At 72.3% G+C, this 55,783-nt stretch carries 50 protein-coding genes, 1 tRNA gene, 1 pseudogene and 1 riboswitch (1 of these 53 cut by a window edge); of the genes and pseudogenes, 29 read left to right on the top strand and 23 right to left on the bottom strand.

Annotated features, from left to right (window positions below; all coding sequences use genetic code 11):
* Both mutY and ACFHYO_RS01920 read left to right on the top strand, forming a co-directional pair.
* On the top strand, positions 1-398 hold the 3' end of the coding sequence (mutY, locus tag ACFHYO_RS01925) for an A/G-specific adenine glycosylase (RefSeq protein WP_394317978.1). It extends 640 nt beyond the left edge of the window; 398 of the gene's 1,038 nt are visible here — the last part of the coding sequence; its start codon lies off the left edge, out of view; it ends in the stop codon at positions 396-398.
* 97 nt (positions 399-495) lie between these two features.
* The gene (locus ACFHYO_RS01920; RefSeq protein ID WP_394317976.1) at positions 496-1,383 is read left to right on the top strand and encodes a glycosyltransferase family 25 protein; all 888 of its coding nucleotides are present in this window, start codon (positions 496-498) and stop codon (positions 1,381-1,383) included.
* Between the two features lie 21 nt (positions 1,384-1,404).
* Here the strand turns inward: ACFHYO_RS01920 and argF are convergent, their stop codons facing one another.
* Positions 1,405-2,331: an ornithine carbamoyltransferase gene (argF, locus tag ACFHYO_RS01915; RefSeq protein WP_168783150.1), complete on the bottom strand. Its 927-nt coding sequence runs from the start codon at positions 2,329-2,331 to the stop codon at positions 1,405-1,407.
* 310 nt (positions 2,332-2,641) lie between these two features.
* On the opposite strand from argF, the gene ACFHYO_RS01910 reads away from it, so the two are divergent.
* Positions 2,642-3,337 carry a carbonic anhydrase gene (locus ACFHYO_RS01910; protein ID WP_394317974.1) on the top strand — a complete coding sequence of 232 codons (696 nt, stop codon included), beginning with the start codon at positions 2,642-2,644 and terminating at the stop codon, positions 3,335-3,337.
* Positions 3,338-3,385: 48 nt separating this feature from the next.
* Here ACFHYO_RS01910 and rocF read toward each other — a convergent pair whose 3' ends face one another.
* Positions 3,386-4,318 (bottom strand): arginase, encoded by a 933-nt coding sequence (gene rocF, locus ACFHYO_RS01905; protein WP_036711713.1) that lies wholly within the window; start codon positions 4,316-4,318, stop codon positions 3,386-3,388.
* Positions 4,319-4,490: 172 nt separating this feature from the next.
* Here rocF and ACFHYO_RS01900 point away from each other — a divergent pair, with 172 nt between their 5' ends.
* Positions 4,491-4,745, top strand: a complete 255-nt coding sequence (locus ACFHYO_RS01900; protein ID WP_036704819.1) for a hypothetical protein — start codon at positions 4,491-4,493, stop codon at positions 4,743-4,745.
* A gap of 50 nt (positions 4,746-4,795) precedes the next feature.
* Here the strand turns inward: ACFHYO_RS01900 and ACFHYO_RS01895 are convergent, their stop codons facing one another.
* Positions 4,796-5,470: an ABC transporter ATP-binding protein gene (locus ACFHYO_RS01895; RefSeq protein WP_394317971.1), complete on the bottom strand. Its 675-nt coding sequence runs from the start codon at positions 5,468-5,470 to the stop codon at positions 4,796-4,798.
* Between the two features lie 12 nt (positions 5,471-5,482).
* Positions 5,483-6,562 carry a KpsE/RkpR family capsule polysaccharide export protein gene (locus ACFHYO_RS01890; protein WP_156127522.1) on the bottom strand — a complete coding sequence of 360 codons (1,080 nt, stop codon included), beginning with the start codon at positions 6,560-6,562 and terminating at the stop codon, positions 5,483-5,485.
* A gap of 1,065 nt (positions 6,563-7,627) precedes the next feature.
* On the opposite strand from ACFHYO_RS01890, the gene ACFHYO_RS01885 reads away from it, so the two are divergent.
* The gene (locus tag ACFHYO_RS01885) at positions 7,628-8,389 is read left to right on the top strand and encodes an ABC transporter permease (protein WP_036710660.1); all 762 of its coding nucleotides are present in this window, start codon (positions 7,628-7,630) and stop codon (positions 8,387-8,389) included.
* Positions 8,390-8,396: 7 nt separating this feature from the next.
* Here the strand turns inward: ACFHYO_RS01885 and yihA are convergent, their stop codons facing one another.
* The 5 genes from yihA to ACFHYO_RS01860 all read right to left on the bottom strand — a co-directional run bounded on the left by yihA (position 8,397) and on the right by ACFHYO_RS01860 (position 13,559).
* On the bottom strand, positions 8,397-9,053 hold the full coding sequence (yihA, locus tag ACFHYO_RS01880; RefSeq protein ID WP_036705450.1) for a ribosome biogenesis GTP-binding protein YihA/YsxC: 657 nt from the start codon (positions 9,051-9,053) through the stop codon (positions 8,397-8,399).
* On the bottom strand, positions 9,050-9,832 hold the full coding sequence (locus ACFHYO_RS01875) for an MOSC domain-containing protein (RefSeq protein ID WP_394317968.1): 783 nt from the start codon (positions 9,830-9,832) through the stop codon (positions 9,050-9,052). The genes yihA and ACFHYO_RS01875 overlap by 4 nt, the downstream gene beginning before the upstream one ends.
* On the bottom strand, positions 9,829-11,703 hold the full coding sequence (gene yidC, locus ACFHYO_RS01870; RefSeq protein ID WP_394317966.1) for a membrane protein insertase YidC: 1,875 nt from the start codon (positions 11,701-11,703) through the stop codon (positions 9,829-9,831). Before yidC ends, ACFHYO_RS01875 begins: the two co-directional genes overlap by 4 nt.
* Before the next feature lie 459 nt (positions 11,704-12,162).
* Positions 12,163-13,164 carry a 1-phosphofructokinase family hexose kinase gene (locus ACFHYO_RS01865; RefSeq protein ID WP_394317964.1) on the bottom strand — a complete coding sequence of 334 codons (1,002 nt, stop codon included), beginning with the start codon at positions 13,162-13,164 and terminating at the stop codon, positions 12,163-12,165.
* Complete coding sequence (locus ACFHYO_RS01860; protein WP_036735199.1) at positions 13,152-13,559, bottom strand: metallopeptidase family protein; 408 nt, start codon at positions 13,557-13,559, stop codon at positions 13,152-13,154. Before ACFHYO_RS01860 ends, ACFHYO_RS01865 begins: the two co-directional genes overlap by 13 nt.
* 81 nt (positions 13,560-13,640) lie before the next feature.
* Here ACFHYO_RS01860 and gltX point away from each other — a divergent pair, with 81 nt between their 5' ends.
* Together gltX and rpe are read left to right on the top strand one after the other, a co-directional pair.
* Entirely contained in the window at positions 13,641-14,963 is a 1,323-nt protein-coding gene (gene gltX / locus ACFHYO_RS01855; RefSeq protein ID WP_394317962.1) for a glutamate--tRNA ligase, read from the top strand.
* Positions 14,964-15,082: 119 nt separating this feature from the next.
* Positions 15,083-15,775, top strand: coding sequence for a ribulose-phosphate 3-epimerase (gene rpe / locus ACFHYO_RS01850; protein ID WP_394317960.1), 693 nt, complete (start codon positions 15,083-15,085; stop codon positions 15,773-15,775).
* Between the two features lie 529 nt (positions 15,776-16,304).
* On the opposite strand, the gene ACFHYO_RS01845 is transcribed toward rpe, so the two are convergent.
* Positions 16,305-17,138 (bottom strand): EAL domain-containing protein, encoded by an 834-nt coding sequence (locus ACFHYO_RS01845; protein WP_394317958.1) that lies wholly within the window; start codon positions 17,136-17,138, stop codon positions 16,305-16,307.
* Positions 17,139-17,232: 94 nt separating this feature from the next.
* On the opposite strand from ACFHYO_RS01845, the gene ACFHYO_RS01840 reads away from it, so the two are divergent.
* A complete protein-coding gene (locus ACFHYO_RS01840) occupies positions 17,233-17,826 on the top strand; it encodes a DNA-3-methyladenine glycosylase I (protein ID WP_394317956.1) in 594 nt (197 codons plus the stop codon).
* Positions 17,827-17,938: 112 nt separating this feature from the next.
* On the opposite strand, the gene ACFHYO_RS01835 is transcribed toward ACFHYO_RS01840, so the two are convergent.
* Positions 17,939-18,484, bottom strand: coding sequence for a TlpA disulfide reductase family protein (locus tag ACFHYO_RS01835; RefSeq protein ID WP_394317954.1), 546 nt, complete (start codon positions 18,482-18,484; stop codon positions 17,939-17,941).
* 30 nt (positions 18,485-18,514) lie between these two features.
* On the opposite strand from ACFHYO_RS01835, the gene argH reads away from it, so the two are divergent.
* From argH to ACFHYO_RS01810, 5 genes are all read left to right on the top strand, one after another.
* Positions 18,515-19,942: an argininosuccinate lyase gene (gene argH, locus ACFHYO_RS01830; RefSeq protein WP_168783160.1), complete on the top strand. Its 1,428-nt coding sequence runs from the start codon at positions 18,515-18,517 to the stop codon at positions 19,940-19,942.
* Positions 19,939-20,100, top strand: coding sequence for an argininosuccinate lyase (locus tag ACFHYO_RS01825; RefSeq protein WP_139305905.1), 162 nt, complete (start codon positions 19,939-19,941; stop codon positions 20,098-20,100). The genes argH and ACFHYO_RS01825 overlap by 4 nt, the downstream gene beginning before the upstream one ends.
* Positions 20,101-20,216: 116 nt before the next feature.
* Complete coding sequence (locus tag ACFHYO_RS01820) at positions 20,217-20,441, top strand: hypothetical protein (RefSeq protein ID WP_394317951.1); 225 nt, start codon at positions 20,217-20,219, stop codon at positions 20,439-20,441.
* Positions 20,442-20,826: 385 nt separating this feature from the next.
* On the top strand, positions 20,827-22,092 hold the full coding sequence (gene lysA / locus ACFHYO_RS01815; RefSeq protein WP_394317949.1) for a diaminopimelate decarboxylase: 1,266 nt from the start codon (positions 20,827-20,829) through the stop codon (positions 22,090-22,092).
* The gene (locus ACFHYO_RS01810; protein ID WP_394317947.1) at positions 22,089-24,770 is read left to right on the top strand and encodes a DUF4175 domain-containing protein; all 2,682 of its coding nucleotides are present in this window, start codon (positions 22,089-22,091) and stop codon (positions 24,768-24,770) included. The genes lysA and ACFHYO_RS01810 overlap by 4 nt, the downstream gene beginning before the upstream one ends.
* Positions 24,771-24,986: 216 nt before the next feature.
* On the opposite strand, the gene ACFHYO_RS01805 is transcribed toward ACFHYO_RS01810, so the two are convergent.
* Positions 24,987-25,910, bottom strand: a complete 924-nt coding sequence (locus ACFHYO_RS01805) for a zinc-ribbon domain-containing protein (protein WP_394317945.1) — start codon at positions 25,908-25,910, stop codon at positions 24,987-24,989.
* Between the two features lie 179 nt (positions 25,911-26,089).
* On the opposite strand from ACFHYO_RS01805, the gene ACFHYO_RS01800 reads away from it, so the two are divergent.
* From ACFHYO_RS01800 to ACFHYO_RS01790, 3 genes are all read left to right on the top strand, one after another.
* A complete protein-coding gene (locus ACFHYO_RS01800; RefSeq protein WP_394317943.1) occupies positions 26,090-26,764 on the top strand; it encodes a cell division ATP-binding protein FtsE in 675 nt (224 codons plus the stop codon).
* 119 nt (positions 26,765-26,883) lie between these two features.
* A complete protein-coding gene (locus ACFHYO_RS01795) occupies positions 26,884-27,780 on the top strand; it encodes a cell division protein FtsX (RefSeq protein WP_394318098.1) in 897 nt (298 codons plus the stop codon).
* Positions 27,780-28,619, top strand: coding sequence for a lysophospholipid acyltransferase family protein (locus tag ACFHYO_RS01790; RefSeq protein ID WP_394317941.1), 840 nt, complete (start codon positions 27,780-27,782; stop codon positions 28,617-28,619). Before ACFHYO_RS01795 ends, ACFHYO_RS01790 begins: the two co-directional genes overlap by 1 nt.
* Here the strand turns inward: ACFHYO_RS01790 and ACFHYO_RS01785 are convergent.
* Complete coding sequence (locus ACFHYO_RS01785) at positions 28,616-29,479, bottom strand: SMP-30/gluconolactonase/LRE family protein (protein WP_394317939.1); 864 nt, start codon at positions 29,477-29,479, stop codon at positions 28,616-28,618. The genes ACFHYO_RS01790 and ACFHYO_RS01785 overlap by 4 nt on opposite strands.
* Positions 29,480-29,623: 144 nt before the next feature.
* Between ACFHYO_RS01785 and ACFHYO_RS01780 the strand changes: the two genes are divergently transcribed.
* The 4 genes and pseudogenes from ACFHYO_RS01780 (at position 29,624) to ACFHYO_RS01765 (ending at position 33,706) form a co-directional block, all read left to right on the top strand.
* Entirely contained in the window at positions 29,624-30,493 is an 870-nt protein-coding gene (locus tag ACFHYO_RS01780; protein ID WP_394317937.1) for a helix-turn-helix domain-containing protein, read from the top strand.
* Between the two features lie 29 nt (positions 30,494-30,522).
* A pseudogene (locus ACFHYO_RS01775) lies at positions 30,523-31,452 on the top strand (ABC transporter ATP-binding protein); the annotation flags it as partial.
* Between the two features lie 155 nt (positions 31,453-31,607).
* The gene (locus ACFHYO_RS01770; protein ID WP_394317935.1) at positions 31,608-32,369 is read left to right on the top strand and encodes an ABC transporter permease; all 762 of its coding nucleotides are present in this window, start codon (positions 31,608-31,610) and stop codon (positions 32,367-32,369) included.
* Between the two features lie 200 nt (positions 32,370-32,569).
* Positions 32,570-33,706 (top strand): Hint domain-containing protein, encoded by a 1,137-nt coding sequence (locus tag ACFHYO_RS01765; protein WP_394317933.1) that lies wholly within the window; start codon positions 32,570-32,572, stop codon positions 33,704-33,706.
* Here ACFHYO_RS01765 and ACFHYO_RS01760 read toward each other — a convergent pair.
* A complete protein-coding gene (locus tag ACFHYO_RS01760) occupies positions 33,703-34,320 on the bottom strand; it encodes a hypothetical protein (protein WP_394317931.1) in 618 nt (205 codons plus the stop codon). The genes ACFHYO_RS01765 and ACFHYO_RS01760 overlap by 4 nt on opposite strands.
* Before the next feature lie 436 nt (positions 34,321-34,756).
* Positions 34,757-35,245: a VOC family protein gene (locus ACFHYO_RS01755; RefSeq protein WP_394317929.1), complete on the bottom strand. Its 489-nt coding sequence runs from the start codon at positions 35,243-35,245 to the stop codon at positions 34,757-34,759.
* 117 nt (positions 35,246-35,362) lie between these two features.
* Here ACFHYO_RS01755 and rimO point away from each other — a divergent pair, with 117 nt between their 5' ends.
* The 7 genes from rimO (at position 35,363) to ACFHYO_RS01720 (ending at position 43,734) form a co-directional block, all read left to right on the top strand.
* Positions 35,363-36,778, top strand: coding sequence for a 30S ribosomal protein S12 methylthiotransferase RimO (gene rimO / locus ACFHYO_RS01750; RefSeq protein WP_394317927.1), 1,416 nt, complete (start codon positions 35,363-35,365; stop codon positions 36,776-36,778).
* On the top strand, positions 36,775-37,590 hold the full coding sequence (locus tag ACFHYO_RS01745; protein WP_394317925.1) for a hypothetical protein: 816 nt from the start codon (positions 36,775-36,777) through the stop codon (positions 37,588-37,590). The genes rimO and ACFHYO_RS01745 overlap by 4 nt, the downstream gene beginning before the upstream one ends.
* Complete coding sequence (locus ACFHYO_RS01740; protein ID WP_394317923.1) at positions 37,587-38,453, top strand: sulfotransferase family protein; 867 nt, start codon at positions 37,587-37,589, stop codon at positions 38,451-38,453. Before ACFHYO_RS01745 ends, ACFHYO_RS01740 begins: the two co-directional genes overlap by 4 nt.
* Positions 38,454-38,458: 5 nt before the next feature.
* Positions 38,459-39,394: a capsular polysaccharide export protein, LipB/KpsS family gene (locus ACFHYO_RS01735; protein WP_394317921.1), complete on the top strand. Its 936-nt coding sequence runs from the start codon at positions 38,459-38,461 to the stop codon at positions 39,392-39,394.
* Between the two features lie 65 nt (positions 39,395-39,459).
* Complete coding sequence (locus tag ACFHYO_RS01730; RefSeq protein WP_394317919.1) at positions 39,460-40,686, top strand: E22 family MetX-like putative esterase; 1,227 nt, start codon at positions 39,460-39,462, stop codon at positions 40,684-40,686.
* A 131-nt stretch (positions 40,687-40,817) separates the two neighbouring features.
* Entirely contained in the window at positions 40,818-42,473 is a 1,656-nt protein-coding gene (gene ettA / locus ACFHYO_RS01725) for an energy-dependent translational throttle protein EttA (protein ID WP_168783175.1), read from the top strand.
* A gap of 4 nt (positions 42,474-42,477) precedes the next feature.
* Entirely contained in the window at positions 42,478-43,734 is a 1,257-nt protein-coding gene (locus ACFHYO_RS01720) for a DUF2254 domain-containing protein (protein WP_394317917.1), read from the top strand.
* A 51-nt stretch (positions 43,735-43,785) separates the two neighbouring features.
* On the opposite strand, the gene ACFHYO_RS01715 is transcribed toward ACFHYO_RS01720, so the two are convergent.
* Complete coding sequence (locus tag ACFHYO_RS01715; protein ID WP_394317915.1) at positions 43,786-44,733, bottom strand: rhodanese-like domain-containing protein; 948 nt, start codon at positions 44,731-44,733, stop codon at positions 43,786-43,788.
* A gap of 296 nt (positions 44,734-45,029) precedes the next feature.
* On the opposite strand from ACFHYO_RS01715, the gene ACFHYO_RS01710 reads away from it, so the two are divergent.
* Complete coding sequence (locus tag ACFHYO_RS01710) at positions 45,030-45,677, top strand: DsbA family protein (RefSeq protein ID WP_394317913.1); 648 nt, start codon at positions 45,030-45,032, stop codon at positions 45,675-45,677.
* Here ACFHYO_RS01710 and ACFHYO_RS01705 read toward each other — a convergent pair.
* From ACFHYO_RS01705 to ACFHYO_RS01685, 5 genes are all read right to left on the bottom strand, one after another.
* Positions 45,674-46,408 (bottom strand): ABC transporter ATP-binding protein, encoded by a 735-nt coding sequence (locus ACFHYO_RS01705; protein ID WP_394317911.1) that lies wholly within the window; start codon positions 46,406-46,408, stop codon positions 45,674-45,676. The genes ACFHYO_RS01710 and ACFHYO_RS01705 overlap by 4 nt on opposite strands.
* Positions 46,405-47,391, bottom strand: a complete 987-nt coding sequence (locus ACFHYO_RS01700; RefSeq protein WP_394317909.1) for a FecCD family ABC transporter permease — start codon at positions 47,389-47,391, stop codon at positions 46,405-46,407. Before ACFHYO_RS01700 ends, ACFHYO_RS01705 begins: the two co-directional genes overlap by 4 nt.
* Entirely contained in the window at positions 47,388-48,251 is an 864-nt protein-coding gene (locus ACFHYO_RS01695) for an ABC transporter substrate-binding protein (RefSeq protein WP_394318096.1), read from the bottom strand. Before ACFHYO_RS01695 ends, ACFHYO_RS01700 begins: the two co-directional genes overlap by 4 nt.
* A 95-nt stretch (positions 48,252-48,346) precedes the next feature.
* A complete protein-coding gene (locus tag ACFHYO_RS01690; protein WP_394317907.1) occupies positions 48,347-50,278 on the bottom strand; it encodes a TonB-dependent receptor plug domain-containing protein in 1,932 nt (643 codons plus the stop codon).
* Positions 50,279-50,406: 128 nt separating this feature from the next.
* Positions 50,407-50,606, bottom strand: a riboswitch (cobalamin riboswitch).
* Positions 50,607-50,786: 180 nt separating this feature from the next.
* Complete coding sequence (locus ACFHYO_RS01685; RefSeq protein ID WP_394317905.1) at positions 50,787-52,667, bottom strand: acyl-CoA synthetase; 1,881 nt, start codon at positions 52,665-52,667, stop codon at positions 50,787-50,789.
* Between the two features lie 259 nt (positions 52,668-52,926).
* On the opposite strand from ACFHYO_RS01685, the gene ACFHYO_RS01680 reads away from it, so the two are divergent.
* On the top strand, positions 52,927-53,478 hold the full coding sequence (locus tag ACFHYO_RS01680) for a CAP domain-containing protein (protein ID WP_394317903.1): 552 nt from the start codon (positions 52,927-52,929) through the stop codon (positions 53,476-53,478).
* A gap of 154 nt (positions 53,479-53,632) precedes the next feature.
* Here ACFHYO_RS01680 and ACFHYO_RS01675 read toward each other — a convergent pair.
* A tRNA-Thr gene (locus ACFHYO_RS01675) sits at positions 53,633-53,708 on the bottom strand.
* A 43-nt stretch (positions 53,709-53,751) separates the two neighbouring features.
* On the bottom strand, positions 53,752-55,632 hold the full coding sequence (locus ACFHYO_RS01670) for a heme biosynthesis protein HemY (RefSeq protein WP_394317901.1): 1,881 nt from the start codon (positions 55,630-55,632) through the stop codon (positions 53,752-53,754).
* Between the last annotated feature and the right edge of the window lie 151 nt (positions 55,633-55,783).

Raw genomic sequence — 55,783 nt, 5'->3', positions numbered from 1 at the left:
TGATCCACGCCTGCGCCGCCCGCGCCGCTGGGATCGCGGCCGAACTGCCCCGCCGCGCCCCCAAGGCCGCCCGCCCGCAGCGCCAGGGCGTGGCGTGGGTGGCGCTCTCGCCCGAGGCCGTGCTGCTCGAGCGGCGGTCCCAGCGCGGGCTGCTGGGCGGGACGCTGGCCTTCCCCTCGAGCGGCTGGGACGGCTCGGATTTCCCGCCGCCCCTCGCCGCGGACTGGGACGAGCGGGGCGAGGTGCGCCACGTCTTCACCCATTTCGAGCTGCGGCTGCGGGTGCTGACCGCGCCGCTCGCGGGCAACCCGGCGCGGGGCGAGATCGTGCCGCGGGCCGGGCTCGACCCCGGCGCTCTGCCCGGGCTAATGCGCAAGGTGTGGGCGCTGGCGGGCTAGCGCAGCGCCGAGCGCCGGCCTCGGCCTGGGCGGCTCGCTTTTTGCCGCGAATCGTGGCACGAAACAGCATCACAGTTGGCACCGGAAAGTCCCCGCATTGGCCACTTACCTCGTGATCAATCTCGATCGGCAGACGCGGCGCTGGGCCTTCATGTCGGCACAGCTGGCGAACCTCGGACTTGCCGCGCAGCGGCTGCCCGCCGTCAACGGTTACGACCCGGCCGCGCTGGCCGACGCGGCATCTGCCCCCTATGGCGAGATGCCCAACGGCGAGATCGGCTGCTTTGAGAGCCATCGCCGGGCGTGGCGACACATCATCGACAATGACCTGCCCGGCGCCTTCATCCTCGAGGACGACGTGCTGGTGTCGTCGGATTTCGCCGATCTCGCCTTTGATCCCGAACTGCTGGCCAGGGTCGATGTCATCAAGCTGGACGCCTGCGACTGGAGTGCCGCGTATGGCCCGGTGCGCGCCGAGCCTGCCCCGGGGCGGGTGCTGCGGCCACTCTGGGGCACCGAGACCTCGGCCGCCTGCTACTTCATGACCCGGCGCGGGGCCGAAAAGATGCTGCGCCACGCGCGCAGCTATTTCATTCCGGTCGATACGCTGATGTTCAATATCGACAGCAAGCCGTACCACGACCTCGTGACTCTCAAGCTCGAGCCATCGGCCGCCGTCCAGATGCGCTACGTGATGGAGGGGGCGCGACTCGCCCCCGAGATTGCCGATGCGATGCAGCAGCGACGCAGGCTCGGGCAGGACCAGCGCCCGACCCGCGCGCTGGCACGGCGCCTGCGGTTGATGGTGCGCCGCCTGCGCGACCGCGATATCCGCGCCGTGCGGCGGGCGCGGGCCGAGGCGTTCCGCAAACGCAACGGACCGGCAGAGGAACGGGTCATCGCCTTTCACACCGCCGACCGGCGCCACTTCGAATCCGCAGCGAAGCTTCTCGACGACGCCCCTGCACCTGTCACGTGCGGCTGAGCCGCGCCGTCAGGGCGCCGCTCAGGCCCCGAGGCACCAGCGCATCACCGCCTTCTGCGCGTGCAGCCGGTTCTCGGCCTCGTCCCAGATCACGCTCGCCGGGCCGTCCATCACCTCGGACGTCACCTCGTCCTCGCGGTGGGCCGGCAGGCAGTGCATGAAGAGCGCGTCCGGCTTGGCCCGCGCCATCAGCCCCGCGTTGACCTGATAGCCGCGCAGCTGGTTGTGGCGCCGCTCCTTGGCGGACTGGGGGTCGTGCATCGACACCCAGGTGTCGGTCACCACGAGGTCCGCGCCCTCGACCGCGCGGGCCGGGTCGCGCTCGATCTCGGCCCGCACCCCCTGGGCCCGGGCGAAGTCGAGCCACTCCGCCTCGGGGTCGAGCGGCGGCGGCCCGGTGAAGGTGAAGTCGAAGCCGAACTGCCCCGCCGCCTGGATCATCGAGGCGCAGACGTTGTTGCCGTCGCCCGACCACACCACCTTGCGCCCGGCGATGGGGCCGCGATGCTCCTCAAACGTCATCACGTCGGCCATGATCTGGCAGGGGTGGGTGCGGTTCGTGAGCCCGTTGATCACCGGCACGTCGGCATATTCGGCCATCTCGTGCAGCGTCGCCTCTTCGAACGTGCGGATCATGATCATGTCCACGTAGCGCGACAGCACCCTTGCGGTGTCGGCGATCGTCTCGCCGTGGCCAAGCTGCATCTCCTGCCCCGAGAGGACCATCGTCTGCCCGCCCATCTGCCGTACGCCGAGGTCGAAGCTGACGCGGGTGCGGGTCGAGGGCTTCTCGAAGATCAGCGCCACCATGCGGTTCTTGAGCGGCTGCTCGGCGTCGGGCGTGCCCTTGGGGGCGCCGTTGCGGGCGTCCTTCATGGCGCGGGCGCTGTCGATGATGGCCCGCAGGTCGGACTTGGGGGTGGTGTGGATGTCGAGGAAACTGGTCATGTCATGGTCCTGAAACGGCGAGAACGAGGGGCGGCGAAGCGGCGGCCTCTCGTCGGTGGGCGCGCTCGGCCCGCTCGGACCCCGCGCCCGGCCGGGCGGGCAGGACACAGGTCCGGCCAGCGGCGGGGCAAGCGTGGGTCAAGGGTGGCAACGGCGGCGACATGATCGCGGCACTTCATCGTCCCGCGCGGGCAGGGTCAACCCCCCGGCCGGGCCAACGAGCGTGGAAAGCCTGCCCGAAGCGGGGGAACCGCCCCCGGCCCCGCCCGTTCGATCCCCAACAACTTCACGACCGGATGACGGAGGCACGGTGGCGCACGAGATTTTCGACAAGGCGGTGGATGCGGGGCAGCGGCTGCGCGACGAATGCGATGCGGCGGGCAGCGTGCTCGACGACCCGCGCGCGGCGGTCTCGCCCGAGGCGGCGCTGGCGCGGCTGACCGAGGGCAATGCGCGCTACGTCGCCGGCGCCGCGCGCGGGGCCGACCACGCCGCCGGCCGGGTCGAGCGCGCCAGGGGACAGGCGCCTTTCGCCGCGCTGGTCAGCTGCGCCGACAGCCGGGTGGCGCCGGAGTTGGCCTTCGACGAGCCGCCCGGGGCGCTGTTCGTCTGCCGGCTGGCGGGAAACCTCGTGAACGCCGACGTGCTGGCCAGCCTCGAATATGCGGTGACGTTCCTCGGCACCTCGCTGATCGTGGTGCTGGGCCATTCGGGCTGCGGCGCGGTCGATACCGCGATCAGGGTGGCCGAGACCGCCGAGGTGCTGCCCGGCAATCTGGACCAGATGGCGGTCTCGATCCTGCCGGCCGTGACCCGCGCGCAGCGCGCAGGTCATGGCGACGCCGGGGCGCTGCTCGACGCGGTGATCGCCGAGAACGCGCGGCTGTCGGCACAACGGATCACCTCGCGCTCGGCGACGCTGGCCGAGGCGGTCGAGGCCGGGCGGCTCGCGGTCCGGGCGGCGGTCTATGAGATCGCGTCGGGCGAGGTCCGGTTCATCGACTAGACCGGCGCGCGGCGTCTGTCTGGCCCGAAGACCCGGTGGCGCCTGACCTCAGCCGCCGCGGGTCGGCCGGTCGAACACCTTGCGGCCCATCAGGCTGCCGACCAGATCGACCATCATCCGCGCGGTCCGCCCGCGCTCGTCCAGGAACGGGTTCAGCTCGACCAGGTCCAGCGAGGTCATCAGCCCGCTCTCGTGGATCAGCTCGCAGACCAGATGCGCCTCGCGGAAGGTGGCGCCGCCCGGCACCGTGGTCCCGACCGCCGGCGCCACCGAGGGATCGAGGAAATCGACGTCAAGGCTGACGTGCAGCATCCCGTTGGCCGCCGCCACCCGGTCGAGAAAGGCGCGCATCGGCACCGCGAAGCCGTATTCGTCCAGCACCCGCATGTCGTTCACCACGATGTCGGTCTGCGCGAGCGCCGTGTGCTCGGCCGGATCGACCGAGCGGATGCCGAACAGGCAGATGTTGGCCTCGGGCACCGGCGCCGGGAAGGGCGGGAAGGCGTCGAACCCCGGCCGCCCGGCGAGGTAGCCCAGCGGCGTCCCGTGCAGGTTGCCGCTCTCGGTCGTCTCGACGCTGTGGATGTCGGAATGGGCGTCGAGCCACAGCACGAAGAGCGGCCGCCCGGCGGCCGCGGCATGGGCGGCGACCCCCGCCACGGTCCCCAGCGACAGCGAATGGTCGCCGCCGAGGAAGATCGGCAGCCCCCCCGCCATCGCCGCCTCGGCCCATTGCGCCAGAACGCGGGTCCAGGCGAGCGTCTCGGGCAGGTGATGGACGGCGGGGTTGGCGGTCGTCTCGCGGCCCACGTCGCTCAGCGTGACATCGCCCTGATCCTCGACCGTGTGCCCCAGCGCCTCGAGCGTCGCCGCGAGCCCCGCGACGCGATAGGCGGCCGGTCCCATGAGACAGCCGGGGCGGGTCTGGCCGCTGTCCACCGGGGCGCCGATGAGGATGCAGTGGGTGTTGGGGCGGCTCATGGGGCCTCGCTGGCGGATGGGTTGACCGGGGCGAGGCTAGCGCGCCCGCGCCGGGCTGGCCAGTCGGGCGCGCGCGGGGGCTGCTTGCGGCGGCAGCGGCGAATCCCTTATGTTGTCGGCCCCCGTCACCCGAACGCGGAGCGGGATGTCAGTCTGTGAAGGATCAGTTCTCATGGCCGTCAAGGCGAAGTGCATCGTGACGAACAGCGAGGAAGGTCGCGGCGCCTATGCGATCCGCGTCGACAACGACGAATCGCTCTACATCCCCCAACGCATTGCCGAGGCACTGGAAATCGAGGAGTTCGACGAGCTTGAGGCGATCCTCGTGCGCAACGACCGCGACGAGCCGCCGTGGCGCGCCATCCGCGTCCGCCCCGCGGCCGAGGCCGACCGCCCGGCGCCCGAAGCAGGTCCGCCCGAGGCGTGAGGACCGTCGCGCATTGGGAATCGGCCGTCTGCTGACGGCCGGTTCCGCGCCTAGTCCCCGACCGTGTCGGGCACACCCATGATATATTCGTGATAGCTGATCGCGTCATCGATCCTGTCGAAAACGCTGATCTGCCCGCGGTCGAGCACCGCCCCCATCGTGCAGAGCCGCCGGACCATCGGCATCGAGTGGCTGACCACGACGGCCGAGGCGTTCTGCACCCGGTCCATGAATACCCGCTGCGATTTCTCGCGGAAGTCCGAGTCGCCGACGCTCGTGACCTCGTCCACCAGATAGGTATCGAAGTCGATGCCCATGCTGCATCCCATCGCCAGCCGCGAGCGCATCCCCGAGGAATAGCTGCCGAACGGCAGGTGGTAGTTCGGCCCCAGCGCCGCGAACTCTTCGACATAATCGACCAGCTCGTCGGTATCGACGCCGTAGATGCGGGCGACGAAGCGCACGTTCTGTGCGCCGGTCAACTCGCCGTGAAAGCTGCCGGAAAAACCGACCGGCCACGAGATCGTCCCATCCGAGATGATCCGCCCCGCGCTCGGCAGCGCCGTGCCCGCGATCATTCGCAGAAGAGTCGATTTCCCCGCCCCGTTCCGCCCCAGCAATGCCACCGACGCGCCCGTCGGAAACACCGCGTTCAGCCGGTCGGCAACCAGGTTCCGGCGCCCGTCGGTGTGGTAGATCTTGGTCAGGTTCTCGAGCCGGATCATCGCGTCCCCGCCTCAGCGGCGGTCCCGGATACTGTAATAGACCAGGGTCATGATCGACCACAGCACCAGCGCCAGCGCGGCCCCCATGGCCATCAGCCACGGGCGGTTCGGTTCGACCGAGCGTTCGGCCGCGGTGGGCGAGATGTGGGCCGCGAGGTAGCGCATCTGCCGCTGGGCCGAGGCGAGCGCCGCCTCATGCGCGACCCGCGCGGTCTGGTGGGCGCCCTCGGCGAACTCGAGGTCCACCTTGAGCCGCTCGTAATCCGCCATGAGCTGGGCATAGTTCTGCCCGTCACCGGAATCGTCGCCGCCGAACTTGGCGCGCTCCGCCTCGATCTGCCCCTCGAGCGAGGCGATGCGCCGCTCGGCCTGGATCAGCCGCTGGTCGCCGGCGCGCGCATTGGTCTTGAGGGTATCATAGGCGACGCGCGCCTCGGCCAACTGCCCCTGCAGCGCGGTCATCACCGACATCTGCGCGCCGAGGTCGATGGTCGGATCGACGATCCGCGTACGGACGCGGAAGGCGGTCATTGCCTGACGCGCCTCGGTCAGCACGCCGCGCGCTTTTTCCAGCGCGACTTCGGACTGCTTGGTTGCGTCGATCCGCGCCTGGTCCGACAGCGCGTTCACCACCTTTTCGCTCTCTACGAAGATCTCGTCCGCGAGCGCCTTGGCATCCTGCGGCGCGAAGGCCGCGGTGCGGACGGTGATGATCCCCGACTTGTCATCGTAATAGATCTTGACCTGCCGACGCCAGTATTCGGTCAGGTCCTCGATCGTGCCCGACGGGTCGAAGGCGAAGATGAAATCGCTGGGCCACGGGCGCGAGAACATCTCGCGGATGTTCAGCTCGGTCTCGGCCCGGCTGACCATGTCGGGTGAGCGGATGAACTCGTAAAGGATATCGGTGTCCGACGCGGTGCTCGATGCAGTCGAGCCGAAGATGCCGCCGAACATGTCCATGGGCGAGCCGCCCTCTTCACGGCGCACCGAAAAGCCGACGGTCGAGATATACTGGTCCACCGCGCGGGTCCAAAGATACCAGCCCCACAAGGCGCTCGGCAGCAGGACCAGCAGGACGAAGCTCACCATCAGCATCCAGTGCCGGCGATGAGGCGTTGCCGCAGCGGCCGGCGGGCGAAGCGCGGCGAGCGGCGGGGCCGGGGGCTTGGCCGGAGGCGGCGCGGCCGGGCGGGCGACAGCCGGCGGCGACGCTGGCTGGGCGGCGGGAGCAAGCCCCTGCGCCCGGGCGGCGGCCGCGGCGGTGGTCGCATCGGCCGGCGTCAGCTTTCCGGGAGTGGGCGAAGGCGCGGGTTTCGGAGCCGGTGCAGCAGCCGGGGCGGGCTGGGGGGCAGGTTGCGCGCCGGCCGGTTTCGGGTCCGCGGGCTTCGGCGCGGCGGGTTGCGCAGTGGCGGGCTTGGGGTCCGCCGGCTTGGGTGCAGCCGATGGTGGGGCGGCCGGCGTGGGCTCCTCAGGCTTCGCGGCGGCGGGTTGAGGGGTGGGCTGCGGCGCGGCAGTTTTCGCCTCAGCCGGCTTGGGAGCAGCCGACGGTGCCGCGGTCGGCTTGGCGTCCGCAGGTTTTGCAGCTGAAGGCTGCGGGGCAGCGGGCATCACTTCTGCGGGATTGGGCGGACCCGGTTGAGCGGCCGCCGGCTGCGGCGCGGCCGGCTTCGCCTCGGCGGGGGGCGCGGCCGGCGTCGGCTTCGCGTCCGCTGTCGGGGGTGCGCCGGTCGGTCGCGGTGCGGCGGCCGAGAACACCGGCTCGGCGCGCCCGGCAGGGGGCGCCTGGGTCGGCTGCTGCTGAGTCGCGGCCTGGGCCGGCTTCGACGGTGTGGTCTGGACCGCGGCCGGCGTCGCGCCATCGGCATTGCCCGGGTTGGCCGAGGCTGCCGCTTGCGGCGGCACCGGGGCGCGGGCTTGTGAAGAGTCGTTGGCCATGCGGGCTTTCGCTGGTTCCAATTTCGGCGCAGTTGTTACATAGCCCTGCGTCACAAGACCAGCCTCGCCGGTAGGATGACAAACCAGCCCCCCCTTCCCGCCACACGTTCCGCAGCGTCGCCGCTTCCGGCGGTCGTCGAGTCCGGCGCGGCCCGCCCATCGGCGGCGCCTGGCCGGCCTGTCGGACGCGCGCGTCCCGCAACGAACGGCCTGTTTCGCATGGGCCGAACGGTCATTGCCCTGATTCTGCGGGAGATTTCGACGACCTACGGCCGCTCGCCGGGCGGGTATGTCTGGGCGCTCGCAGATCCGATCCTCGGGATCGCGCTGTTGACGACGGTGTTTCAGGGGGTGATGGGGCACACCCGCCCGCTGATCGGCACCAACTTTCCGCTGTTTTACGCCAGCGGCTATCTGGTCTTTCAGATGTATCACGACATCGCGAACAAGGTGGCGACCAGCCTGCGCTTCTCACGCCCGCTGCTGGCCTATCCGGCCGTTACCTTCGTCGATGCGCTGCTCGCGCGCCTGATCCTTAACGTCGCGACTCATCTCGTCGTGATCGTCGTGGTGATCGGGGGCATCGCGCTGATCTTCGATCTGCCACTGGTGATCGACGTGGCCACGGTGCTGCACGCGCTGGGTCTGACGGCGCTGTTCGCGGCCGGACTGGGGACGATGAACTGCTTCCTGATGATGCGCTTCCCGGTGTGGGAGCGCGCCTGGTCGATCCTCAGCCGCCCGGTATTCCTGATGTCCGGGATCTTTTTCACCTACGAGCTCATGCCCAAGATCGTGCGCGACGTGCTGTGGTGGAACCCGGTGCTGCACCTGATCGGGCTGATGCGGCGGGGCATCTATGTCGTCTATCCCGCCGATTACGTGAGCGAGGCGTACGTCGTGTCCCTGTCTCTGATCCTGCTGGCCAGCGGGCTGCTGCTGATCTGGCGGCGCTACCGCGACCTGCTCGAGATGGTCTGAGGCGCGGTCAGTCGCGCCCCAGCCCGTCGATGATGGCGCGCAGCGTGGCGATGCCGCGGCCCTTCTCGGACGAGGTCACCACCAGCTCGGGATAGGCGGCCGGGTGCTTCTGCAGCTCGGCCTCGATCTGGGCGAGGGTCTGGGTCAGCGTGCCGCTGCCGATCTTGTCGGCCTTGGTAACGACGACCTGGAACGGCACCGCCGAGCGGTCGAGTAGGGTCATGATCTCGTGATCGACGGGCTTCACCCCGTGGCGCGCGTCGATCAGCGCGAAGGCCCGGCGCAGGTTCGGGCGCCCGGCGAGATACGCCTTGAGCAGCGCCTGCCACTTGGCCACCACCGGCAGCGGCGCCTGGGCGTAGCCGTAGCCCGGCAGGTCGACGAGGTAGCTGTGCTCGCCAAGCGCGAAGAAGTTGATCTCTTGCGTCCGGCCCGGGGTATTGGAGGCTCGCGCGATCCCCTTGCGCCCGGTCAGCGCGTTGATGAGGCTCGACTTTCCGACGTTCGAGCGGCCCGCGAAGCAGACCTCGGGGCGGTCGGCCGGGGGCAGGCCATCCATCGCCACGACGCCCTTGACGAACTCGACCGGGCCCGCAAACAGCAGCCGGCCGGCCTCGGCGGCGGCCTCGGACGGCTCGGGGGCAGGGGGGAACGCGACCTTCACAGGACCTCCACCGGATCGCCGGGGCGGATGGTGCCGCCCTGTCGCACCTCGGCATAGATGCCGAAGTCGCTGTGATCGAACAGCCGTTCCAGATCGGCCGGCATGTCGCCGTCCAGATGGCCCGTGTCGGTGTCGGCGCTGGTGGCGGCGCAGCGGCCGATGCGCTCGGTCAGCTTCAGCTCGACCTCGCCGATGCGGATGCGGTTGAGCCGCAGGTCACGCTCGGCATAGGGCGCCCAGCCGTCGATCCACAGGTTGCAGCGCCAGCGGTCGCGCCCGAGCGGGCGGCCGAGCTGCCCCTCGAGCGCGGCGAGCGAGCTGAGCGACAGGATCGACACCCACGGCTGCTTGACGTCGGTCAGCGCCTGCGTGCTGCGCTCCTCGGTTGCGTCCGGTTCGACCTCGACCAGACGGGCGGGCGGGGCCTTGCCGCTGTCGGCCCAGAGCGGCGCGACCCAGACGGCCAGCGCCTCGGGCTCGGCCATCGGATCGAAGCGCAGGTCGGGCAGGTCCGGGTGGGTCAGGTACAGCGCCGCGCCGTCCCAGCCGCCCTTCACCGCCTGCAACGGCGCCGCCGCCGCGCCGCGGACGAAGGCCGACTTGGGCAACCACTTCCGCAGCCTGCCGCCGTCGAGATGGTGCAGCGCCGCCTGATGCAGCACCGCGAAGCGGCGGTCGCCGGGCAGGGCCGCGCGCGGGGTCAGGGCGGCCTCGGCCAGCGTCTCGCCCCCGATCGACTTGACCGGGAAGCGGTGGATGCTGGCCAGCCGCGCGGTCATTTCCGCTTGAGCCGCAGGCTGTCGCGCACGTTGCCGAACAGCTGCGGCGGGTGCCCGTGCATCGACATGATGGTGTACTGCTGGACGATGGTGATCAGGTTGTTGGTGATCCAGTAGAGCACCAGACCCGAGGCGAAGCCGCCGAGCATGAACATGAACACCCACGGCATCCAGGCGAAGATCATCTTCTGCGCCGGGTCGGTGGGGGCGGGGTTCAGCTTCTGCTGCAGCCACATGGTGATGCCGAGCACGATCGCCAGCAGCGGCAGGCTGATCGAGTGCAGCATCGTGCCCTGCGCCGGCGGCATGAACGGCAACAGGCCGAACAGGTTCAGCAGCGACGAGGGGTCGGGCGCCGACAGGTCGCGGATCCAGCCCACCCACGGCGCGTGGCGCAGCTCCAGCGTGACGAAGATCACCTTGTAGAGCGAGAAGAAGATCGGGATCTGCAGCAGCATCGGCAGGCAGCCGGCGGCCGGGTTGACCTTCTGGCTCTTGTAGAGGGCCATCACCTCTTGCTGGTACTTGGCGCGGTCGTCGCCGGTACGGGCCTTGATCGCCTCCATTTCCGGCTGCAGTTCGCGCATCCGGGCCATCGAGACATAGGATTTCCGCGCCAGCGGGAACACCAGCAGCTTCAGCACGAAGGTCAGGGCAATGATCGACCAGCCCATGTTGCCGATCATCCCGTTCAGCCAGTGCAGGACGCGGAAGATCGGCTTGGTCAGGAAATAGAACCAGCCCCAGTCGATCGAATCGACGAAGCGGTCGATGTTCTTGGTCTGCTGGTAGTGGTTGATGGTTTCCCATTCCTTGGCGCCGGCGAACAGGTAGCTGGCCGAGGACAGGACGGTGCCGGGCGCCACGGTCTGTACCGGCAGGCGGGTCTCGGTCTGGAAGATGTCGGCGCCGGGGGCGTATTTTACCACCGAGGTGAAGGCCTGGCCGGGGGCCGGGATCAGCGTGGTCATCCAGTACTTGTCGGTGAAGCCGATCCAGCCGTTGTTCGTGACCTGCGCGACCTGGGCCGGGCCCTCGCCCGCGACCGGGTCGAACTTGACCATGTCCTTGTACTTCACCTCGACCAGCTTGCCGTCGATCATCCCGACCGCGCCCTCGTGCAGGACGAAGAAGTTCTGGGTGTCGGGCTTGCCGTGCCGGGCGAGGATCCCGTAGGGGGCGGCGGCGAAGGGGGTGGCGGCGGTGTTCTCGACCGTCTGGGTGACGGTGAACAGGAACTTGTCGTCCAGCTCGAACACGCGGCGGAAGATCTGGCCCGCGCCATTGTCCCAGACCAGCGTCACCGGCTGGCCGGGGGCGAGCGTGGTGCCGCTTTCGACGGCCCAGGTGGTGGCCGGGCTCGGCACCAGCGCCGGATCGACGCCGGGGCCGGGCATCCAGCCGTAGACGGCGTAATAGGGCTTCTGCACCACCACCGTGGGGTCCGCGCCGGGGGCGGCGGGCGTGCCCTCGGTCACCACGCGGGGCTGGGCGGTGGGCGAGAGCAGCCGCACGAAGGGCGAGGCGGGGTCCAGCGTCTCGCGGTAGCCGGTCAGCAGCAGGTCATCGATGCGCCCGCCGGCGAGCGAGATCGAGCCCTTGAGCGCGGGCGATTCGATGGCAACGCGGGGGGCGGTCAGCACCGGGTCATCGGCCGAGCCGATCAGCGTCGGGCTGGTGGCGGTCGTCGCGGCCGGCGCGCCGGGCGGCACCGCGGCATGGGTCGCATCGGGGGTTCCGGGGGCGGCGGCGGTCGTGGTCGCGGCGGGCGGGGCCTCGGGCACCGGCGGGGCGAAGAAGGCATACCATCCGAGCATCACCAGGGCCGACAGCACCATGGCGAGGATCAGGTTGCGGTTGTTGTCGTCCATCCGACGGGACCCCGGTTCGTTCTGGCAAATACGCGGTGCTTTGACCGGACCCCCCTGCAAAGGTCAAGCGGATTGCGTGGAGGGGGGGCGCCGGACCGGGGCGCTGCCCCGGACCCCGGGATATTTGGGTCCAGCCCGAGGCGGGTGCGGTATGCGCTGCCCCCGCGTGGCCGGGCGCAGGCGGCGGACCGCGCCGCGGGGGCAGGACAGGTGCGGTGTGGGGGAGGGGGGGCGTGCCGGGCCACGGGCAGCGCGGGCCGGGTGCAGGGGTGGGTGATGCGTCAGGGGCCGGTGGTGGTTTGTCGGGGGCAAAGGTACGGCGGACGCGCCGGCCCTGCGGTGCGCCCGGATCGGGGTGACCCCCGAGGTCGTCAGGCCCAAGGCGGGGCGGGGCAGCGGCCGGATGGCTGGGCTCCCGCTCAATCGAGGGGGTCCGACGCGGCCAGCGGGCAACTCGGCTTAGATCGGCGTGACCACCCGCGTGTCATAGAGCCTCGCCACATCCTCCGGCCGGCAAAGCTCGGTGGCGGGCGTCATGCAGGCGGCCGAGGCGCAGGCGGCCGCCAGCCCCAGCGCCTCGGGCGCCGCCATCCCGCGCGCCACCGCCAGCGTGTAGCCCGCCACGAAGCTGTCCCCGGCGCCCACCTTGCTCACGATCTCGACCCGGTGCGCCTCGGCGTGCCAGCGCCCCTCAGGCCCGGCGAGGATGTTGCCGTCCGCGCCCCGTGCCACGATCACCGTCCGCGCCGCCCCCGAGGCGGCGAGCGCCGCGGCGAAATCGGCGGTCTCGGCGCGGGTGGCGAGCGGGCGGCCCGCCAGCCCCTCGGCCTCGGGCCCGTCCATCCTGAGCACCGCGACCGGCCCGCCGGTCCCCGCCGCCACCGCCGCCAGCGCCGCGCCCGAGGTGTCCACGAACAGCCGCACGGCGCCCGCCTCGGTCCCGTCGCCCTGCCGCGCCAGCCGCGCGCCCAGCCGGGCCGCGAATTCGGCCGGCACGCCGGGCGGGTTCGACCCCGACAGCACCACGATCCCCCCGGGCGAGGCCGCCGCCGCGATGCTGTCGAGCGCCAGCCCGACCTCGGGCGCGCCCCAGTCCGGGCCAGGCAGGACGAAGCGGAACTGCGCCCCGCTGCCGCGATCGGTCACCGACAGCGACTGCCGCGTCTCGCCCGGCGCGTCGAGGCGAAGCATCGCCAGCCCCTCGGCCCGCATGAGGTCGCAGAGCCGCGCCCCCGTGCCGCCCCCCAGCGCCACCAGCGCCGTCGAGCGCCCGCCCATCCGGGCGATGGCGCGGCTGACGTTGATCCCCCCGCCGCCCGGATCGACCTGCGGCGCATCGCATCGCAGCTTCAGCTCGGGCACCACCGCCTCGGCCGAGGTCGCCACGTCCAGCGCCGGGTTCAGCGTCACCGTCAGGATCGGCGCCTGCCCCCCGGCGCCCGCGGGGATCATTCCCACCATCGGTCGATCCGGGCGATGTCGTCGTCCGACCAGCCGAAGTGATGCGCGAACTCGTGCACCACCACGTGGCCCACCAGCGCCCCCAGCGTCACGTCGCCCCGGTCGGCCCATTCATCGAGGATCGCCCGGCGGTAGAGATACACCGTATCCGGGAAATGCTGCGGCTCGGAGGGCGATTTCTCGGTCAGCGGCACCCCGTCGTAAAGGCCGGTCAGCTCGAGCGGGTCGTCGATCTCGAGCTCGTCGAGCACCTCTTCGCCCGCGAACTCCTCGACCCGCAGGATCACGTCCTGGGCGTGGCCGGCAAACTCGACCGGCAACCCGGCCAGCACCTCGCGGGCCAGCGATTCGATCTCGGCCGTGGTCGGCGCGGCGCGGTCGGTCCAGTCGGTCATCTCACTCTCCAAACCCTTGCCGGGGCCGATATGGACATAAATCGCGCGCTGTGAAAGAGCGGGCGGATCAAGGAGACGCCGATGACCACCACCCGTTTCGCGCCCTCGCCGACCGGCCATATCCACGTCGGCAACCTGCGGACCGCGCTGATGAACTGGCTGATCGCGCGCAAGGCGGGCGGCACCTTCATCCTGCGGCTGGACGACACCGACCGCGAGCGGTCGAAGCAGGAATACGCCGACGGCATCCAGCGCGACCTGGAATGGCTGGGGCTGACCTGGGACCGGATCGAGCGGCAGTCCGACCGGCTGGACCGCTATGCCGAGGCGGCCGAGGGGCTGCGCGCGGCCGGCCGCCTCTACGAGGTGTTCGAGACCCCGACCGAGCTGGACCTCAAGCGCAAGAAGCTGCTGAACATGGGCCGTCCGCCGGTCTATGATCGCGTCGGGCTGGGCCTGACCGAGGCGCAGAAGGAGGCGCTGAGGGCCGAGGGGCGCGAGGGCTACTGGCGCTTCCGCCTCGACCAGCAGCGGATCGAATGGCCCGACGGGATCATCGGCGACGTGTCGATCGACGCGGCCTCGGTCAGCGACCCGGTGCTGATCCGCGCCGACGGGCAGGTGCTCTATACCTTCGCGTCGTCCGTCGATGACGTGGACATGGGCGTGACCGACATCGTGCGCGGCGCCGACCATGTGACGAACACAGCGACCCAGATCCAGATCATCGAGGCGCTGGGCGGCACCCCGCCGCGATTCGCCCACCACAGCCTCTTGACCGGCCCGCAGGGCGAGGAGCTGTCCAAGCGCCTCGGCACGCTGAGCCTGCGCGACCTGCGCGAGCGGGGCGTGGCGCCGGAAGCGCTGCTGAGCCTCATGGCCCGCCTCGGGTCGAACCAGCCGGTCGAGCTGCGGCTGTCGCTGGACGAGCTGGCCGAGGGCTTCGACCTCGGGCAGTTCGGGGCGAGCCCGACCAAGTTCGACGCCGAGGACCTGTGGCCCCTGACCCGCGAGCGCAACCAGAACCTGCCGCTCTCCGCGGTGGCCGACCGTCTGGCGGCGCTGGGCGTGCCGGACGAATTGGCCCCGGCGGTGTGGGAGGTCGCGCGTCACAACATCACCCGCCTTGACGAGGTCGAGGGCTGGTGGACGCTGATGCGCGACGGTGCCGATCCGGTGATCGACCCCGAGGACGCCGAGTTTGTGGCCGAGGCGCTGGCCCTGCTGCCGCCGCGCCCGTGGACGGCGGCGACCTGGGGCGAGTGGACTGGCGCGGTCAAGGCCGCGACCGGTCGCAAGGGCAAGGGCCTGTTCATGCCGCTGCGCAAGGCGCTGACGGGCATGGACCACGGCCCCGAGATGGCCGCGCTGATGCCGCTGTTGCAGGTCGTTCGCGCGGGGTGAGGCGCGGGCGCAGGCCGGGGCTTGGTGAGGTCGCAGCGGCGCGGTTGACGCGATCCGCCCAATCGCCTTAGCGGGGGCGGAAGACGCGCCCGCGCATGGGCCCAGCCGGGAGAAGGCCGATGGAGTTCGACCGCCGCATCAGGATCGCCCCGTCGATCCTCAGCGCCGATTTTGCCGATTTCGGCCGCGAGATCGCGGCCATCGAGGCGCAGGGGGCCGACTGGGTCCACGTCGATGTGATGGACGGGCATTTCGTCCCCAACCTGACCTTCGGGCCGCCCGCGGTGCGGGCGTTCCGCAAGCACGTCACGACGTTCATGGACGTGCACCTGATGATTGCCCCGGTCGATCCCTACATCGAGGCCTATGCCGAGGCCGGCGCCGAGATGATCGTGGCCCATGTCGAGGCCGGGCCGCATATCCACCGCACCCTGCAGGCGATCCGCGCCACCGGGGCCAAGGCGGGGGTCGCGCTCAACCCCGGCACCTCGCCCGAGGCGGTGGGCTATGTTCTCGACCTGTGCGACATGGTGCTGGTGATGAGCGTCAACCCGGGCTTCGGGGGGCAGAAGTTCATCCCCTCGTCGGTCGAGAAGATCGCGCGCCTGCGCGAGATGATCGGCGAACGGCCGATCCACATCCAGGTGGACGGCGGGATCGACCCGGTGACAGCGTCGCTGGTGGCAGCGGCGGGGGCGGATGTGCTGGTCGCGGGATCGGCGGTGTTCAAGGGCGGCTCGGTCGCAACGCCCGAGGTCTACGGCCGCGCCATCCGCGCCATTCGCGAGGCCGCCGAAGGCGCGCTGCGCTAGTCGCACCGAGACGGTGGCGCCGGGCGCGCCGAAACGGGGTGCCGCGCGCGCCGAGACGGTGGTGCCGGGCGCGCCAAGGCGGTTGTGCCACGCGCGCCGAGGAAGCGGCCCGTTGGTCGCGCCGCAGCCGCGGTGCGCTGGTTGTGCTGAGAGGTGGTGCCAGGCGCGCCAAGGGAGCGGTGCGCTCGTCGCATCGAGACGGTGGTGCCAAAGTGCCGAGGAAAAGGCCGTTAGACGCGCCGAACGGCCGTGCGCTAGTCGTGCCGAACCGCGGTGCGAGGCGCATCGAGGCAACTGCCCGCCGGTCTCGCCGAGGCGGCGGTGCGGGCTTTGCGCCGCAACGGTGGCGCTAGACCTCCAGAGGCAGCGTCCAGCTAGTCGCGCCGGGGCGGCGGGGCGCGGGTCGTGCTGAACGGTGGTACCGGGTGCGCCGAGGGAGCGGTGCGCCAGTTGCGCCGCGACGGTGGGGAGGCGCGCGCCGCGACGCCAACCGCCCAGTGGTAGCGCTGAGCGCACCTGCACCCCGCTCCTATCCCCGCACAGTCGCGGCTTGCGGAGTGCGCCACGGCGGCGAGATGGTCGGCGCGCCGAAATAGAACCCCTGCAGGCAGTCGATCCCGAGGTCGATGAGGAAGGCCGCGTCGTCGGCGGTCTCGACCTGTTCGGCGACGGTGAACATGTCGAAATGCCGGGCGATGGACATCAGCGCCTCGGTCAGCACCTGGTTGTCGCGCTGGGCCGAGATCTGGCGGATGAACTGGCCGTCGATCTTGATCAGATCAAAGGCGAACTCGCGCAGGTAGCGGAACGAGGTGTAGCCGGCGCCGAAATCGTCCAGCGCGAAGCTGATGCCGCGGGACTGCAAGTCCTGCATGAACGGCCGCACCTCGTCGGCGAGCCCCATGGCCGAGCTTTCGGTGATCTCGAGGATCAGCCGCTCGGCGACGCTGTGATCCTGCGCCAGACCCTGCTCGAGCGTGCGCATCCAGTCCGGGTAACCCACGGAACGCGCTGACATGTTGACCGAAAGCCGCAGCGCCGGCTGTTCGGCGAGTGATCGCAGGCCGATCGAGAGCGACAGGCAGTCGATGCGGCGGCCCAGCTCGCTCAGCTCGGCCAGCGGCATGAAATCGCGCAGCGGGACGAAGCGCCCGGTCTCGTCGATGATGCGGATCAGCCCCTCGTAGAAGGCTGGGCGGGTCGGCCGGTCCGAGGGCACGATGGGCTGGAAGGCCAGCACCGCATCGCCGCGTTCGACCGCGCCGCGGACCGTGGACATCGTCAGGCGCGACTGCCGGTCGGCGGCGAAATCCAGCGGAGAGGACGTGCCATCCAGCACGATCTGATCAGGGTCGGGGGTCATGTCAGCCTCTTGGAATCGCCTTGGTCGTCAATAGACACAGGATGCGCTAACAGACCGTGAACTTCGCCCGCCTTTTCGCCGGAGGGTTAACGCGGTGACACCCGAACGCTGCCCCTGGTGCGGGACCGATCCGCTCTATCAGGCCTATCACGACGACGAGTGGGGGGTGCCCGAGACCGACCCGCGGGCGCTGTGGGAGAAGCTGGTGCTGGACGGTTTCCAGGCCGGGCTGAGCTGGATCACCATCTTGAAAAAGCGCGACAATTTCCGCGCGACCTTCGACGGCTTCGACCCCGCGCGGGTGGCCCGCTGGGGCGAGGCCGAGGTGGCGCGGGCGCTGGCCGATCCGGGCATCGTGCGGCACCGCGGCAAGATCGAGGCGACCGTCGCGGGGGCGCGAAAATACCTCGAATTGGAGGAAAGATCCGGCGGATTCACGGGGTTTCTGTGGGGATTCGTGGACGGGCGGCCGATCCGGAATGCCTGGCGCAGCCCGGCCGAGGTGCCGACCGAGACGGCGGAATCGCGGGCGATGGCCAAGGCGCTGAAGGCCGAGGGATTCCGGTTCTGCGGGCCGGTCATCTCGTATGCGTTCATGCAGGCGACGGGGATGGTCAACGACCACCTCGTGACCTGCCACCGGCATCAACCCGTGGCCGCGCTCGGGAAAATCGCCATGCACAGGTGATGCAGCGTTCCTGCACCGTTCATGCGATGTTCATGCACAGTTCATGCGAACGCCATGCAGCCGGCGCAGTGCTCGGCCCCGCATCCCCCAAACCCCGGACCTCAGCCCGCGGCTACCCGGCCAGCATTGCGTCGATCAGCGCCAGCGCGGCGGGCGAGGACCAGTCGGCGTCGCCGGTCATCCGCGCCACCTCGCGCCCCTCGGCGTCGATCAGCACCGTGACCGGCATCGCCAGCACCCCCATGCTGCGCGCCAGCGCCATCTGCGGGTCGGTCAGCGTCGGCAGCGCGCTCACCCCGGCCTCGGCGAAGAAGCGGGTGATCGCGGCCTCGGTGTTGCGGCCCGAGGCGACGGTCAGCACGGCGAAGCGGTCGCCGCCGCGGGCCTTCTGCAGCGCGTCGAGGGCCGGCATCTCCTCGCGGCAGGGGGCGCACCAGGTCGCCCAGAAGTTGAGCAGCACCACCTTGCCCTTCCAGTCGGCCAGCCGGTGCGTCCCGCCGGCGAGATCGGTGAAGGCAGTCTCGGGCGCCGGCGCCGGGGTCGATTCGACCAGCTTCGGCAGGCCCGCGTCGCGGGCGGCCTGCCAGTCCACGGCCCCTCCGGCGGCGGCGTTTGCAGCCAAAAGCAGCGACGTATAAAGGGCGAGTGACCGCAGCATGAGCTTTCCCCCGACAGACAGGACCGCGTGATGACCGACCCCCAGACCCCCGACCGTGACGCGGAACGCTCCGCCAACACCATGTGGGGCGGGCGCTTCGCCGCCGGGCCGGACGCGATCATGGAGGCGATCAACGCCTCGATCGGATACGACCGGCGGATGAGCGCCCAGGACATCCGGGGCAGCCGGGCCCACGCGGCGATGCTGGCCGCGCAGGGCATCATCAGCCCTAGCGATGCCGAGGCGATCCGGGAAGGGCTGCTCACCGTCTTGTCAGAGATCGAGGGCGGGGACTTCGTCTTTTCCACCGCGCTCGAGGACATTCACATGAACGTCGAGGCGCGGCTGAAGGCGCTGATCGGCGAGCCGGCGGGGCGGCTGCACACGGCGCGCAGCCGCAACGACCAGGTGGCGACGGATTTCCGGCTGTGGGTCCGCGACCAGTGCGACGCGGCGGTGGGCGGCCTGCAGGCGCTGATCCGCGCGCTGGTGGCGCAGGCCGAGGCGGGGGCGGACTGGGTGATGCCCGGCTTCACCCATCTGCAGACCGCGCAGCCGGTGACCTGGGGCCATCACATGATGGCCTATGTCGAGATGCTGGGCCGCGACATCGGCCGCTTCACCGACGCCCGGGCGCGGATGAACGAGTGCCCGCTGGGCGCGGCGGCGCTGGCGGGGACGGGGTTCCCCATCGACCGCCACGCGACCGCGCAGGCGCTGGGGTTCGACCGGCCGAGCGCCAACAGCCTCGACGCGGTGAGCGACCGCGACTTCGCGCTCGAGTTCCTGAGTGCGGCGGCGATCTGCGCCACCCATCTGAGCCGGCTGGCCGAAGAGCTGGTGATCTGGTCCTCGGCCCAGTTCCGCTTCGTCGCCATGTCCGACCGCTGGTCCACCGGGTCGAGCATCATGCCGCAGAAGCGCAACCCCGATGCGGCCGAGCTGATCCGGGCCAAGATCGGCCGCATCCTCGGCGCGGCGGTGGCGCTGTTCACGGTGATGAAGGGCCTGCCGCTCGCCTATTCCAAGGACATGCAGGAGGACAAGGAACAGGTCTTCGACGCCGCCGACACGCTGATGCTGGCGCTGGCCGCGACGACCGGGATGATGTCCGACCTGACGGTGAACCGCGACCGGCTGGAGGCGGCGGCCTCGAGCGGGTTTTCCACCGCGACCGACCTTGCCGACTGGCTGGTGCGCGAGGCGGGGCTGCCCTTCCGCGACGCCCATCACGCGACGGGGGCGCTGGTCGCCGCGGCCGAGAAGCGCGGCGTGGACCTGCCCGAGCTGACGCTGGTCGAGATGCAGGCGGTCAATTCTGCGATAACGCAGCAGGTGTATGAGGTTTTGGGCGTTCACAACTCGGTCGCCTCGCGGCAATCATATGGCGGAACCGCGCCGGATCAGGTGCGGGCGCAGATCGCCCGGTGGAAGGGCGTGATGGAGGGGTGGGAATGATTCGCGCATGGTTCGGGCTGGCGGCGCTGGCCGCGCTGGCGGGGTGCGGGGTGGACGGGGCGCCGGTGGCGCCGGCGGCGACCACCGCGACGCAGGTGACGGTGCAGCCGGGGGTCCGCGTGACCGGCGACGCCTATGTGGGGATGCGTTACAACTGATCCCGGCACCGCGGCGAACCGCGGGCGGGGCAGGCCGGGCCATGACCCGGCCGGACGAGAGCCCGGCGAGGCAGGGCGAACAGGCAGGGCGAACTGGCAGGACAAGGGGACAGGAATTGAGCAGGTTGAACGCATGGGGCGGCCGGGGCACCGGCATCGGCATGGGACTGGTCGCGGTGCTGGCGCTGGCCGCCTGCGGCGGCGAGACCCGGCGCACGACGGTGGACGGGCCCGAGACGGCGGTGATGATCCAGAAGGGCACCTACGTCTACAACCCGAACCGCCCGCATCCGCCGGTGTCGCTGTCGCGCTCGGACCTCGAGGGGATTGCGATCCGCTGAGTGGTTGGGGCCAGGCGCCGGCGTCGGGGCGGTGGGGTCTTGAGCCTTGGCGTTGTGGGTTGGTGCGTGCGGAGTACGCACCCTACGGCGGGGGCGGGATTGGTGCGTGCGGAGCACGCACCGTGCGCCGAGGGGGACGTGGGGTTGGTGCGTGCGGAGCACGCACCCTACGCCGGGAGGCGTCGCGTAGGGTGCGTGTTCACACGCACCATTGCGGGACGGTCGTACGACCGGACGCACCACCCCGGCGCCGGCCCGTCGGCCACCCGCCCCAACGCGCGCGGCCTTCAACGCCCCCGCGGGGCGCGCTATACCGGATGCTCGCGGTGCTGGCGTCCCTCGGGGCGCGCGGGCCCGCGGTCGGGCACGGGCGATCAGGGGCGGCATGGATCACTTCACCTACCGGGACGGGGCGCTGAACGCCGAAGAGGTGCCGCTGGCGCGGATCGCGGCCGAGGTCGGCACCCCGGTCTATGTCTATTCCGCCGCCACGCTGACCCGGCACTTCAACCTCTTCCGCGAGGCGCTGGCCTGGACGCCGCATCTCGTCTGCTATGCCGTCAAGGCGAACTCGAACCTTGCGGTGCTGCGGCTGCTGGGCGGCCTCGGCGCGGGCATGGACGTGGTCTCGGGCGGCGAATACGCGCGCGCGGTGGCGGCAGGCGTGCCGGGCGAGCGGATCGTGTTCTCGGGCGTCGGCAAGACCCGCGACGAGATGGCCCGCGCCATCGCCGGCGGCATCCGCCAGTTCAATGTCGAGAGCGAGCCCGAGCTTGCGGTGCTGTCCGAGGTCGCCGCCGCCATGGGCGCCGAGGTGCCGATCGCCGTGCGGGTGAACCCCGACGTGGACGCCAGGACCCACGCCAAGATCGCCACCGGCAAGTCCGAGAACAAGTTCGGCATCCCCATCGCCCGGGCGCGCGAGGTCTATGCCCAGGCCGCCCGCCTGCCGGGGCTGCGGGTGGTCGGCATCGACATGCACATCGGCAGCCAGCTCACCGACCTCGCGCCCTACCGGCAGGCCTATGGCAAGATGGCCGACCTCTGCCGCGTGCTGCGGGCGGACGGGCACGCGATCTCGCGTCTCGACATGGGGGGCGGCCTGGGCATCCCCTACCGGCGCGACAACGAGGCGCCGCCGCTGCCGCTGGAATACGGGCAGGTGATCCGCGAGACGGTGGGCGATCTGGACTGCGAGATCGAGATCGAGCCGGGGCGCAACATCGTCGGCAACGCGGGCGTGCTGCTGGCCTCGGTGATCTTTCTCAAGCGCGGCGAGGGGCGGGATTTCCTGATCCTCGACGCGGCGATGAACGACCTGATCCGGCCGGCGATGTATGACGCTCACCACGACATCGTGCCGGTGGTCGAGCGGGCGCCGGGCAGCGCGGTGGCGCCGGTCGACGTGGTCGGGCCGGTCTGCGAGAGCGGCGACACCTTCGCCCGCGGGGTCGAGCTGCCGGGGCTGGAGGCGGGCGAGCTGGTCGCGTTCCGCTCGGCCGGGGCCTACGGGGCGGTGATGGCGTCCGAGTACAACTCGCGCCCGCTGGTGCCCGAGGTGCTGGTCTCGGGCGACCGCTACGCGGTGATCCGGGCGCGACCGACGATCGAGGAGATGCTGGACCGCGACCGCATCCCGGACTGGCTGTGAGCGCCCCCCCGCCCGAGGCCGGGCGGGACGCGCCGCCGGCGGGCGGCGGGACGGGCGTTGAGCCGGCGCTGCCGCGGGCGGCGCGGCGGGCGGTGGCGCTGACCCGCGCGGGCCTGTGGTGGGAGGCGCTGGCGGCGAGCTTCTGGCCGCCCGCGGCGCTGGCGGCCGGGCCGGTGGCGGCACTGGCGCTGGGGGTCGTGGCGGGACTCGACGCGGCGGGGGTGCCGGGCTGGACGCTCGCGGCGCTGGGCGGGTTCTGGGCGCTGCTCTTCGCGGCGACGGCGCTGGCCGGGTGGCTGCGGTTCCGCGCCCCCCGGCGCGCCGAGGCGCTGGCGCGGGTGGACCGGCGGCTGGCCGGGCGGCCGCTGAGCGCGCTGGGCGACCGGATGGCGCTGGGCGGCCCCGAGGCCGCGGCGCTGTGGGAGGCGCATCTCGACCGCGCCTGGGCCGCCGCCGCCGCCGCTCGGCCGGTTGTCCCCGACGCCGGGCTGGTGCGGCGCGATCCCTACGGGCTGCGGCTGATGGCGCTGACCGCGCTGGTCATGGCGGTGGTCTTCGGCGGCCTCGCCCCGGCGGGGCAGGGACTCTCGGCGATGGCCTCGGGCTGGCGGCCGCTGCGGGACGCGCCCGATCCCGGCGCCCCCGCCGGGCCGGCGTGGGAGGGCTGGGCCGAGCCGCCGGCCTATACGCGGCGGCCGACGATCTATCTCAACGCGCTCGAGGCGGAGGGGCTGGTGGTGCCCGAGGGCACGGTGCTGAGCTTCCGCCTTTATGGCGACGGGCTCGCGGTGGCGCAGGACGTGGGCGAGCCGCTGGCCGAGCCGGCGGGCGCGGCGGGCGCGCCCGAGGCGGTGCGGCTTGAGCGCATCACCGCGCGGCGGGACGGGACGGTGAGCGTCGGCGACCGGCGCTTTGCCCTGACGGTGACGCCGGATGCGGCGCCCGAGGTGAGCCTCGCGGCGCTCGCCACACGGCGCGCGGACGGGCGGCTCGCGCAGGGATTCAGCGCCCGCGACGACAACGGCGTGGCGGCGGGCACGGCGCGGATCGCGCTCGACCTTCAGGCGGTGGACCGGCGCTTCGGCCTCGCCCCCGACCCCGAGCCGCGCGAGGCGCTGAGCCTGCCGCTGCCGCTGCCTGCCGCAGGGGCGCGGCGGCAGGTGCAGGGGACGCTCGGCGGCGATCTGGCGCGGCACCCGTGGGCCAACCTGCCGGTGCGGATCACGCTCGAGGTGCAGGACGGGATCGGCCAGACCGGGGCGACCTCGCCGGTGGCGATGGTGCTGCCGGGGCGGCGGTTCTTCGACCCGCTGGCCGCAGGGCTGGCCGAGGTGCGCCGCGACCTCATGTGGTCGCGCGACAACGCCGCCCGCAGCGCCCGGCTGATCCGGGCGATGGTCTGGCGCCCCGACCGCGCGGTGCCCGACGACGCCGCCCGCGCCATCGTCGCCGCGGTGCAGGCGCTCGAGGCCGGGCCGCTGACGCCCGAGGCCCGCGACGCGGTGGCCGAGGGGCTGTGGACGGCCGCCGTGGCGATCGAGGACGGGGGGTTGTCCGACGCGCTGGCGCGGATGCGGCAGGCGCAGGAGCGGCTGTCCCAGGCCATCCGCCAGGGCGCCAGCCCCGACGAGATCGCCCGGCTGATGGACGAGCTGAAGGCCGCGACCGACGCCTATACCGAGATGCTGGCGCAGCAGGGAGAGGACCCGGCGGCGCGCTTCGACCGCTCGGAGCGGCCGGTGCAGGAGATCACCGGCGACCAGATCCAGCAGATGATGGACGAGATCCAGCGGCTGATGACCGAGGGGCGGATGTCCGAGGCGGCCGAACTGCTCGACCAGTTCAACCGGATGATGGAGAACCTGGAGATGCGCGAGGGCGGCGCGGGCGGCGAGGGCGCGCCGGGCAGCCGGGCGCAGCGGCGGCTGTCCGAGACGCTGCGCGAGCAGCAGGATCTGGCCGACGAGGCGCTGCGCGAGGCGCAGCGCGATCCGTTCGGGCTGGGGCGGCAGGGGATGGACCCCGAAAGCGGTGCCGCGCCGGGCGAGGGGGCGGACGGGGCCGGGCCCGAGGGGGCGCAGCCGGGCGAGCCGGGTGCGGGTGCGGGCGAAGGGGAGGGGGAGGCCGAGGGCGGCAGCCTCGCCGACCGCCAGCGCGGCCTGCGCGAGGAACTGGGGCGGCAGCGCGGGCTGATGCCGGGCCGCGGCACCCCCGAGGGCGAGGCCGCTGGGCGCGAGATCGACCGCGCCGGCCGGGCGATGGAGGACGCCGAACGGGCCCTGCGCGACGGCGACCCGGCCGGCGCGATGGACCGCCAGGCCGAGGCGATCGAGGCGCTGCGCGAGGGGATGCGGGCGCTCGGCGACCTTGCCGCGCGGCAGGGCGGCGAGCGCGGCCAGCCGGGCGACCAGGGCACCGGCGAGGACGGGCAGGCCGGGATGACGGGCCGCGCGCAGGGCGAGGGCGAGGGCCGGTCTGACCGTCCCGGCCGCGACCCGCTGGGCCGTGACCGCAGCGGCCAGGGCGGCAACATCGCCTCGGGCGAGGCGCTGGCCGAGGGCGAGCGGCAGGCGGGCCGGGCGCGCGAGCTGCAGGACGAGATCCGCCGCCGCGCCGGCGAGCCGGCCCGGCCGCGGGCCGAGCGGGATTATCTGGGGCGGTTGCTCGGGGCGGAGTGAGGGGGGGGCGAAGGTCGGTGGTCTGGTGCCGTTGGCCGCATCAGGCAGAGGGGCATCGGGATGATTGCTGTGCGCTCGGCGGATTCGATCCGAGATGCGGCCCCGCTGCGGTGAATGGCCCCAGATGTGCGGGCTTCAGGTCGTGCCGCGCGCCGTCAGAGTTGCCGGATGTCCGGCGTCCATGCACGATCTGACGGCACGCCTGAGCCGGTGACCTCAGAGCGCCCCGCGCACCCGCGCCACGAGCGCGTCGGCTTGGGTGTCGAGCCAGATGCGGCCTTCGTCCACCTGCGCCCGCCAGCTCATCAGCGTGGTGCCTAGCGCCCCCTGATCCGCCATGCGCGGCGCCAGCGCGTAGAGCGTCACCGCCACCAGCGCCACCATCACCGCGAGGTGATAGCCCGCGTCGTGCCGCCGCCGGGCGCGGGCCGCGCGGGTGACGGCGGGAGGCGTGCGCGGGGTGGCAGGCGTGGCCGGGAGGGGCCGGGGGGCCGGGGTGGGCGGCGGGGCGGGCGTGCGGGCGGCGGGGGAGGCGGGTGCCTCGGCGGTGCGGGGGGGCGGGTCCGAGGGGTCCGTCCTGCGCGAGTCGGGGCTGCCGGGGTCAGGGCTGAGGGTGAGGTCGCCGTCCGTGGCGTCGGCGGCCGGCGGCGCTTCGAGAGGCGGTGAGGCAGGCGCAGCGGGGCGCGCGACCGGCGTCGGTGCAGCGGGCAGCGCGGACGGCGCAGCAGAGAGCGGCGCGGGTTCGCTCCCTTCAGGCACAGCGCCCGCACCTGCCGGATCGGCGTCGCGCGACGGCCCGACCACCAAACCTTCCGCCGGCGTCTCCGGCGCGTCGCCCGGCAGGGTCGTGTCGGGGGCTGCGTGGCGGGCGAGGGCCGCGGCGGTGCGGGCGGTGGCGCGCTCGGCCTCGCGCTCGGCGGCGCGGGCCTCGAGCTCGCGGGCGGCCTCGCCGCGCAGGATCTCGATCACCGATTCGTCCAGCGGCCGGCTGAGCGCCGGGCGGGCGGCGGGGTCGAACCCGACCGGATAGGCGCGCCACACGTGCTCGCAGGCGGAACACTCGACGTCGCGGCCGCGGGCGGGGATCGCCTCGGCGTCGATCTCGTACTGCGCGCCGCAGCGCGGGCAGACCAGCCGCATGGAAGCCCTCCGTTCCTGTACCCCGGCCCGGTCGCGGCCCGGTGCCGTGCGGCACCGTGTTTCCATCGCCGCCCGGACGTTCTATCACGCTCCCGTCTATCAAGACCCCGTCCGACCGCCAAGCGCGCCCGCAGGGCACGGACCGGGCGGGACCGGGGGCGGGGGCAAGGAGGGTTGTCGTGATCGAGATGCGGGATGTGGCCTTCGCCTACCCACGGGGTGGCGCGCTCTTCAAGGGCCTCACCCTCAGCCTGCCGCGCGGCTCGTTCCACTTCCTCACCGGGCCGTCGGGGGCGGGCAAGACGACCTTCCTGCGGCTCTGCATCGCCGACCTGCTGCCCTCGGCCGGGCAGATGACGCTGTTCGGCGAGGACGCCGCGACGCTCGGCCGCGATGCCATCGCCGGGGTGCGGCGGCGGATCGGGGTGGTGCATCAGGACACCCAATTCCTCGACCACCTGCCGGTGGCCGAGAACATCGCCCTGCCGATGATGGTCGCGGGCCAGCCCATCGAAATGCAGGCGATCCGCGACCTCCTCGCCTGGGTGCAGATGACGGGGCAGGCGCGGGCCATGCCGCCGTCGCTGTCGGGGGGCGAGCGGCAGCGGGCAGCGCTGGCGCGCGCGGTGATCCTGTCGCCGGACGTGATCCTGGCCGACGAGCCGACCGGAAACCTCGACTGGGAGATGTCCTTGCGCCTGCTGCAGTTGCTGGTCGAGCTGAACCGCTCGGGCAAGACGGTGCTGATCGCCACCCATGACCTGAACCTGATCCGCGCGGCCAAGCAGATGGTCTCGGCGCGGGTGCTCAGGATCGCGGGCGGGCGGTTGCAGACCGCGGGGGCCGAGCTGTGAGCGGGCCGGGGGACCGCCGTGGCGACAGCCGCGCGAAGCTGCGCGACGCGGGCGCGCGGATGCGCGACCTCGCGCGGCGCGGCGGCACGGCGGCGCGGGCCGACCTCAAGGCGCTGGACATGGCGACGCTGTGGCGGGGGCTGATCGGGCGGCAGGCGGGGCTCGCCGACCGGATCGTGCCGCCGACCGGCATGAACGCCCGGCTGACGGTGTTCGCGGCGGGCGTGATGGCGTTCCTCGCGGTGTTCGCGCTGGCGCTGGCGCTGGCCACCGGGCGGCTCGCCGACCGCTGGGCCGAGGGGCTGGCGCAGACCGTGACGGTGCGCGTCTCGGCCCCGCCCGAGGCGATCGAGGCCGAGACCGCGGCGGTGATGGCGGCGCTCGAGACCACGCCGGGCGTGGCCGAGCGGCGCCTGCTGCCGCCCGACGAGGTCGAGGCGCTGCTCGAGCCGTGGTTCGGCCCCGACGTGCCCGTGGACGCCCTGCCGGTGCCGCGGCTGATCGAGGTCCACACCGACGACGATTTCGACGCCGCCGCCCTGCGCCTGAGGCTCGAGGGCGAGGCGCCGGGCGCGGTGCTGGACGACCACACCCAGTGGCGGCGGCCGCTGGTCGCGGCGGCCTCGCGGCTCAAGACGCTCGGCTGGCTGTCGCTGGCGCTGATCGGGGCCGCAGGGGCGGCGATCGTGACGCTTGCGGCGCAGGCGTCGCTGGCGGCGAACGGGCAGGTGATCCGGGTCATGCGGCTGATCGGGGCGCGCGACCTGACCATCGCGCAGGCCTTCGTGCGCCGGCTCACCCGCCGGGTGGCGCTGGGCTCGGCGGGCGGCACGCTGATCGGGATGCTCGCGGTCTGGGCGCTGCCCGACATGAACGCGGCGGGCGGGTTCCTGACCGGGCTCGGCTTCACCGGCTGGGGCTGGCTCGCGCCGCTGCTGATCCCCGTAGTGGGGGTGCTGGTGGGCTTCGTCGCCACCCGCGCCGCGGCGCTGCGGATGCTGCGGGCGGTGCGCTGATGGCCCGGCGGGTCGAGACCCCCGGCTGGGCGCTGGACCACGGCCCGGCGGCCGATCCCGCCGCCTATCGCCCCGGCCCGCTGCCGGCGCTGTGGCGGGTGCGGACGACCGTCTACTACCTCTGGATCGCCGGGGTCACGCTGGTCATGGGGCTGTGGTGGCTGCCCAAGGTGATGCGCGACCCGCGCAACGCCCATGTGCTGCCGGTGGTCTGGACCGGGCGTCTGCTCGCCGCGGCGCGCACCATCCTCGGCGTCTCGGTCGAGCTGCGCGGCACGCCGCCCACCACCGACGCGATCATCGCCGCGAAGCACCAGAGCTTCCTCGACATCCTCGCGATCTCGCACGCCGTGCCGCAATGCGGCTTCATCATGAAGCGCGAGGTGATGCGGGTGCCGGTCATGGGCTACTACGCCCGCCGCGCCGGCTGCATCCCCATCGACCGCGCCCGCGGCGGCGAGGCGATGCGCCAGATCACCGGCGAGATCGCCGAGCGCATGGCCGGGCCCGAGGGGCTGGGCCAGCTCATCATCTATCCCGAGGGCACCCGGACCCGGCCGGGCGAGCGGCGGCGCTACAAGCACGGGGTGGGGACGGTTCAGGCGGCGACCGGGCTGAACGTGCACCCCGTGGCGGTGAACTGCGGGATGTTCTGGCCGCGCGAGGGACTGCGCATCCGCCCGGGCCGCTCGGTGATCGAGTTCCTGCCGCCGGTCCCGCCCGAGGCCGACCCGCCCGAGACGGTGGCCCGGCTCGAGGCGATGATCGAGGGCCGGTCGGACGCGCTGATGGCGATGGCCGGGCTGGCGCTGCCGGCCGCGGACGCGCCCCGGGCCTAGGGCGCGGGCAGCACCGCCACGCGGTGCTCCAGCATCACCGGGACCAGCAGCCGGTCGCCGCTGCGGGCCAGATCGGCCGGCCCTTGCATCGCCGGGGCGGCGACCGGCTCGGCCGCGCCGGTGGCGGGATCGACCCGCAGGATGCGGCCGGGCGTCGGGGTCCCCATCGCCACCCAGTCGCTGACGATCAGCGCCCCGTCCGCGGCCAGCGCCACGCCGTCGAACCGGCCGTGGATGTCGCCCACCGGCGTCGTGGCGCCGCTGGTCAGGTCGATGCGGGTGAGTACGCCGCCTTCCAGCTGCGCGCCGGTGGCCACGACATAGGCGCGGTCGCCGTCAGCCACGACGCCGTTCGCGCCGCCGATCCCGCTGGCGATCACGTCGAACCGGCCGCTCCCGGGGTCGAGCGAGAGCACGCGCCCGGCCTCGAAGTCCGTGACCAGCAGACGCTCGCCGGCCGGGGCGAGGTCGTTGAGCGACCGCGCGCCCTCGGGGCGGTATTCGGCCAGCTGACGGCCGGTCGTGGGATCGAAGGCCACGATGCGGTCGATGTCGGCGACGTAGAGCCGCCCGCCCAGCAGCGCCAGACCCTTGGGCGAATCGAGCGGGGTGCCGGGCTGCGGGATGGCGGGGCCGTCCAGCACCTCGCCCTGCGGACCGATCCGGGCGATGAAGCCGTCCCTGTCCCGGGTCGAGGTGTCGAGAGCCTGCCCGAGGTTCGAGACAAAGCCCTGCTCGCCCGCCATCAAGACGCTTTCGGGATGGGCGAGGGCGGGGGCGTCGGCCGCGGCGGGGCCTGCGGCCACGAGCGCAGCCACGAGCGCGGTCACGGGCGCGGCGGCGGTGAGGGTGAAGCGCATTGGATGTCCTTTCCTGATGATCCGGCTCTGGGTCCGGGTCTAGCGGGGCGGGCGAAGGCGCGTGGTCCCGGCCCGCGCGACTCTGGTCCCGAAACGCTCGATCGGGTGCTGCGCGCGGGCGCGCGGGGTGGCACTCTCGGCCGCATGACGATCGCCGATCCCCAGCTCACGCTCATCAACCGCCTGCGGGCGATGGTCCCGCCGCCCGCGGCCGGACCCGTGCCCGGCACCGGCAAGGTCGGCGCGGGGCCGGGTCTCTTCACCTATTGCGCGCTCAGCCGCGAGCGGATCGCGGATATCCTGGCCGAGCAGCCCGCGGTCGGGATCGTGCTCGAGGGCCGCAAGGAGCTGTGGCTCGGCGCGGACGAGGCGGCGGTCTGCCGGCCCGGCGACGCCTTCATCGTGCCCGCCGACACGCCGCTGACCGCCGTCAACATCCCCGATCCGCAGCGCGGCTGGTACAGGGCGCTCATCATCGAAATGGGGGCCGCGGCGCTGCCCGTGTCGCCGCGCCGCGCCGGACCCGGGCTGGCGCTGACGATGACCGGCGCGCTCGAGGCGGCACTGTGGCACGCCGCGCAGGCGATCGCCGATGCGCCCTCGCGCCCCGCGGTCCGGCAGGCGCGGCTGGACGAGCTGGCCGCGCTGGTGCTCGACGACCCGGTCGGGGGGTGGCTGCTGCGGGCGCGGGCGGGCCAGCGGCTCGCCCGGCTGCTGGCGGCCGATCCGGCGCGGGACTGGACCGTGGATCAGGCGGCCGCGGCGCTGGGCCTTGGCAACGCCACCCTGCGGCGCCGGCTGGCCGCCGAAAAGACCTCGTTCCGGGCGCTTCTGCGCAGCGCCCGGCTGGAGCGCGCGCATCGCGTCCTGTCCGAGACCGGCCGGTCCGGCGCCGCCGCCGCCGCCGCGGGGCTGCGCTCGCGCGGGCATTTCGCGCGCGCCTATCGGGCACGGTTCGGCCACAACCCGGCGCAGTCCGGGCCGGGTCTGGACAACCCGCCCCACCACCCCTAGCTCTGGCCCGATCCAGTCAAGGAGCCTCCATGCCCCCGATCATCGAGGTGGACCGCCTCTCCAAGCGGTATGGCAGCGGCACGGTGGCGCTGGACGCGGTGTCGCTGGCGATCGAGCCGGGCGAGATCCTGGCGCTGCTGGGGCCGAACGGGGCCGGCAAGACGACGCTGATCTCGATCATCTGCGGGCTGGTGGTGCCGACCGGCGGCACCGTCCGGGTCGGCGGGCACGACATCCGCACCGACTGGCGCGCGGCGCGCCGGCTGATCGGGCTGGTCCCGCAGGAGATCGCGCTCGAGCCCTTCGAGACGGTGATCGACAGCGTGCGCTTCACCCGCGGGCTTTATGGCGAGGGGCCGGACGAGGCCTATCTGGAACAGCTTCTGCGCAGCCTCGCGCTGTGGGAGAAGCGGGGCGCCAAGACCCGCGAGCTGTCGGGCGGGATGAAGCGGCGGGTGCTGATCGCCAAGGCGCTGTCGCACCGGCCGCGGGTGCTGTTTCTCGACGAACCCACCGCCGGGGTGGACGTGCATCTGCGCCGCGAGATGTGGCAGGTGGTGCGCGACCTGCGGGCGCAGGGCGTGACGATCATCCTGACCACGCACTACCTCGAAGAGGCCGAGGACATGGCCGACCGGATCGGGGTGATCGACAAGGGGCGGCTCTTGCTGGTGCGTCCCAAGGCCGAGCTGATGGGCGAGTTCGGGCGGAAGCGCCTGACGGTCGAGCTGGACCGGCCGCTCGCGGCGCTGCCCGAGGGCCTGCCGCCCGGGATCGCGGCCGGGCTGACGCTGGCGCCGGGCGGGCTGCGGCTGGACTATGACTACGACGCGCGGGCGGCGCGGACCGGGATCGGGGCGCTGCTCGCGGCGCTGAACGAGCGCGGGATCGCGGTGCGGGACGTGGCGACGACGCAATCCTCTCTGGAAGAGGTGTTCATGGCGCTGCTCGAGCATGGCGGCGCCGCAGGGGCCGCCGCGGGGCGCCTCGGGTCCGGGGCGGCGGACGAGGGTCCTGCGCCGGCCGCGCCGCCGGTGACGGAAGCGCTGGGCGAGGCTGCGGGCGCAGAGGCCGGGGATGCGGCCGTGGCGCGGGATGCAGGGCGGGGCACGGCATGAACTGGCAATCGGTCCGGGCGATGTATCGACACGAGATGGCGCGGTTCTTCCGCACCATCTGGCAGTCGCTGGCCTCGCCGGTGCTCTCGACCGTGCTCTATTTCGTGGTCTTCGGCGCGGCCATCGGCGGGCGCATCCAGGCGGTCGAGGGGATCGCCTATGGCGCCTTCATCGTGCCGGGGCTGATGATGCTGACGGTGCTGCAGCAGTCGGTGTCGAACGCGAGCTTCGGCATCTATTTCCCCAAGTTCTCGGGCACGATCTACGAATATCTCGTGGCGCCCACCGGCTGGGCCGAGGTGGCGCTGGGCTTCGTCGGCGCGGCGGCGACCAAGGCGGTGCTGATCGCGCTGATCATCCTGGTCACCAGCTTCGCCTTTGTCGGCGTCCACATCGCCCATCCCGTGTGGATGCTGGTGTTTCTGGTGCTGACGGCGGTGGCGTTCTCGCTGCTGGGCTTCATCATCGGGCTGTGGGCGAAGAACTTCGAGCAGCTGCAGCTGGTGCCGATGATGGTGATCACGCCGCTCGTGTTCCTCGGGGGGGCGTTCTACTCGGCCTCGATGCTGCCGGCGCCGTGGGACCGGATCGCCACGTTCAACCCGGTGCTGCACCTCATCTCGGGGTTCCGCTGGTCGTTCTTCGGCATGGCCGACGTGCCGGTGGGGCTGTCGCTCGCGGCGGTGGTGGTGATGATCGCGGTGCTGCTGGTGGCGGTGCGGTGGATCTTTCTCACCGGTTGGCGGCTGCGGGAGTGAGGCGTTCGGGGGGCTACGCGGATCGCCGGCACGCCCGTCGCGCGGGCGGCCCCATCGCGGCAAAGTTGTAACGGCCCAGGGCGCTTCGCGCAAAAAGTTAACCACGCCCCCACTATCTTAACCCTTCGTTAACCAATCCCCGGCTACCCGATTCGGAACGTCGCGCGACAAGCGGCGGCTGGGGACAGGGGCGAGGGCAGGTGGCGACGGCAACACTCCATGATTTCTTCGAGTTGTCCGGGCCGCCCGCCGTCATGGCCGAATACAGCTATGCCGGCAGCCCGAACCCGGCCCCGCTGAGCTTCGGCCCGATCCTCGAGCCGGTGACGGTCGAGACGGCGCGCGCGGGCACCGTCCTCGTGGGCGACCGGGTGATGCTCGACGGCACCGCCTGGACGATCAGCCGGATGCACGAGATCACCGCGACGGTCGCCACGGTGATGCCGGACGGCTCGACCATGTATCTCTACAGCTCGCACCAGGTGCTGACGGTCAGCGACGGGACGACGCGACGCTATCTCGCCATCGAATACGACCAGTTCGCCAAGGAGAACGAGAAATATTACCCCGGCGGGACGATCGAACGGCTGTCGATCGGCACGATCGACCAGAGCACCTACCTCACCATCGCGTATTTTTCGGGCGACAATGAGAACCGGCTGAAGGCGATGTGCTTCGCCACCGGCACGCTGATCGAGACGGCCGACGGTCCGCGCCCGGTCGAGGCGCTGCGGGTGGGCGAGCGCGTGCTGACGCGCGACCACGGGCTTCAGCCGCTGCGCTGGCTGGGCGGGCGGCGGCTGTCGGGGGCCGAGCTGGCGCAGGCGCCGCGGCTGGCGCCGGTGCGCATCGCCGCCGGGGCGCTGGGGCCCGGGCAGCCGGCGCGCGAGCTGACGCTTTCGCCCCAGCACCGGGTGCTGGTCCGCTCACCCATCGCCGGGCGGATGACGGGGCAGGCCGAGGTGCTGGTGGCGGCGGTCCATCTGGTGGGCCTGCCGGGGGTCGAGCGGATCGCGGCGCCGGGGGGCGTCGGCTACTGGCACCTGATGTTCGACGCCCACGAGATCGTCTTCGCCAACGGTGCCGAGGCCGAGTCGCTCTATCTCGGCCCGATGGCCCGACAGGCGCTCCCGCCCGAGGCTCTGGCCGAAATCGCGGCGATCTTCCCGGGGCTGCTCGAGGAGGGCGCGGCGACCCCAGCGCCCGCGCGCCCGATGCTGCGCGGCGCGCAGAGCCGCAGGCTGGTCGAGCGTCAGGTGAAGAACCGCAAGCCGCTGGTGGCGCCGCTCCCGCTGGCGCCGCTGACCGTGCGAATGCCCGAGCCGCTACCCGCCTAGCGCGGGCAGAGCCGGGTCATGGGGTCGAGCGCCACGTACTCGCGCGCGGTGATCGACTGGATGCTGAGCGAGTGGCGCCATTCGTTGAACCAGCGGGCGCGGATGCCGTTGCGGTAGGTCGTGGCCATGAGCTGGTCCACGATCGGCGGGATCACCTGGGTGTTCGGCAGCCGCGGGGCGTGGAACCCGACCGTCGCATCCGGCGCGAGACAGGCGTTCGGCAGGGTCACGAGCATCGTGCAGGCCGAGTTGCAGAGCCCCCGGATCTCGACCGGGCGGCCCGAGGCGGCGAGCTGCTGGCGATAGGCCATCATCTGCACGACGTTGCCGCCGCGGTTGTCGCGGATGACGATCGGGCCCTGCGGCGCCGCGGGGGCGGCGGCGGGCGCGGGTGCGGCCGGGCGCGCGCCGGGCCGGGTGACCGCGGGCAGGGTGACGCTCGGCAGGGTCACGGTCGGCAGGCGCACCCCCGCCGTCGGGGCGGCGGGTTGTCCGGGCTGGGCGGCAGGTTGTCCGGGGGCCGCGCCGGTCACCCCGGCGGGGTCGGCACAACCGGCGAGGACGGCGAACAGCGTCAGGACCGCGAGTGCGGCAGGGCGGAGGCGTTGGGTCATGCCGCGATCATGCCCCGCCGCGAGACCGAGGAAAAGCCGCTGCGCTGCGTCGCGGTGAGTCGGGGGGGATTCGGGGGTGAGGCCAGCCGGGCGGTCGCTTGGGGACGGTTGGTCCGAGCCGGAGGTCTGGCCGAGCAGAGGTTGACGGAAGCGGTGGAGACGTTGGGTCGGCCGGGCAGGGGGCAAAGCCGAACATACGTGGAGTCCTAATCAAGCAGTAAGCATGGGCGGGCAGTGCCCGGGTAGCAGCGCGCACCGCGATGAAGCTAAGCGGAGCCCCGTCGGGTTCACTTGAGCCCCGCCGCAAGCTACGCCGCCTCGCGGCCCAAGGCGCCCCCATCCGCGCAACACCCCGAGCCAAGCCGAGCCACGCGCAGGCTCCGACCAGCCCTGCCGCGGGTCACGCCAGCCAAGCCGCCACCCCCCCCCCCCGCCCTCAATCACCGCCCCCCGCCACGGCCGCCTCAATCGCGGCGACGTCGATCTTGCCCATCGTCATCATCGCCTCGAACGCCCGCCGCGCCGGCGCGCCGCCCTGGACGAGCGCGTCGGTCAGGACCCGCGGGGTGATCTGCCACGAGACGCCCCAGCGGTCCTTGCACCAGCCGCAGGCGCTCTCGGTCCCGCCGTTGCCGACGATGGCCTGCCACAGCCGGTCCGTCTCGGCCTGGTCGTCCGTGGCGATCTGGAACGAGAACGCCTCGGTCTGGGGAAACGTCGGGCCGCCGTTCAGCCCGAGGCAGGGGAGGCCGCAGACGGTGAAGGTGACCGTCAGCACGTCGCCCTCATGCCCGCCGGGGAAGTCCGCGGGGGCGCGGTGGACGGCGGTCACGGCGCTGTCGGGGAAGGTCGCGGCGTAGAAGCGGGCGGCGGCCTCGGCGTCGCCGTCGTACCAGAGGCAGATGGTGTTCTTGGGGGCGGCCATGGTCGAGGTCCTTTCGGCTGGGGGGCCGGGCACGCCGGTCACGCGGCGAGAGGCCCGACAGGCGCGGAACGTCGCGCGCAACTTTGCGTTCCGGCCGCGGCGCGCTATAGGCGGGCCATGAGCCTCAATCCGCCGAACCTGCGTCCCGACCTCGCCCCCGCCCCGCGGCTGGGCGACGACTCACGCCCGCACGGGCCGGACCGCGAGAGCCTCGGCCGCGGCGGGCAGCCGACCATCGGCATGGTCAGCCTCGGCTGCCCCAAGGCGCTGGTGGACAGCGAGCGCATCCTGACCCGCCTCAGGGCCGAGGGCTACGCGATCAGCCCCGCCTATCAGGGTGCCGATGCGGTGATCGTGAACACCTGCGGGTTCCTCGACAGCGCCAAGGCCGAAAGCCTCGAGGCGATTGGCGAGGCGCTGGCCGAGAACGGAAGGGTGATCGTCACCGGCTGCCTCGGGGCCGAGCCGGACTACATCACCGGCGCCCATCCCAGGGTGCTCGCCGTGACCGGGCCGCATCAGTATGAGCAGGTGCTGGATGCGGTGCACGCCGCGGTGCCGCCGGCGCCCGATCCGTTCATCGACCTGCTGCCCGCGTCCGAGGTGCGGCTGACGCCCCGGCACTACGCCTATCTGAAGATTTCCGAGGGCTGCAATCACGCCTGCAAGTTCTGCATCATCCCCGATCTGCGGGGCAGGCTGGTCAGCCGCCCGGCCCATGCGGTCGTGCGCGAGGCGGAACGGCTGGTCGCCTCGGGCGTGCGCGAGCTGCTGGTGATCTCGCAGGACACCAGCGCCTACGGGGTGGACCTGCGCCACGCCGAGGACCGCGGGCACCGCGCGCACATCACCGACCTCGCCCGCGACCTCGGCGGGCTCGGGGCGTGGGTGCGGCTGCATTACGTCTATCCCTATCCCCACGTCCGCCAGCTCGTCCCGCTGATGGAGGCGACGGCCGCCACCGGGACCGGGGTGCTGCCCTATCTCGACATTCCCTTCCAGCACGCCCACCCGGACGTGCTGCGGCGCATGGCCCGCCCCGCGGCCAGCGCCCGGACGCTGGACGAGATCGCCGCCTGGCGCGCCGCGGTGCCGGGGATCACCCTGCGCTCGACCTTCATCGTGGGGTATCCGGGCGAGACCGAGGCCGAGTTCCAGTATCTGCTCGACTGGCTGGACGAGGCGCAGCTCGACCGGGTGGGGTGCTTCCAATACGAGAACGTGCGCGGGGCGCGGGCCAATGCGCTGCCCGACCACGTGCCGGACGCGGTCAAGCAGGACCGCTGGGACCGCTTCATGGCCAAGGCCCAGGCGATCAGCGCGGCGAAGCTTTCGGCCAAGGTCGGCATGCGGCAGCGGGTGATCGTGGACGCGGTGGACGAGGGCGGGGCCACCTGCCGGACCATGGCCGACGCGCCCGAGATCGACGGCAACCTCTTCATCGACGAGGGCTTCGCGGCGCTCTCGCCCGGCGACATGGTCGAGGTGACGGTGGACGAGGCGTCGGACTACGATTTGTGGGGCACGCTGTGACCGAGCCCGACATCCCCTATGGGGATGCGATGCTGCGGGTCCGGGCGGACCCCAAGGGCGGCTTTCGCGGCATCGTGGTGGGCCGCGCGAACGAGCCGCGCCAGCACCCGACCCGCGCGGGGCTGCTGGCCGAACTGCAGGCGATGGTGCGGGCGGCCGATCCGCTGTTCGTAGGGATCGAGGGCGCGCGGCGCCGGTTCCTCGCGGCCTTTCTGGGCGGCTTCGCGGACCCCGCCTATGGCGGCGACGGCGAGGGCGGCAGCAAGCGCGCGCTGGCCGCGCGGCTGGCCGCGACGCTGCCGCTGGCCGAGGCGCGCGCCCCCGACGCCGCCGCGCGGGCGGTGAAGCTGTTCCAGGGGCAGGACCTGCTCAACTGGCAGGACGTGGGTCGGCTGGCCGTTACGCTGCGCGGCAAGGGGGGCAATGTCATCCTGCCGGCGCTGGCCGATCTGGCCGAGGGGGATGTCACCGCGCTCGACCGGCTCGGACGGTTCGGGCCGGCGGACGGGGTGATCTGGTCCACGGTGACCTACCTGCCGTTCCTCTGGCGACCGGATCGCAACCTGCTGCTCAAGCCGGATTTCTGCCTGACCTATGCGCGCTGCGTCGGGCATCGCCTCGCGCTCGACTATGACCCGGCGCTCGCGCCCGGGGTCTATGGCGCGCTGATGGAGATGGCGGGCGAGACGCTGGCGGCGGTGGCGGACCTCGGCGCGCGGGACATGATCGACGCGCACAGCTTCATGTGGACGGCGGTGCGCTATCCGGCCCCGCGCGAGGGCGGGGCGCCGGGCGTGGGGGGCGCGCCATGACGCTGCCGAAGTGGGACCGCGAGGGGGCGCCGAAGAAGCCCTCGATCGTCGGGATCGGGGCGCAGAAGGCCGGGACCACCTGGCTCAGCCAGATGCTGTCCCAACACCCGCAGGTGTGGCTGCCGCCGTTCAAGGAGGCGCAGTTCTTCAACCACCGCTTCGTGCCCGAGCATCTCCAGTGGCTGCCCTGGCATTTCCGCCGCGCCCGGCAGAACCTCGAAAAGCGCTATGCCGCGAAGGGTGAGGCGCTGCCGCCCGAGATGGCCGAGTGGCTCGACCGGATCACCCGCGGCGAGATGTTCACCAACCACTGGTACAAGCAGGTCTTCGCCCCCGCCCCCGCCGGCACCCAGCCCTGCGACATCACGCCAGAGTATTCGACCCTGCCCGACGAGGGCGTGGCCTTCGTCGAGACGTTCCTGCCGCAGGCGAAGTTCATCTACATCATCCGCCACCCGGTGGACCGGGCGATCAGCCAGCTCAAGATGAACCTGACCCGCAAGGGCCGCGCGCCCAAGGGCGTCGCGGGGTGGATGGCCGAGATCGACGACCCGGTGCTCTACGACCGCGGCGATTATGCGACCTATGTGCCGCGCTGGACCGCGCGCTTCGGCCCCGAGCGGCTGCTGATCCTGCCCTTCGGCGCCATCGCCGCGGACCCGGCGGGGGTGATGGCGCGGGTCGAGGCGCATTGCGGCCTCTCCCCCCACAGCTATCGCAACCTCTCGGCCAAGGTCTTCGCCGCGAACGCCGCGCTGTCCTGCCCCGGCGAGGTCCGGGCCGAGATCCGCCGCCGGGTCGAGCCGCAGTTCGCCTTCATCGAGGCGACCTTCGGGCCCGAGTTCGCGCGCCACATCCGCTAGACGGCGTGGCGGGCTGGCGGGTCAACCTGCACTATCCGTGGTGGGCGCGCACCCGCCCCGAGCGCGACGAGCCGCGGCGCGGGATGCTCGGCGCACTCGAGGCGGCGCTGCTGGCCCGGAAGGGTATCCGCCCGACCGGCTCGGCGGTGGCAGTCCGGCCGGGGGCCTTCGCGCCCGAGCGGGTGTGGACGCTGAACTTCCACGGCACCGGGCGCGGGCCGCACAACCTGTTCTATAAAGAGGCGTATCTGCCCGGCTTCTACAGCTTCGACCCGGCCGGCTACTCCGGCTGGTCAGCCAATGCCGGGCTGCGCTTCGACCCGGCGGCGATCTCGGCGGATGAGGCGGGGCGGTATTTCGACGGCCTCGCGCAGCGGTTCCTGATCCCGCGGGTCAGCAAATACCCCCAGCCCGCGCCGCAGGCCGAGATCCCCGCGGGCTGCATCTTCGTCGCCCTGCAGGTGCCGCGCGACAAGGTGCTGACGCTGGCCGACCTCGACACCCACGCCATGCTCGCGGGGTGCCTCGCCCGTGCCCCGCGCGAGCCGGTGGTGATCAAGCTGCACCCGCGCTCGCGCGACCCGCAGTTCGAGGCACAGGTGCGGGCGCTGCATGACCCCGCGGGCCACGTCCATGTGCTCGATGAGCCGATCGACGCGCTGATCGCGGCGGCGCGGGTGACGGTCTGCATCAACTCGGGCGTGGGGATCGAGGCGCAGCTGCGCGGCGGCGCGGTCATCACCTGCGGGGCCTCGGACTACGGCGCGCTGACGCGGCGGGCGCGGAACGCGGAGGACCTCGCCACGGCGCTCGACACCGCCGCGCCGCCCGACCCGGACCTGATGCGCCGCCATGCGACGTGGCTTTTCCGCGACGTGTTCGTGGACGACACGGCGCCGGGCTGGACCGACAAGGTGCTCGACCGCCTCGCCGCCACCTGAGCGGTGGACAGGGGCGGCCGCGGCGGCTCTACTTTCCGGCGAGGAGAGAGGGAGAGGAGCCCCGCATGACACGATCCACGCAACGACAGGCCCTGCGCGCCGCGGCACTCATCGGCTGGGTGGCGCTCGCCGGCCCCGCCGCCGCGCTCGACGCGCTGGTGGAGAAGCAGTCCTTCACCCTGACCAACTTCGCCACCCAGGGCGGCGCGGTCATCCCCGAGATGACGCTGGGGTATGAGACCTACGGCACGCTGAACGAGGCGAAGGACAACGCCATCCTGATCACCCATTTCTTCTCGGGCAACTCGCACGCGGCGGGGAAATATGCGGCCGATGATGCCGCGCCGGGCTATTGGGACGCGATCATCGGGCCGGGAAAGCCCATCGACACCGACAAGTATTTCGTCGTCTCGGCCGACACGCCGGTGAACCTCGGGGCCAAGAACCCCAAGGTCATCACCACCGGCCCCGCGACGGTGAACCCGGCGACCGGCAAGCCGTGGGGGATGGACTTCCCGATCCTGACCATCGGCGATTTCGTCGAGACGCAGAAGGGGCTGATGGACCAGATCGGGATCGGCAAATGGCACGCGGTGATGGGCGCCTCGATGGGGGGATTGCAGGCCTATGACTGGGCGGCGCGGCATCCCGACAAGCTGACCCGGGTGATCCCGGTGATCTCGTCCGGGTGGGCCGACGCCGATCTGATCGCGTGGCTCGACGTCTGGGGCGCGCCGGTGCGGCTCGACCCCAACTGGAACGGCGGGGATTACTATGAGGGCACACCGCCCGACGCGGGGCTGGCCGCGGCGATGAAGATCATCACCCTGCAGGCGAGCTCGCCCGACTGGACCAACCCGACCTTCGGGCGGCAATGGGCGGCCGAGGGGGCGGACCCGGCGGCGTCGTTCGACAACGAGTTCAAGGTCGTCCAGACGCTGCGCGACGGGGGCGCGGCGCGGGCCGCGACCTCGGACGCGAACCACCTGCTGTATCTCATCAAGGCCAACCAACTGTTCGTCGCTGGTGCCACCGGGGCTGCGGCGGCGGGCGCGGCGGGGGGCACGAGCCTCTACGACGGGCTCAAGGCCATCGACGTGCCGGTGATGCTGGTCCACACCGACGAGGATCTGGTGTTCCCCGGCGACGCGGTGCGCGAGACGGCGGCGATCATCCGGTCCGACGGCACCCCGGTCGAGGTGGTCGAGATCAACGGCACCCGCGGGCATCTGGACGGGGTGGTCAACATCGGCCAGGCCGGCGAGGCGATCCGCGGCTTCCTGGACCGCTGAACGGCGCGGGGGCGCGCGACCGCCCCCGCCCACCGCGCCCGCCGCCTTCGACGCCGGCCCCTTCAACGCACGCCGCCTTCAACTCACGCCGCCGATGGCCTAGATAACCGCCAACCTTACAGGAGCGGATCATGGCCTCGTATCAGTATGTCTATCACATGGACGGCGTGTCCAAGACCTATCCGGGCGGCAAGAAGACGTTCGAGAACATCCGCCTGAACTTCCTGCCCGGGGTCAAGATCGGGGTCGTCGGCGTCAACGGCGCGGGGAAATCCACCCTGCTGCGGATCATGGCCGGGCTCGACAAGGACTTCTCGGGCGAGGCCTGGGCCGCCAAGGGCGCGACGGTCGGCTATCTGCCGCAGGAGCCGCAGCTCGACCCGCAGCTCAACGTCCGCGGCAACGTGATGGAGGGGGTGAAGGCCAAGCAGGCCAAGCTCGACCGCTACAACGAACTCGCCATGAACTACTCGGACGAGACCGCCGACGAGATGGCGAAGCTGCAGGACGAGATCGACGCCGAGAACCTGTGGGATCTCGACAGCCAGGTGGACGTGGCGATGGAGGCGCTGCGCTGCCCGCCCGACGACGCCGACGTGGAAACCCTTTCCGGGGGTGAGCGGCGCCGGGTGGCGCTGTGCAAGCTGCTGCTGGAACAGCCGGACATGCTGCTGCTGGACGAGCCGACCAACCACCTCGACGCGGAAACCATCGCGTGGCTGCAGAAGCACCTGATCGAATATCCGGGCACGATCCTGATCGTGACTCACGACCGCTATTTCCTCGACGACATCACCGGCTGGATCCTCGAACTGGATCGCGGCCGCGGCATCCCCTACGAGGGCAACTATTCGGCGTGGCTGGAGCAGAAGGCCAAGCGGCTGGAACAGGAAGCCCGCGAGGACAAGGCGCGGCAGAAGTCGCTCGAGCGCGAGCTGGACTGGATCCGCGCCGGCGCCAAGGCGCGGCAGGCCAAGCAGAAGGCGCGGATCAACGCCTATAACGAGATGGCGGCGAAGTCCGAGCGCGAGAAGATCGCCAACGCCCAGATCATCGTCCCGAACGGCCCGCGGCTGGGCGGCAAGGTGATCGAGGTCTCCGGCCTGACCAAGGCCTTCGGCGACAAGCTGTTGATCGAGGGGCTGGACTTCAGCCTGCCGCCGGGCGGCATCGTCGGCGTGATCGGCCCGAACGGCGCCGGCAAGTCGACGCTGTTCAAGATGCTGACCGGGGCCGAAAAGCCCGACGCGGGCGAGATCACCTTCGGCGACACGGTGCAGCTTTCGTTTGTGGACCAGTCCCGCGACGCGCTCGACGCCAACAAGACAGTGTGGGAGGAGATCTCGGGCGGTGCCGAGCAGATCGACCTCGGCGACGCGCAGATGAACTCGCGCGCCTATGCCTCGGCGTTCAACTTCAAGGGCGGCGACCAGCAGAAGAAGGTGGGCCTGCTCTCAGGCGGTGAGCGCAACCGCGTGCATATGGCCAAGCTGCTGAAATCCGGCGGCAACGTGCTGCTGCTCGACGAGCCGACGAACGACCTGGACGTGGAAACCCTGCAGGCGCTGGAAGCGGCGCTGGAAGATTTCGCCGGCTGCGCGGTCATCATCTCGCACGACCGCTTCTTCCTTGACCGGCTCTGCACCCACATCCTCGCCTTCGAGGGCGATGCCCATGTCGAGTGGTTCGAGGGCAACTTCGAGGCCTATGAGGAGGACAAGGTCCGCCGGCTCGGCCCCGATTCGATCGAGCCGAAGCGAGTGAAGTACAAGAAGTTCACCCGGTAAGGCGATGGACCGCTGGCTGAACGGCAACTGGGGCCAGCGCCTGCGCGAGCTGTTGCGGCGGATGTGGCTCAGGGTCACGCTGTTCAGCCTGTCGGGCGTGGCGCTCGCGGCGCTGGCGTGGTGGGTCGGGCCGTACCTGCCCTATGTGCCCGAGATCGAGCTCGCCTCGGGCTCGGTCGATGCGCTGCTCAACATCGTCGCCTCGTCGATGCTGACGGTGACGACCTTCTCGATGTCGATCATCGTCGGCGCCTACGGGTCGGCCACCACCAGCGCCACGCCGCGCTCGAACACGCTGCTGGCCGCCGACCCCGCGGCGCAGAACGCGGTGTCGATCTTCATCGGCTCGTTCCTGTTCTCGATCGTCGGGATCATCGGGCTGTCGGCGGGGCTCTACGCCGATCAGGCGCGGGTGCTGCTGTTCGTCGCGGCGCTGATCGACATCCTGCTGATCGCCTGGGCGCTGCTGCGCTGGGTGGACCACCTCAACAGCTTCGGCCGGGTCAGCGACATCATCGCCCGGATCGAGGCGGTGGCCGACGAGGCTGCGGCGCTCTATCGCGACAGCCCGACGCTGGGCGCGATCCCGGTCGAGCTGCGCGGCGGGATCACCGGGCCGGCGCTGGTCGGCAAGCGGGCGGGCTATGTGCGCTTCATCGACATGGCGGGGCTGAACGGCCTGGCTGACAAGCACGGGATCGAGGTCGAGATCCTGCGGATGCCCGGCAAATACGTGCACCGGGACGAGCCGCTGCTGCGCGTCTCGCAGCCCGTGCCGCTGGAAGTGGGCGCGAGCCTCTGCGACGAGTTCGAGATCGGCGACACCCGCAGCTTCGACCAGGACCTGCGCTACGGGATGATCGTGCTGAGCGAGGTGGCGAGCAAGGCTCTGTCGGCGGCGGTGAACGACCCCGGCACGGCGGTGGACGTGCTGCGCGCCGGCAGCCGCGTGCTCGAAACGCTGCACGCGCCACGGGACGGCGGCCCTGAGCCCGGCCAGCGCCCCGGCGCGCGGCAGGTGGTCGAGCATACGCGACTGCGTGCCCCGGCGATGGATGTGCCTGAGCTTTACCGCGAGTTCTATGGCCCCATCCTGCGCGACGGGGCCGGGACGGCCGAGGTTATCCAGACGCTGATCGACGGGCTCGAGATGCTGGCCCGCTGCGGCGAGGCGGCCCCCGCCCGGCGGCTTCTGAACGACGCGCGGATGCGGTCGGATGCAGAGCTGACGCAGGGGTGGGAGCGGAAGATGGTCGGCTGACCGGGGACGGCGCGGGGCCCGGACGGGGCCACCGCGCCGCCCTTCGTGGCGTCAGTTGGCGGGCTTTGCGCCGTCCTCGGCCGGAGCTTCCTTGGTGTCGGCCGCTTCCTCGGCCGTGCCGTCCACCACCGGGTTCTCACTCTTGGTGTCCGGCGCCTCCGCCGGCGTCACCGTGACCGCGCCGCTCTCGGAGGGTGCGGGCGTGCCCGGATCGGCCGCGTCCACCGCCGCCGCGGCGCCCGGCTCGGCCTTGTCCTCGGGCGAGACCTCCTGCGCGTCGATCGGATCGACCGGCGCCGGGTTCTCACCGCCCCGCACCGTCAGCCCCAGCAGCCGCCAGGCAAGCATCCCGCCGCGATAGTAGCTGATCCGGTCGGCGGGATAGCCCGCGTCGATCATCGCCCGGATCGCGGTCGGCGACTGGCCGCACCAGATGCCGTTGCAGAACAGGATCGCCTTCTTCGCCTCGGCGCAGTCGAACTTGCCGTCGAAATCGGGCTCGCAGCCGAGCTCGCTCAGCCGCTCGACGGCCTGGGTGTAGGGGATGTTGATGGCGCCGGGGATGGTGCCGCCGGTGAACCAGTCGGGCGTGCGGCCATCGACGAGGATCGTGTCGCCCGCCTTCATCGCCTCGATCAGCTCAAGCTCGCCCACGGTGGTCACGCCGGGGGCGGGGCTCATCGGCTGGATGCAGAAGGGCGGGCAGTCCATGCTGGTCAGCGCCCAGTCCCCCTCGAGGCGGGCGCCGGGGGTCTGGTCGCGGCGGATGGTGAACTCGCCATCCGGGGTCTTGAACACCGCCTCGGCCATGTCGCGGGTGATGCCGACGCGGGGGGCGCCCTGCGGGGACGCGGGCGCGGCCTCGGGGGTCGCGGTCGGGGTCGCGGCGGGCGCTTCAGCCGGGGCGGCGGGGGCCGGCGTGGCCTGCGCCAGCGCCATCGGTGCGGTGGCGGCGGTCAGCAGCAGGACGGCGGCCGAGCGGATCAGGGTCGTGGTCATGCGGGTCTCCTCCCTCTTTCGTACGGGGGGTCAGCGCGCGACCGCGCGGTGGGGTTCCCTGTTCGGCCCCCGCGCGCGCCGCCGCACCGGGCGGGCGGGTGATGGAGCCATCGTGACTTTCCCCCCGGCGCCGATGCCCGTAAGCCCTTGGGGGACCGCCCGCGTCAGGGCCCCGGCCGGCCATCGGGTCCGTGGCCGCGGCGCCCTGACCGCCCGTGACCGCGCCGGCCCCGCCAAAGGGGCCCCGCGCAGAAGTGGGCCTGCACCCGGCAGGCCCCGCGATGAAAGGAACCGCCATGCCGACCCGCCGCCAGACCCTCGCCCTGACCCTGCCGCTCGCCGCCGGCGTGGCGCTGACGACCCGCGGGGCACTTGCCCAGACCGCCACCGCGGCCCGGCCCAACCCGATGCCCGCGGCGCTCCGCACCGCGCTCGAGCGCGACCCGACGGCGCCGGTGCTGGGCAACCCCAAGGGCGACATCACCCTGTCCGAGTTCTTCGACTATAACTGCCCGCACTGCAAAACCATCATGCCGATGATGCAGCGGCTGATCGCGGCGGACCCCGGCCTGCGGGTGGTGTTCCGGGAATGGCCGGTGTTCGGTGAGGACTCCGAGTTCGCGGCCCGCGCGGCGCTCGCGGCGCTGCCGCAGGGGAAATACTGGCAGATGCACGCGGGGCTGATGGGCATCAAGGGACGCGCCACCGAGGCCTCGGTGATGCGGGTGGTGCGCCGGGTCGGGCTGGACGAGGGCAGGCTCAGGGCCGAGATGCAGTCGGACCGGGTCAGCCGGCACATCAACGCCTCGTTCGAGCTCGCCGACCACATGGGCCTCGTCGGGACACCGACGCTGATCGCGGGGGACGAGGCGGTGTTCGGGCACCAGAGCCTCGACGATCTCAAGGCGCTGGTCGCGCGCGGCCGCAAGACGCTGGGGGTCTAGAGCGGCAGGGTCACGAAGGCCGGGCCGGCGGGGGTGGCGACGAACGCGCCCCCGACGCCGAAGCTGTCGCGCAGGTGGGAGGCGGTCAGCACCTCGGCCGGGGCGCCGTCGGCCACCAGCCGGCCACGGTCCATCAGCACCAGCCGGTCGCAGTACCGCGCCGCGAGGCCGAGTTCGTGGACCGCGGCGATCACCGTGCGGCCCTGCCGCGCGAGGTCGCGGAAGAGCGCCATCACCGCGAGCTGATGCGCCGGATCGAGCCCCGCCACCGGCTCGTCGGCGAGGATCAGCGGCGTGCGCTGCGCCAGAAGCCGGGCGATGAGCACCCGCGCCAGCTCTCCGCCCGAAAGTTCCGTGGCGCGGCGGTCGCGCAGGTGGGTGGCGTCGAGCGCGGCCAGCGCCTCGGCCACCGGCGGGGCGTCGGCGCGCCGGTCCGGGTCGGCGCGGCGGCCCAGCCGCACCAGCGCCGCGACCGGGATCGGCCAGGCGACCTCGCGCGTCTGCGGCAGCCACGCGGCGCGGCGCGCCCGCCGGGCGGGGGGCAGGGCGGCGAGGTCGCTCGTCCCCTCGGCCGCGATCAGCCCCAGCGCGGCGCGCATCAGCGTGGACTTGCCCGCGCCGTTCGGGCCGATCAGGCCCACGAACTGCCCCGGCGGGACCGCCAGCGACACCCGGTCCACCACCGGGCAGCCGTCCCGGCGGACGGTGAGGGCACTGAGCGTCAGGCTCATTTGCCGGCCTCGGTGCGGCGGATGAGGTGCAGGAACACCGGCGCGCCGACCAGCGCCATCATCACCCCGAGCTTCAGGTCCTGGTCGGGCAGAATCACCCGCACCGCGACGTCGGCGGCCAGCACCAGCGCCGCGCCCCCCAGCGCCGCCGCCGGCAGCAGCCGCGAGGGCAGCCCGCCGCTGAGCCCGCGCAGGAGATGCGGCACCACCAGCCCGACGAAGCCGATCGCGCCCGCCACCGCCGTCGCCGCCCCGACCGCGGCGGCGGTGCCCAGCACCACCGTCAGCCGCAGCCGGGCAAGGTCCACGCCCAGCGAGGCCGCGGCCTCCTCGCCCAGGGTCAGCGCGTCGAGCCCGCGCCCGGTCAGCGCCAGCGCCACCCAGCCGAGCGCCATCACCGGCGCCGCCGCCGCGACATGGGCCCAGCTTCGGTCGGCGAGCGAGCCCATCGTCCAGAACATGATGTCATAGGCCGCAAACGGGTTCGGCGAGAGGTTCAGCACCAGCGCCGTCAGCGCGCCTGCCAGCGCCGAGACGGCGATCCCGCCGAGGATCAGCGCGAAGCTGCCGCCGCCGCGCCCGGCCAGCATCAGGATCAACGCGACGCCCCCCAGCGCCCCGCCGAGCGCGGCGAGGGGCACCGTCATCCCCAGCGCCGAGGCGCCAAGCTGGATGGCGATCACCGCCCCCAGCGCCGCCGAGGCCGAGACCCCGATCAGCCCCGGCTCGGCCAGCGGGTTCCGCAGATACCCCTGCAACGCCGCCCCCGACAGGCCGAGGCTGACGCCGACCATGATCCCCAGCACCGCCCGCGGCGCCCGGATCTCGCGCAGGACGAGGCCCAGCGGCCCCTCGCCCGAGACGAGCGCGGCGAGGCTCTCGCCCGGCGGCGTCCCCGCCGGGCCCACCAGCAGCGAGGCGAGCGCCAGCACGGCGACCAGAAGCGCCAGCGCGCCGAGCAGCAGGGCGGGGCGCGGGGTCAAGGCTGGCCTGCCGTCGCGGGCAGCGCCGCGCGCGCCTCGGCGAGGGTCGCGAGCGCGTCGAGCACCTGCGGGATGCCGCAGGCCCAGTCGGCGTCGGGGATCTCGATCCGGCGGGCGTGCAGGTGGGTGAGCGCGGGGTGGGTCAGCGTCTCCTCGGCGCGCGAGGCGCCGGGGAAGCGGCGGCCGGTGACGATCAGCGCCGGGTCGGCCAGCACCAGCGTCTCGAGCGGGACGGTCCCCGACCCGGCCATCCCCAACCGCTCGGAGAGAAGCGCGAAGCCCGCGGTCTTGAGCACGTCGCCGGCGAGGCTTTCGGCCCCGGCCGAATAGCCGTTCGGCCCCCAGGTCGCGGCCAGCGGCGCGCCCTCGCCCGCGGGGTGGGCCAGGCGGGCGAGGCGGGCGTCGAACTGCGCCAGCATCGCCTCGGCCGCGGGCGCGCGCCCGAGCGCCTGCCCGATGGTGCGGATTGCCGCCCGCGTCTCGGCCAGCGAGGTCGGCGGGGCGAGGGTCACGACGGGCACGCCCAGCCGGGCCAGCATCGCCACCGGCGGGCCGTCATAGGTGCCTGCGAGCACGAGGTCGGGGCGCATCAGATAGACCTCTTCGGCGCGGCCGCGGTTCGTCGGATAGGCCGCGGCCTCGGCCCCCATCGCCGACATCTGCGGATCGCGGGCAAGGTGGCTGACCGAGACGAGCTGCCCCGGCGCCGCCAGCAGCATGGCGAGCTGGTCCGTGCAGAGGTTCATCGACACCACCCGCGCGGGCGGGGTGGCGGGGGGCGGGAGGGCCGCCGGGGCCGCCCCGGCCAGCGCCGGGACGAGCAGCGCGGCGAGCAACGCGAGAGGCCGCGGTGCCCGCAGGGGACGCCGGGCCAGCCGCGGACGGCCCGCGGGCACCCGGCGCCTCGCCGCGCGCGGCGCGGCAAGGTCGGGTGCGGGCGCGGGCCGGGGGTCGGTCAAAACCGCTGCTCGATGCCGATCCAGGCGGCGCGGCCGGGGGCGGTGTAGCCCCACGCCTCCTGATACTCGGCGTCGAAGAGGTTGTTGATCCGCCCGGTCAGCCGCGCGCTGTCGGTCAGGTCAAAGCTCGCCGCCATGTTCACCACGGTGAAATCGGGCATCCGCGCGTTGGCGTAGGTGCCCCAGTACTGTTCGCTCGTCATGTCGGCGACGTGGCGCAGGTCCGCCGACACCCAGCCGCGCCCGCCGAAGGTCTTGAGCGTCGCGGTCAGCCCCAGCTCATGCCGGGGGCGACGGGTGGCGGGGCTGTCGTCGGGGTTGCGGGCGTCGAGATAGGTATAGGCGCCGCGCAGCGACAGCGCGTCCGTGACCTCGTACTGGGCGGCGACCTCGACCCCCTCGCGGCGGCTGGTGCCGTCGATGTTGAAGTAGTTCGAGCCGTCGGGCAGCGGCACGCGAGAATAGTCGATGGCGTTCTCAAGCCGGTCGCGGAACCAGGTCACGTCGATCAGGCCGCGCCCGTCGGGCAGGCGGTATTCCAGCCCGAGGTCCACGCTCCGGTTCGTCTCGGGCACGAGATCGGGGTTGCCGACCGTGCCGTAGCCGCCGAGCAGCTGGTAATACTGCGGGTTGACCACCCCGGTCCCGGCCGAGGCGTGCAGCCGGTAGGGCGTGCCCGCGATCTGCCACGACAGGCCGGCCGCCCAGGTCGTCTGGTCGGCCACGGTCGAGTTGTCGTCGCGGCGCAGGCCGAGCTGCACATCCAGCCCGTTGTCGAAGGCGCCGCGATACTCGAGCGCCACCGAATCGGTGTCGAGGTTCCAGTCGGACCCGCCCGAGGCGCGGTCCTTGATGTGGTCATAGGCCAGCGCCACCGTCTGGCGCGCGTCCGCCACCGCGGCGTCGAGACCGTAGGTCGCGCGGTATTTCAGCGCCTCGCGCCGCCCTTCGCTGTCCACCGGGAAATCGTCGTGGCTGTCGACCTCGGTGCGCGTCTCCTGCCACGAGAGCCGGTGGGTCAGCCGCCCGTCGAGCGTCGCAAGCTCACCCCAGACGGTGTTGATCCGCTCGCGCCGGTCGGCCCAGTAGTCGACGTCGCGCAGGTAGTCCCTGGCCGAGGTCGCGGCAAAGTTGGTGGCGTCGTACCAATAGCGCTCCTCGGCGTGGCGGGTGGCGAACCCCAGCTTCAGGTCGTCGGTCGCCTGCCAGTCGCCCGAGAATGCCAGCGTCGCCCGGCGCAGCCCGTCGCGGTCGCCGGGATCGCCCTTCGAGACGTCGGAGCTGCGGTCCTCGCGGTAGCCGGCGTCCACCTGCATCCGCAGCCGGTCGGTGACGGTGGCGTAGCTCAGCGCGCCGGCGGCGCCGTTGCCGCCCTCGATCATCGCCCGCCCGCCGGTGCGGTCGGCCTTGCGGGTGATGATGTTGACCACGCCCGAGGCGGCGGCCGAGCCGTAATAGACCGACTGCGGGCCGCGCAGCACCTCGATGCGCTCGACATCGGTAAGGTCGAGGCCGCTGAACGTATAGGGCTGGTCGCCGCCCGCGGCGTTCACGCCGTCGATCAGCACCAGCGTGTGGTTCGGATTGCCGCCGCGGATGCGGATGCTGCCGGCCGAGACGCCGGTCGCGGTGATCGAGACGCCGGGCAGGCCGCGCAGCGCGTCCTGCACCGTGGCGGTGCCGCGCTGCTCAAGCTCTTCGGCGGTGACGACGGTGGCGGCGCGGCCGTAGGCGTCGGCCTCGACCGGCGAGAAGCCGCCCGAGATCACCACGGGGTCGAGGGTGACGGCGGTGACACCAGCGGGGGTGGTGGCGGGGGCAGGCTCGGGGGCGACCTGGGCGCGCGCCGCGGCGGGCATGGCGAGTGCCGCGATCAGCGGCAGGCCGGTGGCGGCGAGCAGGCGGGGGGCAGGGGGGACGTAGGGCATCAGGCGGTTCCCGTGGACGGGGCGGGCGGTCGGCCCGCGGTTGGTGGTGGTCCGGGAATCGGTGCGACCCCGCAGACAGCAAAGATCACCGCTGCGGCAGGCCGCTTTGCCCGCACGCCCCGCGCCGGCAAAAGGGTGGTGACCGAGCAGGTCTCCTGGCTTGCGGATCATCGCGGCGGCCGGCCTTCCCGGGGGTGCGGTCCCCAGTGGCGTGTCGGCGCCGCCATCCGCGCACAGTTGCGGGGGCAGCCACGGCTGCGGGCAGGCGCCCGTCCCCCGTGTTCCCTTTCAATCCGGCGAGGCCGGAACTCGGTCGCGGCCTGCTATCGCGCCGGGGCCGGTGGCGTCAATGCAGAGCACCGCCCCGGCGGCGAATGACGCGGCGGGCGGTGCGGGAGGGACACGGGGGGCTGAGAGCTAGAGGCGGCGCGAGGCCGCCGAGGTCACATGAGCGCGCGGCGAACGGCCGGCAGGGCAGGCGGGCGGCTCAGGCGCCGCCCCCCAAGGCTCAGGCCCATTCCCAGGCGACGGTGAACTCGCCCAGTTTCTTGCGGATCGCCGCCTCGTCGGCGCCGGGGGCGCGGGCGATGCGCGCGGTCAGGCCGCGCTTGCGGTCGTCCACGACCTCGGCGACCGATCCGCCCAGATCGGCGAGCGTCGCGTCCAGCACCCGGGCGATGGCGCGGCGGCGCAGCTCGGGCTTGAAGACCTTGCCGACCGCGGTCAGCGGCAGCTCGGGCACGATGTCGATGTGCTTGGGCACCGCCGCGCGCTCGTGGATATGGGCGCGGGCGTGGGCGGCCAGATCCTCTTCGGTGGCGGTCGCGCCCTCGCGCAGCAGGACATAGACGCAGGGCAGCTCGCCCGCGAAGCTGTCGGGCTGGCCGATGGCGGCGGCGCCGACCACGTCGGGATGCGACATCAGCCCGTCCTCGATCTCGGCCGGGTCGATGTTGTGGCCGCCGCGGATGATCAGGTCCTTGGCGCGGCCGGTGATCCACAGATAGCCGTCCGAATCGAGCCGCCCGAGGTCGCCCGTCCGCAGGAACCGCCCCTCGGCAAACAGGTCGCGGTTCTTGTCGGTCTCGGTGTAGGTCGAGCCCTCGATGACGCCGGGGTTGGCCACGCAGATCTCGCCGATCGCGTCGGTGCCGCAGTCCTCATAGCCCGCCTGCGTGCTGCGCAGGATGCGGACATGGGTGTAGGGCAGGGGGATCCCGACCGAGCCGACCTTCTTCAGCCCGTCGACCGGGTTGCAGGACACGAGGCAGGTCGCCTCGGTCAGCCCGTAGCCCTCGGCGATCTCGACCCCGGTCGCGGCCTTGAAGCGGTTGTAAAGCTCGACCGGCAGCGCCGCCGAGCCGGAGATGGCGGTCCTGAGCGACGAGACGTCCGCGTCCACCTTGCGCTGCATCAGCGCCGCGATGGCGGTCGGCACGGTGATGAGGAAGGTCGCGTGCCAGCGCTCGATCAGCTTCCAGAAATTGTCGAAGACGCCGTCGCCGCGATAGCCCGCCGGGGTCGGCATCACCATGTGCGCGCCCGAGTGGATGCAGGACATGAGGATCGGATAGGCCGCAAAGACGTGGAACATCGGCAGCGGGCACATCAGCACGTCGGTTTCGTCGAACAGCAGCTCGCCGCCGAGGAAGCCGTTGTAGATCATCCCCGAATAGCGGTGCTGCGCGACCTTCGGCATCCCCGTGGTGCCGCCGGTGTGGAAATAGGCGGCGACGCGGTCCTTGGCCGGGTCGTCGAAGGTCAGGCGGTCGTGCGGCTGGGCCGAGACCGCGGCCTCGAAGTCCATCACGCGGGCCTTGTGGGTCGCCTTGACCCGCGGCCGGATCAGCGGGACGAGCAGTTTCTTGACCCCGGTCAGGTAGCGGGCGAGGTCGATCTCGAGCACCGTCTCGACGTTCGGGGCGAGCGCCAGCGCCGCCGCGGCCTTCTGCGCCACGTCGGTCTTGGGCATGGCCTTGAGGGTCACGAGCACCTTGGCGTTCGTCTCGCGCAGGATGCCGGCGATGTGCTCGGGCTCGAGCAGCGGGTTGATCGGGTTGACCACGCCCGCGGTGGCCCCGGCGATCAGCACGATCGGCGTCTCGAGGCTGTTCGGCAGCAGATAGGCGACCGTGTCGGTCGGCCCGACCCCGAGCTTGCGGAAGAGGTTGGCGGTCTCGGTGACGCGCTCGTGCACCTCGGTCCAGTTGAGCGTGCGGGCGGCGGCCCGGGGGTCGGACAGAAGCTGGAAGGACAGCGCCGGACGGGTGGGAAAGCGGTCCCGCGTCGCGGTCAGGAACCGGTACATCGTCTTCGGCAGGTCGCGGTCGGCATAGGCCGATTCGGCTTCGATGCGGTCCCGATCGGCCATGGTTGCAAAGCGCGACATCCGGCTCCTCCCTCCTCACTATCCCCCAAGGTCCGCGCAGCATGAGACAAACTGCGGCAGCGGGGCAAGTTCTTGTCTCTTTCGTACGCCCGGAACGCGGCGTCAGGCGTGACGGCGGGGCGGGCAGAGGATGGAACCCATAGGCCAGTAGAGCTGGAGCTATACAAATTCTAAACAATTTAGAGTGGTAATTTACAGAGGATGAAACCCTTCTTGGTGTGCTGAGATCAGACGTGACGTTGCCCGAGGAGGAAGCCCCATGTGCAGGAAATCCAATCAGGCGAAGATGTTGTTGGCCGTGATGCTCGGCGCGTCGCTGTTCGCCGCCCACCCCGGCGCGGCCCAAACCGTGAAGGTCCGCGTTGATCTGGCCTCCGCGCAGGCTGCCCAACCCGGCGCGGCCCGCTGCGTTTCAACGACCCGGGCCGACAACGGCGAGGCGGCGCGCGTGACCTCCGCTCACCGCAAGGCGCGGGGTCTGCGACCAGTCAAGGCCGACGCGCGGCTGGCGGCGGCGGCGGCGGCGCACGCCTGCGACATGGCCCGGCGCGGGCTGATGGCGCATCAGGGCAGCACCACGCGCGGCCCGTCGCAGCGGGTCAAGGCGCTGGGCTACCGCCCGCAGATCACCGCCGAGAACATCGCCGCCGGCCCCTTCGCCGGCGGCCAGGTGCTCTCGATCTGGGCGCAGTCCCCGGGACACCGGGCCAACATCCTGCTGCCGCAGCTGCGCGAGATGGGCATCGGCCACGCCGTCGCCGCGGACGGCAAGACGGTCTTCTGGGCCGCAGTCTACGCCGCCCCGCGGTAGTCCGTTCTCTCCTGGTCGAAATATCCTCGGGGGGAATCGCCCGGAGGGCGATGGGGGGCAGACAGCCCCCTTTTTCGCATCGCGACCGGCGCACCGGCAGTCGTGTGCAGGCCGGTCCCCAAGGGACGCGTGACGCGATGGAATTTCAGAGGAGTGGTGCCGCAGAAGGGACTCGAACCCCCGACCCCATCATTACGAATGACGTGCTCTACCAGCTGAGCTACTGCGGCGTGCCGCGCGGGTTAGCACCTTCCCGCGCGGGGGAAAAGGGGGTCAGCGCGAATCCGTCGCCTCGGCGAGCGGCGGCTCGACGTCCGGGCGCACGGGCGGGTTGCCGCTGTCGTCTGCAACCGGCGCCGGCGCGGCCGCGCGAGACGCCGCGGGCGTCTTGTTGGACTCGGCCGCCGTAACACGGTCGCTGGCCGAGGCCGGCGGGGGGGTGATTTCCACGGCCGGCGGCGGCGAAACCTCGGTCACGGTGACCACGGTCGCAGTCTCGCCGCCCCGGCGCGCGGCGGGGTCGAGGCGCAGCGGCTCGGGATCGGTGACGGTCGAGGAGGGGGCGTAGTCCGACTCGCGCGGGACCATCCCCGGGGCGACGCTCGGGACCTCGGTCCGCGTCGTGCGGCGCTTGGCGGGTGCCGGGCTGCTCGCCGGCTGCGCCGCCGGTGCGGCGGGCCGCGGTCCGGGCAGGTGGCGGGGCGCGTCGGTGCCCTCGGCATAGGCATCAGCTTCGGTGAAGCTCTGGTCGACGTGCGCCTCGGACCCGGCCGGGCGGCCGACGATCAGCGGCAGCATCTCGACGCCGTTGCTCGCCCCCGCCATCCGCGCCGCCACCGGCGGCTCGCGCCAGCTCAGCGTGTCGAACCCGTGGCAGCTGTCGCAGACGGGCGCCCAGTCGGCCATCACGTTGTGGCAGTTGTCGCAGACCCACTGCGGCCCGCGGCTCGCGTTCATCGCCCGCGCCAGCCAGCCGCGCACGACGCTGTCGTCAGAGCCCTCGCCCCGCTCGACCGCCGCGCGGATCGCCAGCGAGCGGGTCGTCGGCTGCGTCTCGGCCAGATCACCGAGCGCCCGGCGGGCGGCGGGAAAATCCTCGGCCGCGAGCGCCAGCTCGGCGCGCAGCATCCGCGTCTCGGGGTGGTCGGGCTTGTGACGCAGCAGGTCGTCGAACCGCCGCAGCCGCTGGGCCGGGGTCTCGTCCGGCACGATCTCGGCGTAGACGGCGGCGAGCGCCGGGTGCGGCTGCGCCTCCCACGCCTTCTGCAGCAGGCGGCTGGCGTTTCGGGTGTCCTTCTGCGCGAGGTAGCTGCGCGCCGCGAGCACCGCCGCCGGTACGAGGTCGGGCGAGGCGCGGTTGGCGCTGATCGCCGCCTCGCGAGCGCTGATCGAGTTGCCGTGCGCCAGCACCTCGGACGCCTCCTGCAGCGCCAGCACCGCGTCGCGGCGGAGGTGGACGTCCTGCGGCAGGGTGCCCTGCTTGCGCTTGTCGCGCAGCGTCTGGCGGGCACCCTTCCAGTCGTGCTCGCGCGTCTGCAGCGTCAGCAGGGTGTTCTGCAGATCCGTGTGCGCGGGCTTGAGCGCATAGGCCTTTTCCGCCAGCCGCAGCGCGGTGTCGGTCTCGCCCATCGCCAGCTTCTGCTGCATGAGCCCGCGGATGCCGACGAAGCGGGTCCGGGCGTCGGCCAGCATCTCGCGGTAGACCTCTTCGGCGCGGCGGGCGTCGCCCGCCGTCTCGGCCGCCTGCGCGGCGAGCAGGTTGGTCAGGTGCGGCTGGTCCAGATATTTCGCGGCCTTCGACGCCTGATCCTGCGCCAGCCGCCCCTCGCCCGAGGCGACGGCGAGCATCCCCTCGGCCAGGGCCTGATACCCCTTCCGCTCGCGCGAGCGGTCGAAATAGCGGTCGATGGCGGTGCGGTCCCCGGCGAGAAAGCGGATGAACGCAAGCGCCAGCCGCAGAAGCTGGACGATTACCCAGCTGGCGAGGATGAACAGGATCGCGGCCACCGCGGCCTGCACCGGGCCGAAGGTGTATTCGACACCGTTGAACTGCAGCACCAGCGGGTGCCCGGTCTGCGCAAGGTGCATCGCCCCCAGCGCCGCCGCGAGGACGACGCCGAAGAAGAACGTGACCTTCAGAAGCGTGAGCAGCATCGGGCGGACCTCAATTCGACGGGGTTGCGGCAGGGGAGGGGGTAGCGACTGGCGGCGGCACGTCGGCTGGCGGCGCGACCGCCGAGGGCGCCGCGGCCTCGACCGCCGCCGGGCGGCCGACCGAGGCGGCGTCCACCGGGGCGGTGGCGGC

The sequence above is a fragment of the Paracoccus panacisoli genome (assembly GCF_042435015.1).
In the GTDB taxonomy this organism is placed as follows: domain Bacteria; phylum Pseudomonadota; class Alphaproteobacteria; order Rhodobacterales; family Rhodobacteraceae; genus Paracoccus; species Paracoccus panacisoli.
The sequence above is the reverse complement of the archived record's forward strand: the minus strand, read 5'-3'. Positions and strand labels throughout refer to the sequence as shown.

What these genes read in the sequence shown, in the direction of transcription:
- argF (WP_168783150.1), bottom strand. Translation starts at nt 2,331, where the DNA reads ATGACCAGTTTCCTCGACATCCACACCACCCCCAAGTCCGACCTGCGG.
- rocF (WP_036711713.1), bottom strand. Translation starts at nt 4,318, where the DNA reads ATGAGCCGCCCCAACACCCACTGCATCCTCATCGGCGCCCCGGTGGAC.
- ACFHYO_RS01900 (WP_036704819.1), top strand. Translation starts at nt 4,491, where the DNA reads ATGGCCGTCAAGGCGAAGTGCATCGTGACGAACAGCGAGGAAGGTCGC.
- ACFHYO_RS01895 (WP_394317971.1), bottom strand. Translation starts at nt 5,470, where the DNA reads ATGATCCGGCTCGAGAACCTGACCAAGATCTACCACACCGACGGGCGC.
- ACFHYO_RS01890 (WP_156127522.1), bottom strand. Translation starts at nt 6,562, where the DNA reads ATGGTGAGCTTCGTCCTGCTGGTCCTGCTGCCGAGCGCCTTGTGGGGC.
- ACFHYO_RS01885 (WP_036710660.1), top strand. Translation starts at nt 7,628, where the DNA reads ATGGGCCGAACGGTCATTGCCCTGATTCTGCGGGAGATTTCGACGACC.
- ACFHYO_RS01875 (WP_394317968.1), bottom strand. Translation starts at nt 9,832, where the DNA reads ATGACCGCGCGGCTGGCCAGCATCCACCGCTTCCCGGTCAAGTCGATC.
- yidC (WP_394317966.1), bottom strand. Translation starts at nt 11,703, where the DNA reads ATGGACGACAACAACCGCAACCTGATCCTCGCCATGGTGCTGTCGGCC.
- ACFHYO_RS01865 (WP_394317964.1), bottom strand. Translation starts at nt 13,164, where the DNA reads ATGGTGGGAATGATCCCCGCGGGCGCCGGGGGGCAGGCGCCGATCCTG.
- ACFHYO_RS01860 (WP_036735199.1), bottom strand. Translation starts at nt 13,559, where the DNA reads ATGACCGACTGGACCGACCGCGCCGCGCCGACCACGGCCGAGATCGAA.
- gltX (WP_394317962.1), top strand. Translation starts at nt 13,641, where the DNA reads ATGACCACCACCCGTTTCGCGCCCTCGCCGACCGGCCATATCCACGTC.
- rpe (WP_394317960.1), top strand. Translation starts at nt 15,083, where the DNA reads ATGGAGTTCGACCGCCGCATCAGGATCGCCCCGTCGATCCTCAGCGCC.
- ACFHYO_RS01845 (WP_394317958.1), bottom strand. Translation starts at nt 17,138, where the DNA reads ATGACCCCCGACCCTGATCAGATCGTGCTGGATGGCACGTCCTCTCCG.
- ACFHYO_RS01835 (WP_394317954.1), bottom strand. Translation starts at nt 18,484, where the DNA reads ATGCTGCGGTCACTCGCCCTTTATACGTCGCTGCTTTTGGCTGCAAAC.
- argH (WP_168783160.1), top strand. Translation starts at nt 18,515, where the DNA reads ATGACCGACCCCCAGACCCCCGACCGTGACGCGGAACGCTCCGCCAAC.
- ACFHYO_RS01825 (WP_139305905.1), top strand. Translation starts at nt 19,939, where the DNA reads ATGATTCGCGCATGGTTCGGGCTGGCGGCGCTGGCCGCGCTGGCGGGG.
- lysA (WP_394317949.1), top strand. Translation starts at nt 20,827, where the DNA reads ATGGATCACTTCACCTACCGGGACGGGGCGCTGAACGCCGAAGAGGTG.
- ACFHYO_RS01805 (WP_394317945.1), bottom strand. Translation starts at nt 25,910, where the DNA reads ATGCGGCTGGTCTGCCCGCGCTGCGGCGCGCAGTACGAGATCGACGCC.
- ACFHYO_RS01795 (WP_394318098.1), top strand. Translation starts at nt 26,884, where the DNA reads ATGGCGACGCTGTGGCGGGGGCTGATCGGGCGGCAGGCGGGGCTCGCC.
- ACFHYO_RS01790 (WP_394317941.1), top strand. Translation starts at nt 27,780, where the DNA reads ATGGCCCGGCGGGTCGAGACCCCCGGCTGGGCGCTGGACCACGGCCCG.
- ACFHYO_RS01785 (WP_394317939.1), bottom strand. Translation starts at nt 29,479, where the DNA reads ATGCGCTTCACCCTCACCGCCGCCGCGCCCGTGACCGCGCTCGTGGCT.
- ACFHYO_RS01780 (WP_394317937.1), top strand. Translation starts at nt 29,624, where the DNA reads ATGACGATCGCCGATCCCCAGCTCACGCTCATCAACCGCCTGCGGGCG.
- ACFHYO_RS01770 (WP_394317935.1), top strand. Translation starts at nt 31,608, where the DNA reads ATGAACTGGCAATCGGTCCGGGCGATGTATCGACACGAGATGGCGCGG.
- ACFHYO_RS01760 (WP_394317931.1), bottom strand. Translation starts at nt 34,320, where the DNA reads ATGACCCAACGCCTCCGCCCTGCCGCACTCGCGGTCCTGACGCTGTTC.
- ACFHYO_RS01755 (WP_394317929.1), bottom strand. Translation starts at nt 35,245, where the DNA reads ATGGCCGCCCCCAAGAACACCATCTGCCTCTGGTACGACGGCGACGCC.
- rimO (WP_394317927.1), top strand. Translation starts at nt 35,363, where the DNA reads ATGAGCCTCAATCCGCCGAACCTGCGTCCCGACCTCGCCCCCGCCCCG.
- ACFHYO_RS01740 (WP_394317923.1), top strand. Translation starts at nt 37,587, where the DNA reads ATGACGCTGCCGAAGTGGGACCGCGAGGGGGCGCCGAAGAAGCCCTCG.
- ACFHYO_RS01730 (WP_394317919.1), top strand. Translation starts at nt 39,460, where the DNA reads ATGACACGATCCACGCAACGACAGGCCCTGCGCGCCGCGGCACTCATC.
- ettA (WP_168783175.1), top strand. Translation starts at nt 40,818, where the DNA reads ATGGCCTCGTATCAGTATGTCTATCACATGGACGGCGTGTCCAAGACC.
- ACFHYO_RS01720 (WP_394317917.1), top strand. Translation starts at nt 42,478, where the DNA reads ATGGACCGCTGGCTGAACGGCAACTGGGGCCAGCGCCTGCGCGAGCTG.
- ACFHYO_RS01715 (WP_394317915.1), bottom strand. Translation starts at nt 44,733, where the DNA reads ATGACCACGACCCTGATCCGCTCGGCCGCCGTCCTGCTGCTGACCGCC.
- ACFHYO_RS01710 (WP_394317913.1), top strand. Translation starts at nt 45,030, where the DNA reads ATGCCGACCCGCCGCCAGACCCTCGCCCTGACCCTGCCGCTCGCCGCC.
- ACFHYO_RS01705 (WP_394317911.1), bottom strand. Translation starts at nt 46,408, where the DNA reads ATGAGCCTGACGCTCAGTGCCCTCACCGTCCGCCGGGACGGCTGCCCG.
- ACFHYO_RS01690 (WP_394317907.1), bottom strand. Translation starts at nt 50,278, where the DNA reads ATGCCCTACGTCCCCCCTGCCCCCCGCCTGCTCGCCGCCACCGGCCTG.
- ACFHYO_RS01685 (WP_394317905.1), bottom strand. Translation starts at nt 52,667, where the DNA reads ATGTCGCGCTTTGCAACCATGGCCGATCGGGACCGCATCGAAGCCGAA.
- ACFHYO_RS01680 (WP_394317903.1), top strand. Translation starts at nt 52,927, where the DNA reads ATGTGCAGGAAATCCAATCAGGCGAAGATGTTGTTGGCCGTGATGCTC.
- ACFHYO_RS01670 (WP_394317901.1), bottom strand. Translation starts at nt 55,632, where the DNA reads ATGCTGCTCACGCTTCTGAAGGTCACGTTCTTCTTCGGCGTCGTCCTC.